At 66.9% G+C, this 55,106-nt stretch carries 55 protein-coding genes and 2 tRNA genes (2 of these 57 running past the window's edge); 34 read left to right on the top strand and 23 right to left on the bottom strand.

Translation table 11 applies throughout. From position 1 onward, the window contains the following. The 3 genes in view from CLV77_RS08170 to CLV77_RS08160 are tightly spaced (each overlapping or abutting the next) and all read right to left on the bottom strand, a layout consistent with a single transcriptional unit that may run on beyond the window. Nucleotides 1-666, bottom strand: the 5' portion of a protein-coding gene (locus tag CLV77_RS08170) for a mandelate racemase/muconate lactonizing enzyme family protein (protein ID WP_076978452.1). 504 nt of this gene lie to the left of the window's left edge; 666 of the gene's 1,170 nt are visible here — the first part of the coding sequence; it begins with the start codon at nt 664-666; its stop codon lies off the left edge, out of view. After that, a complete protein-coding gene (locus CLV77_RS08165; RefSeq protein WP_076978453.1) occupies nt 666-1,427 on the bottom strand; it encodes a sulfite exporter TauE/SafE family protein in 762 nt (253 codons plus the stop codon). Before CLV77_RS08165 ends, CLV77_RS08170 begins: the two co-directional genes overlap by 1 nt. After that, nucleotides 1,424-2,314: a LysR family transcriptional regulator gene (locus CLV77_RS08160; RefSeq protein WP_244901588.1), complete on the bottom strand. Its 891-nt coding sequence runs from the start codon at nt 2,312-2,314 to the stop codon at nt 1,424-1,426. The genes CLV77_RS08165 and CLV77_RS08160 overlap by 4 nt, the downstream gene beginning before the upstream one ends. A gap of 179 nt (nt 2,315-2,493) precedes the next feature. Between CLV77_RS08160 and CLV77_RS08155 the strand changes: the two genes are divergently transcribed. The 6 genes from CLV77_RS08155 to CLV77_RS08130 all read left to right on the top strand — a co-directional run bounded on the left by CLV77_RS08155 (nt 2,494) and on the right by CLV77_RS08130 (nt 9,030). Continuing rightward, on the top strand, nt 2,494-3,471 hold the full coding sequence (locus tag CLV77_RS08155) for a Bug family tripartite tricarboxylate transporter substrate binding protein (protein ID WP_076978455.1): 978 nt from the start codon (nt 2,494-2,496) through the stop codon (nt 3,469-3,471). Between the two features lie 63 nt (nt 3,472-3,534). After that, the gene (locus tag CLV77_RS08150; RefSeq protein ID WP_076978456.1) at nt 3,535-4,017 is read left to right on the top strand and encodes a tripartite tricarboxylate transporter TctB family protein; all 483 of its coding nucleotides are present in this window, start codon (nt 3,535-3,537) and stop codon (nt 4,015-4,017) included. A 5-nt stretch (nt 4,018-4,022) separates the two neighbouring features. Then, complete coding sequence (locus CLV77_RS08145) at nt 4,023-5,534, top strand: tripartite tricarboxylate transporter permease (protein WP_076978457.1); 1,512 nt, start codon at nt 4,023-4,025, stop codon at nt 5,532-5,534. Between the two features lie 159 nt (nt 5,535-5,693). Next, the gene (locus CLV77_RS08140; RefSeq protein WP_236861000.1) at nt 5,694-7,358 is read left to right on the top strand and encodes a thiamine pyrophosphate-binding protein; all 1,665 of its coding nucleotides are present in this window, start codon (nt 5,694-5,696) and stop codon (nt 7,356-7,358) included. A gap of 46 nt (nt 7,359-7,404) precedes the next feature. Then, complete coding sequence (locus tag CLV77_RS08135; RefSeq protein ID WP_076978459.1) at nt 7,405-8,034, top strand: glutathione S-transferase family protein; 630 nt, start codon at nt 7,405-7,407, stop codon at nt 8,032-8,034. Nucleotides 8,035-8,280: 246 nt separating this feature from the next. Next, nucleotides 8,281-9,030: a DsbA family protein gene (locus CLV77_RS08130; protein ID WP_076978460.1), complete on the top strand. Its 750-nt coding sequence runs from the start codon at nt 8,281-8,283 to the stop codon at nt 9,028-9,030. 136 nt (nt 9,031-9,166) lie between these two features. Here the strand turns inward: CLV77_RS08130 and CLV77_RS08125 are convergent, their stop codons facing one another. Then, nucleotides 9,167-10,525 carry an ATP-binding protein gene (locus CLV77_RS08125; protein ID WP_076978461.1) on the bottom strand — a complete coding sequence of 453 codons (1,359 nt, stop codon included), beginning with the start codon at nt 10,523-10,525 and terminating at the stop codon, nt 9,167-9,169. 45 nt (nt 10,526-10,570) lie between these two features. On the opposite strand from CLV77_RS08125, the gene CLV77_RS08120 reads away from it, so the two are divergent. The 7 genes from CLV77_RS08120 (at nt 10,571) to CLV77_RS08090 (ending at nt 15,221) form a co-directional block, all read left to right on the top strand. Further along, the gene (locus tag CLV77_RS08120; RefSeq protein ID WP_076978462.1) at nt 10,571-11,512 is read left to right on the top strand and encodes an MBL fold metallo-hydrolase; all 942 of its coding nucleotides are present in this window, start codon (nt 10,571-10,573) and stop codon (nt 11,510-11,512) included. Nucleotides 11,513-11,603: 91 nt separating this feature from the next. Then, nucleotides 11,604-11,678 (top strand) — tRNA-Asn (locus CLV77_RS08115). 252 nt (nt 11,679-11,930) lie between these two features. Then, complete coding sequence (locus tag CLV77_RS08110; protein WP_076978463.1) at nt 11,931-12,269, top strand: ArsR/SmtB family transcription factor; 339 nt, start codon at nt 11,931-11,933, stop codon at nt 12,267-12,269. Continuing rightward, entirely contained in the window at nt 12,266-12,781 is a 516-nt protein-coding gene (locus CLV77_RS08105) for an SRPBCC family protein (protein ID WP_076978464.1), read from the top strand. The genes CLV77_RS08110 and CLV77_RS08105 overlap by 4 nt, the downstream gene beginning before the upstream one ends. Before the next feature lie 134 nt (nt 12,782-12,915). Further along, nucleotides 12,916-13,773, top strand: a complete 858-nt coding sequence (locus CLV77_RS08100) for a substrate-binding domain-containing protein (protein WP_083707874.1) — start codon at nt 12,916-12,918, stop codon at nt 13,771-13,773. 90 nt (nt 13,774-13,863) lie between these two features. After that, a complete protein-coding gene (locus CLV77_RS08095) occupies nt 13,864-14,883 on the top strand; it encodes a DnaJ C-terminal domain-containing protein (RefSeq protein ID WP_076978465.1) in 1,020 nt (339 codons plus the stop codon). After that, nucleotides 14,880-15,221: a chaperone modulator CbpM gene (locus CLV77_RS08090; RefSeq protein WP_076978466.1), complete on the top strand. Its 342-nt coding sequence runs from the start codon at nt 14,880-14,882 to the stop codon at nt 15,219-15,221. Before CLV77_RS08095 ends, CLV77_RS08090 begins: the two co-directional genes overlap by 4 nt. A gap of 98 nt (nt 15,222-15,319) precedes the next feature. Here the strand turns inward: CLV77_RS08090 and CLV77_RS08085 are convergent, their stop codons facing one another. From CLV77_RS08085 to CLV77_RS08065, 5 genes are all read right to left on the bottom strand, one after another. After that, a complete protein-coding gene (locus CLV77_RS08085) occupies nt 15,320-15,526 on the bottom strand; it encodes a cold-shock protein (protein WP_076978467.1) in 207 nt (68 codons plus the stop codon). A 235-nt stretch (nt 15,527-15,761) separates the two neighbouring features. After that, a complete protein-coding gene (locus tag CLV77_RS08080; protein ID WP_076978468.1) occupies nt 15,762-16,451 on the bottom strand; it encodes a class I SAM-dependent methyltransferase in 690 nt (229 codons plus the stop codon). Between the two features lie 4 nt (nt 16,452-16,455). Next, nucleotides 16,456-17,214: a CDP-diacylglycerol--serine O-phosphatidyltransferase gene (gene pssA / locus CLV77_RS08075; RefSeq protein WP_076978469.1), complete on the bottom strand. Its 759-nt coding sequence runs from the start codon at nt 17,212-17,214 to the stop codon at nt 16,456-16,458. A 7-nt stretch (nt 17,215-17,221) separates the two neighbouring features. Further along, the gene (locus tag CLV77_RS08070; protein WP_076978470.1) at nt 17,222-17,908 is read right to left on the bottom strand and encodes a phosphatidylserine decarboxylase; all 687 of its coding nucleotides are present in this window, start codon (nt 17,906-17,908) and stop codon (nt 17,222-17,224) included. Nucleotides 17,909-18,018: 110 nt separating this feature from the next. Next, entirely contained in the window at nt 18,019-19,530 is a 1,512-nt protein-coding gene (locus tag CLV77_RS08065) for a hypothetical protein (RefSeq protein WP_236861001.1), read from the bottom strand. Nucleotides 19,531-19,795: 265 nt separating this feature from the next. Between CLV77_RS08065 and CLV77_RS08060 the strand changes: the two genes are divergently transcribed. From CLV77_RS08060 to CLV77_RS08050, 3 genes are all read left to right on the top strand, one after another. Continuing rightward, nucleotides 19,796-21,061 carry a CaiB/BaiF CoA transferase family protein gene (locus CLV77_RS08060; protein ID WP_157802029.1) on the top strand — a complete coding sequence of 422 codons (1,266 nt, stop codon included), beginning with the start codon at nt 19,796-19,798 and terminating at the stop codon, nt 21,059-21,061. Between the two features lie 192 nt (nt 21,062-21,253). Continuing rightward, complete coding sequence (locus CLV77_RS08055; protein WP_076978471.1) at nt 21,254-21,949, top strand: CoA transferase subunit A; 696 nt, start codon at nt 21,254-21,256, stop codon at nt 21,947-21,949. 12 nt (nt 21,950-21,961) lie between these two features. Next, nucleotides 21,962-22,588 (top strand): CoA transferase subunit B, encoded by a 627-nt coding sequence (locus CLV77_RS08050; protein ID WP_076978472.1) that lies wholly within the window; start codon nt 21,962-21,964, stop codon nt 22,586-22,588. Between the two features lie 32 nt (nt 22,589-22,620). On the opposite strand, the gene CLV77_RS08045 is transcribed toward CLV77_RS08050, so the two are convergent. Beyond that, nucleotides 22,621-23,325, bottom strand: coding sequence for a GntR family transcriptional regulator (locus CLV77_RS08045; protein ID WP_083707619.1), 705 nt, complete (start codon nt 23,323-23,325; stop codon nt 22,621-22,623). Between the two features lie 30 nt (nt 23,326-23,355). Continuing rightward, nucleotides 23,356-26,352, bottom strand: coding sequence for an FAD-binding and (Fe-S)-binding domain-containing protein (locus CLV77_RS08040; RefSeq protein ID WP_076980898.1), 2,997 nt, complete (start codon nt 26,350-26,352; stop codon nt 23,356-23,358). Nucleotides 26,353-26,525: 173 nt separating this feature from the next. Between CLV77_RS08040 and CLV77_RS08035 the strand changes: the two genes are divergently transcribed. The 7 genes from CLV77_RS08035 (at nt 26,526) to CLV77_RS08005 (ending at nt 34,379) form a co-directional block, all read left to right on the top strand. Further along, the gene (locus tag CLV77_RS08035; protein ID WP_076978473.1) at nt 26,526-27,743 is read left to right on the top strand and encodes a pyridoxal-phosphate-dependent aminotransferase family protein; all 1,218 of its coding nucleotides are present in this window, start codon (nt 26,526-26,528) and stop codon (nt 27,741-27,743) included. A gap of 149 nt (nt 27,744-27,892) precedes the next feature. Beyond that, on the top strand, nt 27,893-28,885 hold the full coding sequence (locus CLV77_RS08030) for a TRAP transporter substrate-binding protein (protein WP_076978474.1): 993 nt from the start codon (nt 27,893-27,895) through the stop codon (nt 28,883-28,885). Nucleotides 28,886-28,987: 102 nt separating this feature from the next. Next, complete coding sequence (locus tag CLV77_RS08025; RefSeq protein WP_083707620.1) at nt 28,988-29,626, top strand: TRAP transporter small permease; 639 nt, start codon at nt 28,988-28,990, stop codon at nt 29,624-29,626. Beyond that, nucleotides 29,626-30,906: a TRAP transporter large permease gene (locus tag CLV77_RS08020; protein WP_076978475.1), complete on the top strand. Its 1,281-nt coding sequence runs from the start codon at nt 29,626-29,628 to the stop codon at nt 30,904-30,906. Before CLV77_RS08025 ends, CLV77_RS08020 begins: the two co-directional genes overlap by 1 nt. A gap of 8 nt (nt 30,907-30,914) precedes the next feature. Next, nucleotides 30,915-31,688, top strand: coding sequence for an enoyl-CoA hydratase/isomerase family protein (locus CLV77_RS08015; RefSeq protein ID WP_076978476.1), 774 nt, complete (start codon nt 30,915-30,917; stop codon nt 31,686-31,688). After that, nucleotides 31,685-32,923 (top strand): CaiB/BaiF CoA transferase family protein, encoded by a 1,239-nt coding sequence (locus CLV77_RS08010; RefSeq protein ID WP_076978477.1) that lies wholly within the window; start codon nt 31,685-31,687, stop codon nt 32,921-32,923. Before CLV77_RS08015 ends, CLV77_RS08010 begins: the two co-directional genes overlap by 4 nt. 178 nt (nt 32,924-33,101) lie before the next feature. Next, nucleotides 33,102-34,379 carry an aminotransferase class V-fold PLP-dependent enzyme gene (locus tag CLV77_RS08005; protein WP_076978478.1) on the top strand — a complete coding sequence of 426 codons (1,278 nt, stop codon included), beginning with the start codon at nt 33,102-33,104 and terminating at the stop codon, nt 34,377-34,379. Between the two features lie 56 nt (nt 34,380-34,435). Here the strand turns inward: CLV77_RS08005 and CLV77_RS08000 are convergent. Then, nucleotides 34,436-34,512 (bottom strand) — tRNA-Ile (locus CLV77_RS08000). Nucleotides 34,513-34,623: 111 nt separating this feature from the next. Here CLV77_RS08000 and purM point away from each other — a divergent pair. From purM to rnd, 3 genes are all read left to right on the top strand, one after another. Next, a complete protein-coding gene (gene purM / locus CLV77_RS07995; RefSeq protein ID WP_076978479.1) occupies nt 34,624-35,670 on the top strand; it encodes a phosphoribosylformylglycinamidine cyclo-ligase in 1,047 nt (348 codons plus the stop codon). Then, complete coding sequence (gene purN, locus CLV77_RS07990) at nt 35,667-36,260, top strand: phosphoribosylglycinamide formyltransferase (RefSeq protein WP_076978480.1); 594 nt, start codon at nt 35,667-35,669, stop codon at nt 36,258-36,260. Before purM ends, purN begins: the two co-directional genes overlap by 4 nt. A gap of 100 nt (nt 36,261-36,360) precedes the next feature. Further along, the gene (gene rnd / locus CLV77_RS07985; RefSeq protein ID WP_076978481.1) at nt 36,361-37,518 is read left to right on the top strand and encodes a ribonuclease D; all 1,158 of its coding nucleotides are present in this window, start codon (nt 36,361-36,363) and stop codon (nt 37,516-37,518) included. Nucleotides 37,519-37,620: 102 nt separating this feature from the next. On the opposite strand, the gene CLV77_RS07980 is transcribed toward rnd, so the two are convergent. Then, nucleotides 37,621-38,082, bottom strand: coding sequence for a hypothetical protein (locus tag CLV77_RS07980; protein ID WP_076978482.1), 462 nt, complete (start codon nt 38,080-38,082; stop codon nt 37,621-37,623). Nucleotides 38,083-38,230: 148 nt separating this feature from the next. On the opposite strand from CLV77_RS07980, the gene CLV77_RS07975 reads away from it, so the two are divergent. Continuing rightward, a complete protein-coding gene (locus CLV77_RS07975) occupies nt 38,231-38,662 on the top strand; it encodes a SufE family protein (protein ID WP_076978483.1) in 432 nt (143 codons plus the stop codon). A gap of 21 nt (nt 38,663-38,683) precedes the next feature. Here the strand turns inward: CLV77_RS07975 and CLV77_RS07970 are convergent, their stop codons facing one another. The 5 genes from CLV77_RS07970 to CLV77_RS07950 all read right to left on the bottom strand — a co-directional run bounded on the left by CLV77_RS07970 (nt 38,684) and on the right by CLV77_RS07950 (nt 42,762). Further along, entirely contained in the window at nt 38,684-39,361 is a 678-nt protein-coding gene (locus CLV77_RS07970) for a DUF1638 domain-containing protein (RefSeq protein WP_083707621.1), read from the bottom strand. A gap of 48 nt (nt 39,362-39,409) precedes the next feature. Continuing rightward, the gene (locus CLV77_RS07965) at nt 39,410-40,114 is read right to left on the bottom strand and encodes a corrinoid protein (RefSeq protein ID WP_076978484.1); all 705 of its coding nucleotides are present in this window, start codon (nt 40,112-40,114) and stop codon (nt 39,410-39,412) included. 164 nt (nt 40,115-40,278) lie between these two features. Continuing rightward, nucleotides 40,279-41,298, bottom strand: coding sequence for a betaine--homocysteine S-methyltransferase (bmt, locus tag CLV77_RS07960; RefSeq protein WP_076978485.1), 1,020 nt, complete (start codon nt 41,296-41,298; stop codon nt 40,279-40,281). 242 nt (nt 41,299-41,540) lie between these two features. Beyond that, complete coding sequence (locus CLV77_RS07955) at nt 41,541-42,026, bottom strand: Hint domain-containing protein (RefSeq protein ID WP_076978486.1); 486 nt, start codon at nt 42,024-42,026, stop codon at nt 41,541-41,543. Between the two features lie 421 nt (nt 42,027-42,447). Further along, nucleotides 42,448-42,762 (bottom strand): DUF1476 domain-containing protein, encoded by a 315-nt coding sequence (locus CLV77_RS07950; protein ID WP_076978487.1) that lies wholly within the window; start codon nt 42,760-42,762, stop codon nt 42,448-42,450. Nucleotides 42,763-43,048: 286 nt separating this feature from the next. Here CLV77_RS07950 and purC point away from each other — a divergent pair, with 286 nt between their 5' ends. The 5 genes from purC to CLV77_RS07925 all read left to right on the top strand — a co-directional run bounded on the left by purC (nt 43,049) and on the right by CLV77_RS07925 (nt 48,165). Next, complete coding sequence (gene purC / locus CLV77_RS07945; RefSeq protein ID WP_076978488.1) at nt 43,049-43,810, top strand: phosphoribosylaminoimidazolesuccinocarboxamide synthase; 762 nt, start codon at nt 43,049-43,051, stop codon at nt 43,808-43,810. 84 nt (nt 43,811-43,894) lie between these two features. Continuing rightward, on the top strand, nt 43,895-44,140 hold the full coding sequence (purS, locus tag CLV77_RS07940; protein WP_076980901.1) for a phosphoribosylformylglycinamidine synthase subunit PurS: 246 nt from the start codon (nt 43,895-43,897) through the stop codon (nt 44,138-44,140). 186 nt (nt 44,141-44,326) lie between these two features. After that, the gene (gene purQ, locus CLV77_RS07935) at nt 44,327-44,995 is read left to right on the top strand and encodes a phosphoribosylformylglycinamidine synthase subunit PurQ (protein ID WP_076978489.1); all 669 of its coding nucleotides are present in this window, start codon (nt 44,327-44,329) and stop codon (nt 44,993-44,995) included. Nucleotides 44,996-45,065: 70 nt separating this feature from the next. After that, nucleotides 45,066-46,829 (top strand): sensor histidine kinase, encoded by a 1,764-nt coding sequence (locus CLV77_RS07930; RefSeq protein ID WP_076978490.1) that lies wholly within the window; start codon nt 45,066-45,068, stop codon nt 46,827-46,829. Nucleotides 46,830-46,836: 7 nt separating this feature from the next. Continuing rightward, a complete protein-coding gene (locus CLV77_RS07925) occupies nt 46,837-48,165 on the top strand; it encodes a sigma-54-dependent transcriptional regulator (RefSeq protein WP_076978491.1) in 1,329 nt (442 codons plus the stop codon). Between the two features lie 105 nt (nt 48,166-48,270). Here the strand turns inward: CLV77_RS07925 and CLV77_RS07920 are convergent, their stop codons facing one another. The 3 genes from CLV77_RS07920 to CLV77_RS07910 all read right to left on the bottom strand — a co-directional run bounded on the left by CLV77_RS07920 (nt 48,271) and on the right by CLV77_RS07910 (nt 50,365). After that, nucleotides 48,271-49,107 (bottom strand): arginyltransferase, encoded by an 837-nt coding sequence (locus CLV77_RS07920; protein WP_076978492.1) that lies wholly within the window; start codon nt 49,105-49,107, stop codon nt 48,271-48,273. A 191-nt stretch (nt 49,108-49,298) separates the two neighbouring features. Continuing rightward, on the bottom strand, nt 49,299-49,802 hold the full coding sequence (locus CLV77_RS07915) for an RDD family protein (protein WP_076978493.1): 504 nt from the start codon (nt 49,800-49,802) through the stop codon (nt 49,299-49,301). A 110-nt stretch (nt 49,803-49,912) separates the two neighbouring features. Continuing rightward, nucleotides 49,913-50,365 (bottom strand): DUF2852 domain-containing protein, encoded by a 453-nt coding sequence (locus tag CLV77_RS07910; RefSeq protein WP_076978494.1) that lies wholly within the window; start codon nt 50,363-50,365, stop codon nt 49,913-49,915. 184 nt (nt 50,366-50,549) lie between these two features. Between CLV77_RS07910 and CLV77_RS07905 the strand changes: the two genes are divergently transcribed. After that, nucleotides 50,550-53,384: a [protein-PII] uridylyltransferase family protein gene (locus CLV77_RS07905; RefSeq protein WP_076978495.1), complete on the top strand. Its 2,835-nt coding sequence runs from the start codon at nt 50,550-50,552 to the stop codon at nt 53,382-53,384. After that, the gene (locus CLV77_RS07900) at nt 53,384-53,650 is read left to right on the top strand and encodes a hypothetical protein (RefSeq protein WP_236861031.1); all 267 of its coding nucleotides are present in this window, start codon (nt 53,384-53,386) and stop codon (nt 53,648-53,650) included. Before CLV77_RS07905 ends, CLV77_RS07900 begins: the two co-directional genes overlap by 1 nt. Nucleotides 53,651-53,693: 43 nt before the next feature. Here the strand turns inward: CLV77_RS07900 and eda are convergent, their stop codons facing one another. Together eda and edd are read right to left on the bottom strand one after the other, a co-directional pair. Beyond that, nucleotides 53,694-54,344: a bifunctional 4-hydroxy-2-oxoglutarate aldolase/2-dehydro-3-deoxy-phosphogluconate aldolase gene (eda, locus tag CLV77_RS07895; protein WP_076980902.1), complete on the bottom strand. Its 651-nt coding sequence runs from the start codon at nt 54,342-54,344 to the stop codon at nt 53,694-53,696. An 81-nt stretch (nt 54,345-54,425) separates the two neighbouring features. Further along, nucleotides 54,426-55,106, bottom strand: the 3' portion of a protein-coding gene (gene edd / locus CLV77_RS07890) for a phosphogluconate dehydratase (RefSeq protein WP_076978497.1). It continues 1,122 nt past the right edge of the window; the window shows 681 of its 1,803 coding nt (coding positions 1,123-1,803); its start codon lies beyond the right edge, outside the window — the gene reads right to left on this strand; it ends in the stop codon at nt 54,426-54,428.

The raw sequence follows: 55,106 nt of genomic DNA, 5'->3' as shown, positions 1-55,106 counted from the left end.
GCCGGCGGTCGCCTCTCCGAAGGCCAGCGCCTCGTCGAGCGTCCAGGCCTGGTTGGCATCGGTCATCAGGCTCTCGCCCGGCTCCAGCATCCCGCATAGCGTTTCCAGCAGCGCGGGTTCAGACGCATCAAAGCCGATCTTGACCTTGAAGGCCCGGTGTCCCCGGGCGCGCTCCCGGGGGAGGGTGCGGGTCCCATCGGCCACGTGGATGCCGCTGGCGTAGGCCGGAACGCGGGCGGGGCCCGGGGCATCGCCGTCAGCCGCCAGGTGGCGCCACAGGGCCAGGCCCGCGCGCCGGGCGTCCATGTCGTGCATGGCGGTGTCGAGCCCGGCCAGCACATGGGCGAAGGGCCCCCATTCGCCGCATTGCAGGGCGCGGATGCGGGTGGCCCGGTCCAGATGGTGCCAGAGGTCGCCGGGCGCTTCGGGCCGCTGCCCCAGCACCAGGTCCGAGATATCCTCGATCAGCAGGCGCGCGCGATGCTCGGCCCCGGCGGCAGGCCAATTGGCAAAGATCTCGCCCCAGCCGAAAGCGCCGTCGCTGTCGGTCAGGCGCACGAAGACGCCCGGGCGGCTGGTCATGATCCCGAAGGAGGTCGAGACCGGGGCGCTGATGGGCACCCGGTGGCAGAAGACCTCGACATGCTCGATGGTGGGGGTGGGCATCACAGGAACTCCCTTGCCAGCAGGACCAGCCCGGACAGGAACATCATCGCGATCAGCAGGCGGCGGAACTGGCCGTCGCTGAGCCGCTTGAAGACCATGATGCCGACCTGCGCAAAGACCATCGTCACCGGCAGCGCCACCATGATCCGCAGCAATGCCTGCGCGTCATAGGCGCCCTGAAGCGCGAAGGCCCCCGTGGTCAGGGCCAGAACGGTCACGTTGAAGGGTTGTAGAACCGCGCGCGTCTCGGATTTCGTCCAGGGCCGCATCGAAAGATACATGGTCGGCAAGGAGCCCGAGAGCGAGGCCGCGCCGCCCAGGATACCGCCGAAGAAGCCGATCACCCCTTCGATCACCGGCGCCGGACGCTCGAACTTGGGCAAGGAGCGGCGCAAGGTGAAGAACCCGCCGTAAAGCAATAGAAACGCACCGATGAATATCTTTAGGCTGCGGGCGTCCAGCACGGTCAGCAGGGCCACCCCCAGCGGAATGCCGAAGATCGCCGGCAGCAGGAAACGCGCCAGGCGGCGGGGGTTTTCCAGCATCGAGTGACGCACGATCCAGACCCCCTGAAGGCCCGACAGGACCGACATCACCACCGCGATCGCGACCGCCTCGACCGGGGTCATGATCTGAAGCCAGAAGCCCAGGGCGAAAAGCGCGGTGCCAAAGCCCGCCAGCCCGTTGATGAACCCGCCCGCGGCCGCGCCGGCGGCCAGCAGCATCAGGAACGAGGGGCCGAGGTCGAAGACCGCGCTCATGCGGCGGAGCGTCCGGGCCGGAAGCGACCGGCGCGCACCGCGTCCAGCAACGAGCGGTGGGCCTCTTCAACGCCGCGCATGCGCAGGTTGCCGGCCATGCTGATCATCCCGAGGATCCGCGCCGGTGCGTCAGGGCCCAGCGGAATGCGCCGGAGGGGCAGGGGGTTCATGCTTTGCACCGAGGGACGGGGCACGATCGACACCCCCAGGTCCCCGGCCACCATCGAGGAGATGGCCTCGAGCGATTCGAGCTCCATGCTTTCGTTCACCTTGATATTGCGCTCCTGAAGCCAGTTTTCGATCATGCCGCCGACAACCGCGTTGCGCGAGAAGCGGATGAAGGGGTTGTTCTGCAGAAGCTCGATCGGATCGTTGCTTTGCTTGCAGTCCGAGACCAGCAGTTCCAGCGGCTCCTGCGCGACCTCGGCCCAGATGTGGTTGCGCGGGATCACCAGGGGCCGCGAGACGATGGCCCCGTCCAGCGTGCCCCGCTCGACCTGGGGCAGAAGCTCGTTCGTCAGGCCCGGCACGACGGCGACGTGAAGTTCGGGGTAGGTTTCCTTGAGTAGAGAAATGGCCAGGGGCAGCATCGCCGTCAGCAATGTCGGCAGCGCCCCCAGTGTCAGCGTGCCCTTCAACCCGTCATCGCCCACGACCGAGGGCACCAGGTTGTCATAGGCCGCCACGATCTCCTTGGCCTTGGCCACGATGGCGCGGCCGACAGGGGTCAGTTCGGGTGTGCGCTTGGTCCTGTCGAAAAGGGCGATCTGCCACTCCTGCTCCAGCGCCTTCATCTGCTGGCTGACGGCCGCGTGCGTGACGAAAACCGCGTCTGCCGCGGCGCTGAAGGTCCCGTTCTGCTCTACCGCGATCAAGGTCTTCAGCATTCTGATCGACATGGGGACCTATCCAGAAGTGTAAGCGTTGCTTTCGGAAATTGTAACAAATTTCCTATATCTACAAGAAAGACTTACCAATAGTCTTTGTCAAGGATTACGGATTGCAGAAAGTTTGGCGGGAGTCTCAAGCTGGTGCAGAATCTTCGTGATTCACAGGGAGGAAGATAATGAAATTGCTCAAGTTCGGAGCGGTCGGTGCCCTTGCGCTCGGCCTCGCGTCTACCGCCGCCTTGGCGGAATATCCTGAACGTCCGATCAACATGGTCATCCCCTACGGGGCGGGCGGTGCGACCGATATCTCGGCCCGCACCATCGCAGAGCCCCTGGGCCAGGCGGTCGGCAAGCCGCTGGTGATGGCCAACGTGACCGGGGCCGGTGGCGCCACCGGATCGGTGGCCGTCCAGAACGCAAAACCCGACGGTTACACCATGCTCTTCGCGCGCGTGGGGTCCCACTCGGTCAACCCCGCGATGAAGGCGACGCTGCCCTACACGCTGGACGATTTCCGCTTCGTCACGGTCTACGAGATCAACCCCGTGGCCTGCGCCGTGCGTCCCGACAGCGGCATCGAAAGCATGGACGACCTGATCGCCAAGGTGAACGAGGGCGGCGTCAGCTTCTCGTCCTCGGGCGTGGGTTCGTTGCTGCACCTGGCCGGTGTCATGGTGCTGCGCGAATTCGGCGTGGAGAACCCGCTCGACGCGGCGACCCACATCCCGCAGAAGGGCGGCGGCGAGGCCGCGACGGCCGTGCTCAACGGCACCGCGACCTTCATCTGTACCAACTCCTCGGCGCTGGCCAGCTTCGTGGCGAACGATCAGCTCAAGCCGATCCTGATCACCACCAAGGAGCCGGTCGTCGGTTTCGACGCGCCGACCGCCGCCGATCTGGGCAAGCCCAACCTGCACCAGCTGGTCGGCTGGACCGGCATCGCGGGCCCCAAGGGCCTGCCCGATGACGTGGCCGACAAGTGGGGCAAGTGGATGGCCGAGGCCGTCGACGCTGGCGATTTCCGCGAGAAGATGGAAAGCCGCGGTTCGGTCATCGAACTGATGAGCCCGGAGGATGCCAACGCCTTCATCAAAAGCCAGTACGAGACCTTCCGCGCCCTCGTGGATGACCTTGGAATGCGCATCGAAGGCTGATCGGCGAATCCAGTACGGGGGGCCGGTTCGCCCGGCCCCTTTCTGCCTTCCTGGGGAGGGGACATGCAGAACATTCACCGCCAGACGATCATCGGAGGCGTCGCCATCCTGCTGGCGCTGTTTCTGGTCTTCGTGGCGATACCGAACTGGGTCTACGCGCCCAGCAACGTGCGAAAACTGGTGCTTTCACCACTTTTCTGGCCTTATGCGCTGGCGCTGCTGACCCTGCTGGTCGGCCTGGGCCTGGTGTTCACGGGCATGCGTTCGGACGAGCGGCTTGAGCCCGATCCCGCAGAGATGCCGGGCGGGTTCTTCCGGCTGGCGATCATGGCCGTGATCATGGTCATCTACATGGCCGGCCTGCCGCGCCTCGGCATGGTGTGGACCTCGATGCTGGCTTTCGCGGCGACCGCCTTTCTGGTGCGGACCCGCCATCCCAAGACCGCGCTGATCTGCGCGATCGTCATTCCCCTGCTGCTTTACGCCTTCTTCGCCCATGTGGCCGGCGTCGCAATTCCGCAGGGTCTTCTGGTGAGGTTGCCGTGAGCTTGATGGACAGCATTCTCGCGGGCCTGTCGCTGGTCGGCAACCTCGAGTCCTTCCTGGCGCTGTTTGCCGGTGTCGTGATCGGCACCATCGGCGGCGCCATCCCGGGCATGTCGGCCACCATGGCGGTGGCTCTGACCTTGCCCTTCACCTTCGCTATGCAGCCCATCACCGGCATCCTGATGCTGCTGGGTGTCTACAAGGGCGGCATCTTCGGCGGGTCGATCCCGGCGATCCTGATCAAGACGCCGGGCACGCCGGCCTCCAGCGCCACGGTGCTTGACGGCTACCCGATGGCCGAGAAGGGCGAGGCCGGGCGCGCCCTTGGCATGGCGCTTTGGGCGTCCTGCACGGCCGACGTGATCTCGAACCTGTCGCTGATCCTGTTTGCGGGGTTCCTGGCCTCCTTCGCGCTGAACTTCGGCCCGCCCGAATTCTTCACGCTGATCCTCTTTTCGCTGACGATCATCGCCGGTGTTTCGGGGCGCAGCCTGCTGCGCGGGGCGTTCTCGGCGATGCTGGGGCTGTTGCTGGCAACGGTCGGGCTGGACCTGATCTACGGGACCAACCGCTTCACCTTCGGCAATCCCAACATGATGGGCGGGCTGAACTTCATCGCGGTGCTGATCGGCCTTTTCGCCATCCCCGAGATCCTGTCGATGGTCTGGGATCCCAAGGGCAACGACGGCACGGCGCGAAAGCTGGGCCGCAACTGGGTCACCTGGGCCGACTACAAGGCTTCTTTCCGCTCGATCGTGCGCGGCTCGTTCATCGGGGTCTTCTTGGGATCGATTCCGGGGATCGGGGCGGCGCCATCGGCCTTCCTGTCCTACAGCGAGGCGCGGCGCAAATCCAAGAACCGGGACAATTTCGGCAAGGGCGAGATCGAGGGTGTCGCCGCCGCCGAGGCCGGCAACAACGGTGTCGCGGGGGCCACGCTGATCCCGCTGCTGGCGCTGGGTGTGCCGGGCGACGTGATCACCGCGATCATCATCGGCGCCTTCATGGTCCACGGGCTTCAGCCCGGCCCGATGATGTTCATCATGAACGTCGACATCATCTACGGCCTCTTCATCGGCCTGATCGTCAGCTCGGTCTTCCTGTTCTTCGTCGGTTCGGCGGCGATCCGGGGATTCCGCTATGTCGCCGACATCCCGCGCGGGGTGCTGGTGCCGGGGGTGCTGATCCTGTGCGTCTATGGCGTTTTCGCGGTCAACAACAACATCTTCGACGTGGGTGTGATGTTCGTGATGGGCTGGGTTGGCTATCTGATGATGCGCAACGAGATCCCGGCCGCGCCCTTCCTGATCGCCTTCATCCTCGGTCCGCTGCTGGAGGACAATTTCCGCCAGTCGATGCTGATGTCAGGCTCGAACCCGCTGATCCTGTTCCGCGGGCCGATCACCTGGTTCTTCTGGGGGCTGACGGCGATCACGGTCGTCGCCATCGTGCGCGCGGGCTACCGCGCCACCCGGCAGCTTCGCAAGCGCGAGGCCAGGGCCGCCGACGCCCGCTGACCCCGCTGACGCGATGCGCCGGGCCCCTTGGGGCCCTGTGCCGCGCGAAGGTTTCACAATCCGACCCGGGGACGGGGCCGGCCGCCGAGGGTGGCCGCCGCCCCGGTCCGGCGGGGCCGGGCAAGGCCCGCCCCGATCCACATGACAAAGGAGACCGCCTTGAACCGAGGAGCCGACCTTCTGGTGCAATCGCTCGCCCGGGCGGGCGTGGACACGATCTACAGCCTGTCGGGAAACCAGATCATGCCCGTTTACGATGCCTGCCTCAGCGCGGGGATCGAGATCATCCACACCCGTCACGAGGCCGCCGCCGTCTTCATGGCCGAGGCCCACGCCCAGCTGACCGGCGGGGTCGGGGTGGCGCTGGTGACCGCGGCGCCGGGGGCCGCGAACGCCATCGGCCCGCTTTACACCGCGCGCCAGTCCGAAAGCGCCGTGCTGCTGCTGACGGGGGACTCGCCCCTGGCCCTCGACGGTCGGGGGGCGTTCCAGGAGATGGACCAGGTGGCGATGAGCGCGCCGCTGACCAAGGCCTCGCGCCGCGCCATGCGCGCTGACGATCTGGGCGAGGGGCTGGCCGATCTGATCCGCCTGTCGCTCTCGGGGCGGGCGGGGCCGGTGCACATGGCACTGCCGTTCGACGTGCTGGAAGCCGATAGCGGCGATGCCACCGCGCCTGAGGCCGCGGCCTTCCGCCCCGAGCCGCCGGCGATGCCACCCGCCGATGCCGAGGCGATCATCGCCGCCCTGCGCGCCGCCCGCCGCCCGCTGGTCATCACCGGCCCCTCGCTGTCGGAAACCCGGCGCGGCAGCCTGACCCGCGACCTGGCGGAGGCGCTGGACGCGCCCGTGATCGTCATGGAAAGCCCGCGCGGCCTGCGCGACCCGGCGCTTGGCGACGTTGCCCTGTCCTTCGCCAAGGCGGATCTGGTGGTGTCGCTGGGCAAGCCGGTGGATTTCACCAGCAATTTTGGTCGCGGCGCCCCCAAGGCCCGCTGGATTGTCGTTGATCCGGATGCCGAGGCCCGAGAGCGCGCCGTCCGCAATCTGGGCGAGGCGCTGGAGGCCACGTTCGATGCCTGGCCCGCCGTTGCCGCCGCGACCCTGATCGAACGGGCGGGGCAGGAGGATGTCACGGCCGGGCCCAATCGCCACGGCTGGTGCACCGAGGTCGCGATGAAATGCGCCGGACGGCATGAGCCCGAGGGTGCCGAGGGTGCGGAAGAAGACAACGCGCAGGCGGCCAGCGATCGCGACGGAGATGGCCAGCCCATCCGCCCCGACGCCCTGGTCGAGGCGGTGCAGCGGCGGCTGGAGGCAGCACCGCGCTCGGTCGTGATCTGCGACGGGGGCGAGTTCGGGCAATGGGCCCAGGCCGGTGCCCACGGGGACGAGCGCCTGTTGAACGGCCCCGCCGGCGCCATCGGCGGCGGGCTGTGCTACGGGGTGGCGGCGGCGCGGGTGCGCCCCGGCGCGTTGGTCGTGGCCTTCATGGGCGACGGCTCGTCGGGCTTCCACCTGGCGGAGTTCGAGACCGCCCTGCGCGCCCGCACCCCCTTCGTGGCGGTGATCGGCAACGATGCCCGCTGGAACGCTGAATACCAGATCCAGCTTCGCGAATACGGCGAAAGGCGCGCGGTGGGCTGCACCCTCGATCCCACCCGCTATGATCTTGCGGTCGCGGGGCTTGGCGGGCACGGGGAATACGTCACCCGGCTGGAGGATCTGGATGCTGCCCTTTCAAGGGCGGTGGACTCTGGGCGGGTTGCCTGTGTCAATGTGATGATCGAGGGGCTGCCGGCCCCGGCGGGGGCGGGCCACTAAGGCCCCGAGCCGGATACGAGGATAGGCGGATGCGAGGAATGTGCCCATGATCGACCTTTACACCTGGACCACCCCCAACGGACGCAAGGTCTCCATCCTGCTTGAGGAACTGGGCCTGGACTATTGTGTCCACCCCGTCGACATCGGCAGCGGCGAACAGATGGCGCCCGATTTCCTGAAGATCAGCCCGAACAACAAGATCCCCGCCATCACCGACCGCGAGACCGGCCTTTCGCTGATGGAATCGGGGGCGATCATGGTCTACCTGGCCGAGAAGGAGGGCCGTTTTCTGCCCCATGACCGCGAGGGGCGGGCCCGGGTGATGGAATGGCTGATGTGGCAGATGGGCGGCTTTGGCCCGATGCTGGGGCAGGCGCATCATTTCCTGCATTTCAATCCGGGCACCTCGGACTATGCCGAGAAGCGGTTCGGGGACGAGGTGCGGCGGCTTTACCGGGTGCTTGATACGCGGCTGAAGGATCAGGATTTCGTGGCCGGCCAATATTCCATTGCGGACATGGCGATCTGGCCCTGGGCGTCGCGCTATGAATGGCAGCGCATCGACCTGGCAGAGTTTCCCAACGTACGCCGCTGGTATCGCCGCATCCTGGCGCGGGAGGCGGTCCAGCGCGGCTACCACGTGCCCAAGAACATGGGAGAGATCCCGCCCGGCTAAGGGCGCATTCGGGCCCGCGCCGCCCCGCCGGGGGGCGTTCCGGGCGGCCTTGCCTGGGTGCCGGAAACGCTGCCGGGCATTCCATCACCGGGCGATCACATATATGACAATGTGAATACATTCGCTTGGCCCGCTTCGGCTCTGCCGTGATAGTGCGGACAACGAGACCCAGAACATGCCGTCCGCCAGGGCGCTTCATCCAACAGGCGCGATCCGGTGCCACCGATTGCAAGGAGACGATCGACCATGAGACATTTCACCCGCATGGCCGCGACCGCGGCGCTGATCACCGCCCCCATGATGACCCCCGTGGCCCTTTCGGCCCAGGAAATGGACGAGGCCAAGGTCAAGTCGCTGGTCTACGAGGCCATCCGCGAGAACCCCGAGATCGTGATGGAGGCCGTCGCCATCCTTCAGAAGCGCGAGAATGACGCCGCCTCGGCCGCCGAGCAGAACCAGCAATCGGCCCTCGAGAGCCAGCGCGAGCTGATCGAGCGTGACCCCAACGCCCCCGTGGTCGGCAACCCCGACGGCGATGTCACCGTGGTCGAGTTCTTCGACTACAACTGCCCCTACTGCAAGAAGGCGGCAGGCGAGGTGAAGAAGCTGATCGAGAAGGACACGAACGTCCGCGTCGTCTACCGCGAATGGCCCGTCCTCGGAGAAGGCTCGGTCTATGCCGCGCGCGCCGCCCTGGCCGCCCGCAAGCAGGACAAGTACGAGGAATTCCACCACGCGATGATGAACCTCTCGGGCCGCGCCAACGAGGAATCGGTGACCAAGGTCGCCAAGGAAATCGGTCTGGACCTCGAGCAGATGAAGGCCGACATGCAGGACCCCGAGGTCGACGAGCATATCGCCACCTCGATGAGCCTGACCCAGGCCCTTGGCTTCCGCGGAACGCCCTCCTTCGTCATCGGCGACGCGCTGATCCCCGGCCTGATCGAACTGGACCAGCTTGAGATCTACGTGGACGACGCCCGCGAAGGCAGCTGATCCCGCGAGTGGGGGCAGGGGCGGCACGCCCCACCCGCACGGTTTGAACAAGGGCCCCTTCCGCCAGTGGCGGAGGGGGCTTTTTTTGTGCCGGGTCCGGGAAAGGCAGGGCAGGCGGCCCGCCCAGGGCACTCGCTCAGCTTCGGCGCGAGGTCCTGTGCCGCGCGATCACCAGCTCGGCCTTCAGCCCGCCCAGCTCCTCGCTTTGGCCAAGGCGCAGGGCGCCGCCGTGGTTGCGCGCCACGTCCGCCGCGATGGCCAGGCCCAGCCCTACGCCCGAGCCGCGATTCTGGTTGCGGGACGCGTCCAGCCGGGCGAAGGGCTTCATCGCCTCCTCCCGCCGGTCGTCGGGGATGCCGGGGCCGTCATCCTCGACCGTGAAGCGCACCGATTTGCCCAGCACGGTCAGCGTCACCCGCGCCCGGCTGCCATATCGCACGGCGTTGGACACCAGGTTGGTCAGCGCCCGGCTGACAGCCAGCGGGCGCATCGCCGGTTGCGGACCCTCGCCGCCGGCATCCTCGACGGCCAGGGTCACCTGCTGGCCACCCCGGCACGCGGCCTCGACCACCTCGCGCGCCAGGGCGGCGGGGTCGGTGGGGGTCATCTCCTCGGTGGCATCACCCCGGGCGAAGTCCAGGAAGGCGTCCAGCAGCGCCTCCATCTCGTCGACGTCTCGGATCAGCGCCTCGGCCTCGGGATCGTCCATCATCGCCAGGCCAAGCTTCAGCCGGGTCAGCGGTGTGCGCAGGTCGTGGCTGACCCCCGACAGCATCATCGTGCGCTGTTCGATCTGCCGTTCGATCCGGGCGCGCATGTCCAGAAAGGCGTTGCCCGCCGCCCTGACCTCGGTCGCCCCCGAGGGGGAGAAGGGCACGGTATGCCCCTTGCCGAACCCCTCGGCCGCCCGCGCCAGCCGCTTGATCGGGCGCAGCTGGTTGCGCAGGAAGCGATAGGCCACGAAGGTCATCAGAACCCCTGTCAGCAGCGTCAGGACCAGAAGCTGGTGCGGGTTTGAGGCCGAGACCCGGCCGCGCCGGAAACTCAGCTCCATCGGCCCGTGCCGCGTCGCCAAGACCATGCGCACGCTGCGCAGGTCGCTCGCCAGGTCCACGGTGCGCAGGGCAGGGACCTCCGCCCGCAGGGTGCGGATCACCACCCGGCCCGAGATGTCGTAGAAAAGCCGCTGGTCGCTTGTCCCTGACGGCGCGCGCTCGGCCGTCCTGACGAACTCGGTGCGCAGCGCGAGCGGCTCACCCAGGGCGCGGGCGCGTTCCTCGTGCCGGCCCGGATCGGAGGCATTCACCTCGTCGGCGAGAAAGTTCACCTCCAGCGCCACGTTGCGCGTCATCTGGCGGGTCACCCCCTCGAAATGACGCTGCAGAAAGGCCACGCCCACGACCAGCTGGATCACCAGGATCGGCACGATCAGGATCAGCGCGGCGCGGCCGTAAAGGCTGCGGGGCATGTAGCGTTTGAGCCAGGCGAAAAACATGGTCTATAGGTAGCGCCGTTCGGGGTGGAGAAGGAAGCGACTTCGTTGAGACAAGACGACAAGAGCCCGCCTGCCGGGCGGATCGAGGATCTGGCCCCCGGCGTGCGCCGCATTCTGGCACCCAACCCCTCGCCCATGACCCTGTGGGGGACCAACACCTACATCCTTGGAAGCGGTGATGTGGCGGTGATCGACCCAGGCCCGCAACTGCCCGCCCATCTCGAGGCGGTGATGACGGGATTGGCGGGGGAGCGCGTGGCGCTGATTCTGGTCACCCACGCCCATCTTGACCATTCGCCACTGGCGGCGGAGCTTTCCGCGAGGACCGGCGCCCCGGTGCTGGCCCATGGGGATTGGACCGCCGGCCGCTCGGCCCAGATGACGGCGCTGGCGGCCAGCGGGGGTGTCGGCGGCGGCGAGGGGGTCGATGCAGGCTTCCGCCCCGACCACGCGCTGCCCGACGGCACGACCGTAGGGTCCGACATGGGCTGGTCCGACGCACCGATCGAGGCGATCTGGACTCCCGGCCATTTCAGCAACCACATGTCCTTCGCCTGGCGCGGCAACCTCTTCTGCGGCGATCACGTGATGGGGTGGGCAAGCTCGCTCGTCTCGCCGCCCGACGGGGACCTGACGGCCTTCATGGACAGCAGCCGCCGCCTGCTGGCACGCCCCGAGGGGCGGTATTTCCCCGGCCACGGCGCGCCCCTCGACCAACCCGAAGAGCGGCTGCGCTGGCTGATCGGTCACCGCGAGATGCGCGAGGCCCAGATCCTCGAGGCGCTGGAGGCAGGCCCCGCCAACGCCGCCGAACTGGCCGCGCGAATCTACACCGACCTGGCCCCCGCGCTGATGGGGGCCGCCAGCCGCAACGTGCTGGCCCATCTGCTGGACCTGACCGCCCGCAACCACCTGGCCCCCGTGGCCACCGCCCCCGGATCCCTCACCGCCACGACCCGCTTTTCCCATGTAGACAGGCCCGCCTGAGCCCCGGGTCGGGGCAGGGAAAAAAGGTTCGATTTTTCCGCCCGAACCCTCTGGACGCCCCCGGGACCGCTTGCTATATGCCCCCTCGTGTTCCGGCGTAGCTCAGCGGTAGAGCAGTTGACTGTTAATCAATTGGTCGTAGGTTCGATCCCTACCGCCGGAGCCAAGATAAACCCTTCAAGTCATTGGCTTGGAGGGTTTTTCTTTGTCCAGGTTGTGGTGAGCTACCTGCATGATTGCCTCCCGCCAAATTAAGATACTCACCTAGTTCGCGACATCTCCTCGCTCAGATCTGACTGTTTCGCCGGGGCGACGACAGGCCGCCGACCTGATCCGGAGGCATCGGGCTGGCGCCACACCGGCGCGCACTAATACTTATCCCTTGCGGTAAGTAATGGCCCGGGGTATACTTACCCACATGGATAACAATAACCCAGAACTCGACACCGTCTTCCTCGCTTTCGCGGACAGCACCCGCAGGGCGGTTCTGCGGCGGCTTGGGGAAGGTCCGGCCTCGGTCAGCGACTTGGCCGCACCCTTCGATATGGCGCTGCCTCCGTTCATGAAGCACATCAGGACGCTGGAAAATGCGGGCCTGATCACCACCGAGAAGGTGGGCCGCGTCAGAATCTGCGAACTCAATCCCGAAAAATATGCGGCCGTTGAAGATTGGCTCAAGGACCAGCGCAGGCATTGGGCCTCGCGCTACCGGAAACTCGATCAACTGCTTGAACAAATGAAGGACAAGGACAGATGAAACCCGATCTCCACTACAGTTTTCAGGCTGACATGCAGACCAGCCGGCTCACGATCCGGCGCGAATTCGATGCACCCAGGGATCTGGTCTGGGACTGCTATACGTGGGCCGAACTGCTTGATCAGTGGTTTGCCCCCGAACCCTTCACGGCCAAGACCAAATCCATGGCCTTCGAGGAAGGCGGGCATTGGCATTTTGCGATGGTCGATCCGGAAGGGAACGAACATTGGTCCCGTTTCGATTACGAGACGATCACGCCCAAGGACGGCTATCAGGCCCGAGACGCCTTCAGCGACCCGGACGGAGGCATCAATCGTGATTTGCCCGCCTCGACATGGGACGTGACGTTCGAGGACGCATCCCAACGCACGCTCGTGCAGACCGTTCTGACCTACGAAACGCCCGAGGCGCTTCAGCAGGTCATAGACATGGGCATGCAGCAGGGGATGGAAGCCACACTCTCCGGCCTCGACAAGCTGCTTGCGAAGCTGACCGGGGCAACGGCGAAGTAGGGAAGGTTAGAAGTTTACGTTGGGAGGGGGCGTCGGCGGGCATCCGCGGCCTTCGGTCGCCGGGGGTGCCTTGGGGGGAACCCGGGTGATGGGCCGGGGGTTTTGACGGCACACCCAACCCATTGGACATCGCCATGAATCTCGCATCTCGCACAATTTCCGCCGCCCTCGCCGCGGCGGCTTCGCTGCTGCTTTCGACGGCGGCCTACGCCGACATCTCGATCTTCGGTCCCGGCGGGCCGACGCCCGCGATGAAGGAGGCGGCCGAGGCCTTCAAGCAGGAGAGCGGCATCGCCGTCACGGTCACGGCTGGCCCCAGCTCCAAATGGATGGAGGCGGCCAAGACCGAGGCCGACGCCATCTACAGCGGCTCCCAGAACATGATGGACGACTTCATCGCCGAGCATGGCACCATCCTTGCCGACACGGTGGAGCCGCTGTTCCTGCGCCCCTCGGCCATCCTGGTGCGCAAGGGCAATCCCGAGGGGATTACCGGTATCCGCGACCTGGTCGCGCGCGACCTGGGGCTGATGGTCGTCGACGGCGCCGGTCAGGTCGGCATGTGGGAGGACATTGTCGGGCGGATGCGCGACGTGGCCGCGATGAAGGCCTTTCGCGCCAACATCGACCACCTGGCGCCGAACTCTGGCGCAGCGCGCGACACCTGGAAGACCGACGAGAGCCTTGATGCCTGGTTGATCTGGAACCACTGGCAGATCGACAACGCCGAACTGGCCGACATGGTCCCGACCGAGCCCGAGCTGACGATCTATCGCGACACCTCGATCGCGCGCACCGAGAAGGGGCGCGACAACGAGGAGGTGACCGGCTTCATTGATTTCCTGAACAGCGACGCAGGCGTCGAGATCTTCGCCCGCCACGGCTGGCAGAAAAGCTTCGACGAGGCGGGGCAGGGCAGCGCCAAGGATGGCGCCAAGGATACCGATGCCGCGAAATCCGACCAGGACCAGGAGGAACAGGCGGCCCAGTAGCGGCCCCGCGCGACGGGGAAAGGCGGGGCGGGGGCTTCCTGTCCTTGGCTCGCCGCCCTATCCTCGGTCGCATCAGGAACGGAGACCCGGATGAGTGACGATCCATACGCCGCTCTTGGCCTGACCAAGAGCGCCAGCACCGACGAGATCAAGAAGGCCTATCGCAAGATCGCGCGCACGGACCACCCCGACCTCAAGCCCGGCGATGCCGCGGCGGAGGCGCGGTTCAAGGCGGCCTCCTCGGCCTATGACCTGCTCAAGGACCCCGAGAAGCGCAAGCGATACGACGCGGGCGAGATCGACGCCTCGGGCGCCGAGCGGCCCCAGCGCCAGTATTACCGCGACTATGCCGGGGCGGCGGACAATCCCTATCGCTCGGGCCCCCGGTTCGAGGAAGGGGTGGATCCGGCCGACATCTTCGCCGAGTTCATGCGCCAGAACGCCCGGGCCGGTCGCGCGGGCGGCGGGCAGCGCGGGTTCGACGGGGGCTTCGGCGGGGGCTTTGACCAAGGGCCTGGCGGCGGTTTCGGCCAGGGATTCGGGCAAGGCTTCGGGTCAGGTTACGATGCGCCGGGGGCCGACATGCGATACGCGCTGGAGGTGCCTTTCATGGACGCCGCCCTCGGCGGCAAGACCAGGATCACCATGCCCGACGGGCGCGGGCTGGAGGTGTCGATCCCGAAAGGCACGGCCGACGGGCAGACCATCCGCCTGCGCGGCAAGGGCGCGCCGGGGATGGGCAAGGGCAAGCCGGGCGACGCGCTGATCACCATTTCGGTGGCGCCGCACCCCACTTTCACCCGCGAGGGCAACGACATCCTCGTGACCCTACCGATCACCATCGACGAGGCCATCCTGGGCGGCAAGGTCGAGGTGCCGACCATCGACGGGCCGGTCAAGCTGAACATCCCCAAGGGGGCGAGCAGCGGCCAGACCCTGCGGATGCGGGGCAGGGGCGTTGCGCCCGCCAGGGGCGCCAAGGGCGACCAGCGGGTCGAGCTTCGGATCGTGGCGCCGCCCGAGGTGGACGAGGAGCTGTCGAAATTCATGGAGCAATGGCGCGAGAAACACGCCTATGACCCGCGCAAGGACAGGGGGATGCGAACATGACCGAGCGTTTCAGCGAAGACGAGGCCCTAGCCGCGGTCGCACGCCTGGACCGGCGCCGCCTGCATTCCTACCTGGAGGCGCGGATCGTCACGCCCGTGCAGACCGAGGGCGGGCAGGTCTTCCGCCGCATCGATCTGGTGCGCATGGAGCTTCTGTGCGAGCTGGAGGAGGATTTCGGCCTGAACGAGGATGCGCTGGCGATGGTGATCTCGCTTATCGACCAGTTGCACGAGGCGCGGGGCGATCTGAATTGCGTGCTGGAAGCGCTGCAAGACGAGCCGCGGGAGCTTCAGGCCAAGGTGGGCGCGGCACTGAGCAGGCTGCGTGCCGAGAGGTGATCGCGCGGCGCCCCCGGATCAGCCGTGGCGCAGGCGTTCGGCAACGAAAAAGGGCGGCCCCCGAAGGAGCCGCCCGATCTTGTCGAAACCGTCAGAACTTAGAGCAGTTCGAGGTTGATCGCCGATTCTCGACCGTCGCGGCCTGCTTCGATGTCGAAGGACAGCTTCTGGTCGTCGTTGAGGCCGGTCAGGCCCGAACGCTCGACTGCGGAGATGTGCACGAACACGTCCTTGCTGCCGCCGTCGGGCTGGATGAAGCCGAAGCCTTTAGTTGCGTTGAACCATTTCACGGTGCCTGTAGCCATCGTGGAGTCTCCTGATCTTGAGCCACTCGCGGAAATGCAGTGGTCTGGCGCTCTAGCTGATATGTCGAAAGGCTGAGGCCGGGATCGGAAACAGTCGTCGAAAGCGAGAAATCACCGAACATCCCTCGCAGGTCAGCGCGATTAAAGCAACAGGTTTATTTTCAAAGCCCCGGACGCGCGGTCCTGCGCCGGTCTTCCCGAACGCGGGAATGGGGCGCAGGAAGTTGGTGAAGGATCAGATTTCCTCGCCCACCAGTTCGGCGTCGGTCTTGCTGCAACAGGGGCGGTCGGGGGTGCGGTGACCGGCGAGGGGCTGCTTTTGCAGCGCCAGGAAGGTCATCATGCCGCTTGGGGGCAGGTTGCGACGCTCGGCCAGTTTCAGGCTGGGCTCTCCGAGAACGCGGTTGATGTCGAAATCCGAGTGCCATCCCAGAAGGTTGGCAAAGGGGGCCGAGACCTTTTCGGCCATGGCCAGAAGACCCTTTTCGCGGGCGAAATGATTGACGATCACGACGCAGCCGCCGGGTTTGCAGACGCGCGCCATCTCGGCGACGACGGTCTCGGGATCGGGCACGACCGAGACGATATGCATCGCGGCCACGCAGTCGAAGGAATTGTCGGGGAAGTCCATTGCGCGGGCGTCCATGGCGCGCAGCGCCTCGACCTGCGAAAGATCGTGTTCGCGCACCTTGCACCGGGCCTTTTCCAGCATCTCCTCGCTGGCGTCGATGCCGGTGACGGCCATGTCGCGGGCGTAGTGGCGCAGGGAAAGCCCCGTGCCGACGCCCACTTCCAGGACCTTGGGCCCGTGGGAGTTGAGGTATTCCACCGCGCGGCGGCGCCCGGCGCTGGTCAGTTTTCCGAAAGTCACATCATAGACGGGTGCCCAGCGGGCGTAGGAAGTCTTGACGGCTTCTAAGTCCATTGCACTACTCTTGATTTTTGGAAAGACGCTTGGCCCCCTGCAATGCCCAGACGATGCCGATGACGTAGATCAGATCGAGCACCAACAGGGTGGCCCAGAGATACGTGAACAACGCGGCTACCAGAATGACGAAACCGATGATGAGGAATTTCACGTTCTCGCGCGAGATCGCCACCATCTTGAACGAATAGGTCGGCACGCGGCTGATCATCAGAAGACCGACCACGACCATGTAGACCGACATCAACACCGGCGAGATCACCGGCGCGTCGACGAAGAGGAACGAAAAGAACATCGGCATCATGACCAGCATGGCACCGGCCGGGGAGGGAACCCCGACGAAGAAATTGGGATCCGAGCTTTTGACCTCGGCCTTGCTGTCGACGTTGAAGCGCGCAAGGCGGATGACGCAGCAGATGACGTAGATCAGCACCGCGATCCAGCCAAAGCTGCGCAGGTCCTGGAACGCCCAGATATAGATGATGAAGGCGGGTGCCACGCCGAAGTTGAAGAAATCGGCCAGGCTGTCCAGCTCGGCGCCGATCTGGCTTTGGCATTTCAGCAGCCGCGCCAGCCGTCCGTCGATGCCGTCGAGAACGGCCGCCAGCAGGATCAGTCGGACGGCGCGGTCGAAATCCCCCTCCACCCCGAAGCGCAGGGCGGTGAGACCGGCACAGATGGCGCCGATCGTCATCATGTTGGGGATCAGACGGATGATCGGCGTCTGAAGCTTGCGCCGGGGTTTGCGCTCGGTCGGGATCATGCGGGGATCATCCGGTGCGGGCCTCGCGGCGGGGCTCTTGCGAGGTCAGGTCGGCCAGCACGGTCTCGCCGGCGACCATGGTCTGACCGACGGCGACCAGCGGCTCCACCCCTTCGGGCAGGTAGACATCAAGGCGCGAGCCGAAGCGGATCAGGCCGAAACGTTCACCCACGGGCAGGGTATCGCCCTCGGCGACGAAACAGACGATGCGGCGGGCGACCAGGCCCGCGATCTGGACCACGGCGACCTTTCTGCCGTCCTTCATCTCGATCGCGAGGCTGTTGCGCTCATTGTCCGAGCTGGCCTTGTCCAGCGAGGCGTTGAAGAACTTGCCCGGACGGTAGGCGACGGCGTCGATGCGCCCGCCCACGGGCATGCGGTTCACGTGACAGTTGAACACGTTCATGAACACGCTGACCCGGGTGAGGGGGGTATCGTCCATGCCCAGCTCTGCCGGGGGAACCGCAGGTTCGATCAGCGAGACGATGCCGTCGGCGGGGCTGACGATCAGCCCCTCGCGAAGCGGCGTCGTCCGGTCCGGGTTACGGAAGAAATAATAGCACCACACCGTCAGCCCGACCCCGATCCATCCGAGAATGGTCGAGAAGGTGAACAGGATCGCCGTGATGACGGCGAAGATGGCAACGAACCGGATGCCCTCGGGGTGCATCGGTTTGATGAAGGTTCCGAGCATTGTCACAGGTGGTTACGTCGCTTTTGATAGGAAATTTGCCGCTTTCTAGAACAGTGCGGGCCCCGTGTAAAACACGAAGGGCACGGGCGGGCGGAAAAACTCCGCCCCGCTTACAGCACGAATGCGTATACCCAGACCCAGGCCGACAGTGCAACGGCGCAGGTCAGGGTGTAGATCCCGTTCCACTGGATGCCGACCCGCGTCGCGCTTATTCCGGCAAAAGATCCGATCAGAAGGGTCGTCGCCGTGAAGGGGGAGCTGGCGCCGCTGAGGCTCCAACCGGCTGTGATCGCGACGAAAACGGCGACCGGGGTGACGCCCATCGCCTCGGCGCTCGGCAGCAGGGGCGCGATGAGCGAAACGGCCAGGATCGGGTTCATCCCAAGCTGCCCGGCCAGCGGAATGATCCACACAAGCGAGATCAGGATCAGCCAGGGCGGCAGCGCGCCCAGGTCCAGGCCCATCGCCTCGACCCGGGGCACGAGAAGCTGCGCGCCGACCGTACCGATGAAGCCGGCCATCATCAGCAGAACCAGTTCCCCCCGGTATCCGGGCAGGTCCCGGCCCAGATAGCCGCGCGCCCGGCTGCCCATGCTGCGCAGCCGCTGACCCCGCGCCGCCTGCAGACCGACCCAGACCAGCGCGATCAGCGGCACCACGACGATCACCGCGCCCACGACCCGCACCTCGAAAAGGAAATGCAGCAACCCCACCGAGCCGCCCAGGATCAGCAGCAGGAAAAGAAGCGGCAACAGGGTGGCGGCGCTGTCCTCGGGGCCCTTCTGGATCGGGCGGGGGCCGCTGAGGCGCGGCTTGAAGACGGTATCCATCAGCCAGCCGGTGCCGGCGACGATGGCACCCGTCACCAGGCAGGGCAGAAGCGCGCGCAGCCAGGTCGCCTGAGGGATCAGCGCCGAGGTGATGGCGACTGCGAAGGACAGGGGCGACCAGGCCAGGCTTGAGATGAAGCCGCGCTGGATCGCCAGCAGCATCCGCCTTGTCCGGTGATAGCGGATCTCGGGGTTGGTTTCCTGCCCGGCGTTGGCCAGCGCCAGGCTGCCCAGCAGGACGATCGAGCCATAGTTCAGCACCAGCGCGAAAAGCTGCCCCCCGACGGTCAGCGCGGCATAGCGCCGGCCCGGCGGCTGTTGGGACAGAAAGCGCCCGCACCGGCGGATCGCGGGGGAGCTGTCGGCCGCGTTGCGCAAGGTCGCAAGTGCCGTGAAGAAAGCCGCGATGAAGGCGGCGGTGTTCAAACCCCGCTCGATGATGATGCCCCAGTCGGGCAGGGTGGCCACGGCCAGCGCGCTCAGCCCCAGAGCCACGACGATGAAACCCTGCCGCCCCTTGCGCACCTGAAGGCCCAGTACGGCCGTCACCAGAATGACCAGCACCGGTGCTGCGATCCGCGTCACCTCGGGCAGAAGTCCCCATTCGCGCAGCATTACCAGCCCGGTCAGAAGGCCCAGCCCCACACCGACCAGCAGATCGGACCCCGGCCCCGGGGACAGGCGGCCCAGGTTGCGCGCCCGGCCCGCGCCGGCGGGGACGGGTTCGGTCGTGCTGACAGGGACGTCTGGATCGGCTGCGGCGGGGGACGAGGGGCGGGGCGGAGGGGTCATGCGTTTCTTTCCTGTGGCCCCGGGCGCGTGACCCGGCGCGGGCGCCGGTCCGCCTTTGGGCCGGCCGTTGCGCCGGGCGCAGTTTCGACCGTTCGCGCGCCGGTCGCAAGCCGCCCGGCGAAAATACCGGATTGCATCTTTGCAGGGGCGGACGCGGCGGATCTTGACCGCGTCCCCGCGCTGACGCAGGTTTTCCCGGCGGCAAGGCGCAGGCCGGTCCCGGCCCGGGACCCCTTTGCCACCGTCGCCCAGCCCGGAGGTTTTCTTGTCCCAGGACCACACCGTCTCCCAGAACGCCGCCAACCAGACATCCGGTCAGGCCGGCCAGGCAAAGGGCGATGCTTCGCCCGGTGATCCGCCGCTCAAAGGCATTCGCATCATCGACCTGACCCACGTGCTGGCGGGGCCCTTCGCGACCTACCAGCTGGCGCTGATGGGCGCCGAGGTGATCCGCATCGAACGCCCCGCGGGCGACGATTTCGTGCGCGGTCACGGCGGCACGGCAGGCATGCGGGAGGCGGGACTCGGCGCCTCGTTCCTCAGCCAGAACGAGGGCAAGCAATCCCTGGCGCTGGATCTGAAAAGCGACGAGGGGCGCGCCATCCTCCACCGGCTGGCGGAGGGGGCCGACATATTCTGCGAGAATTTCCGCCCGGGCGTCGCCGACCGCCTGGGCGCGGGGCATGCGGAGCTGGCCCCCCTCAATCCGCGCCTCATCCATTGCAGCCTGTCGGGGTTCGGCCCGACCGGCCCGCTTTCGGGGGCGCCGGCCTACGATCATATCCTTCAGGGTATCTCGGGGATGATGGCGATGACCGGGACGGGGCAAAGCGGGCCCATGCGGGTCGGCTTTCCCATCGTGGATTACGTGGCCGGGCAGGCGGTGGTCTCGGCCCTGCTGACCGCCCTGCTGGCGCGGGGCGGGCGGCCTGACGGGCAGGGCGAGAAGGTCAGCGTCTCGATGCTGGACGCGCTGCTGGCCTTCATGGGGCCTTACGCGATCCACCATGCCACGACCGGCGCGCTGCGCGGGCTGGAAGGAAACGCCGCCTTCTCCGACTCGCCCTTCTCGGGGCGGTTCGATACCGCCGAGGGGCAGTTGGTCGTGACCGCCAACACCCCGGCCCAGGCCGTGCGCATGGCCGGGGCGCTGGGGCGCCCCGAGCTGGCCGATTCCGATGACGCCGACGCCATCGCCGAGGCCCTGCGCGCGATCCTGGCCAAGGACAGCGCCGACGCTTGGGAGGCGCGGCTAACGGATGCGGGCGTGCCCGCCGCCCGGGTCCGCACCCTGGCCGAGATGCTGGCCCATCCGCAAATGACCCACAGCCACCTGATGCGCCGCGTCGCCGTGCCCGAGCTGGAGATGGAGGTCGATGTCCCGGGCCTGCCCTTCACGCATGAGGGCTGGGACACGGGGCCGCTGTCGCCACCGCCGACCCTTGGCCGGGACAGCGACAGGGTCCTGGCCGAGCTGGGCTGGAACGCCGGGGAGATCGCCGATCTGCGCGCGCGCGGCATCGTGCGGTGATGGGCGCGGCAGGCAGCGCCGCACGCGGGCAGCACCGCGCCGGCAGGTGGTTGCAAAGCGCCCCGGAACCGGGTCTATCCCGTGGGGACGCGACATCACGCCGCCGCAAGAAGACACGGGCGCGCACGGCATCGGCGCGCGCCTTGCATGGTGCGGCACGGACGGAATGACCGGGATAACGGAGGAGTAAACATGAAGAAGATCTACGGCAGCGCCGCGGAGGCCCTCGAAGGGGTCCTGAGCGACGGCATGTTCATCGCGGCGGGCGGTTTCGGCCTTTGCGGCATCCCCGAGAACCTGATTGCGGCGATCCGCGACGCGGGCACCCAGAACCTGACGGTCGCTTCGAACAACGCAGGCGTGGACGATTTCGGTCTGGGCGTTCTGCTTCAGACCCGGCAGGTCAAGAAGATGATCTCCTCCTACGTGGGCGAGAACGCCGAGTTCATGCGCCAGTATCTCTCGGGCGAGCTGGAGCTGGAGTTCAACCCCCAGGGCACCCTGGCCGAGCGCATGCGCGCCGGTGGCGCGGGCATCCCCGGTTTCTACACCAAGACCGGCGTTGGCACCCAGATCGCCGAGGGCAAGGAACACAAGGATTTCGACGGCGAGACCTACATCCTGGAACGCGGGATCGTCGCGGACCTGTCGATCGTCAAGGCCTGGAAGGCCGATGACACCGGCAACCTTGTCTTCCGCAAGGCCGCGCGCAACTTCAACCCGCCGGCGGCCATGTGCGGCCGTATCTGCATCGCCGAGGTCGAGGAAATCGTGCCGCGCGGCAGCCTGGATCCCGACAACATCCACCTGCCGGGCATCTACGTTCACCGCCTGATCCAGGGCGAGCACGAAAAGCGCATCGAACAGCGCACCATCCGCGCGGCATAAGGAGAGATCACGATGGCATGGGACCGCAACCAGATGGCCGCCCGCGCGGCACAGGAACTTGAAGACGGCATGTACGTGAACCTCGGCATCGGGATCCCGACGCTGGTGTCCAACTACATCCCCGACGGGATCGACGTGACCCTCCAGTCCGAGAACGGGATCCTGGGCATGGGCCCGTTCCCCACCGAAGACGAGATCGACCCCGACCTCATTAACGCCGGCAAGCAGACGATCACCGAGCTGGACCGCACCGTCTATTTCGACAGCGCCATGTCCTTCGGCATGATCCGTGGCGGCAAGATCGCGATGGCGATCCTGGGCGCGATGGAAGTCAGCGAGAAGGGCGACCTGGCGAACTGGATGATCCCGGGCAAGCTGGTGAAGGGCATGGGCGGCGCGATGGACCTGGTGGCCGGTGTCGGCCGGGTCATCGTGGTCATGGACCACACCAACAAGCACGGCGACTCGAAGCTGCTGCGCGAATGCACCCTGCCGTTGACCGGGACCGGGGTGGTGCATCGCATCATCACCAACCTCGGCGTGCTGGACGTGGTCGAGGGCGGTCTGAAGATCGTCGAATGCGCCGATGGTGTCACCGAGGACGAGCTGCGCGCCGCGACCGAGGCCACCATCGTCTGAGCCGATCCTGCCCGGGCCTCACGGGGCCCGGGTCATTCGCCGGCGATGGCGCCCGGACCGGGGCCGCGCCCGGCCTCTTCCTCGGCCGTCAGCGACGACAGCTTGCGCAGATGGGCCGTCATCAGCAGCCGCGTGCGCGCGCCGTCGCGCGCCAGCAGGGTGCGGGCGATGGCCTCGTGCTCGTCCACGGCGCGTTCCCACAGATGGGCGGTCGGGTTCGCCTGATAGCGGGCCCGCTGCACCCGGTAGGCCAGCAGCGCGTGGGACCGTATCAGCGTCTCGTTGTGGCTGGCGTTGAGGATCGCGTTGTGGATGGCCTGGTTCAGGCTGAAGTAACTGCGCCTGTCGCGGGCCTCGAACTGAGGTCGCAACGCGTCAGTGAGGCGCGCGATCTCCTGCAACTCCTCGTCGGTCGCGGCCTCGCAGGCCAGCTCTCCAGCCAACCCTTCGAGGGTCGAGAGAACCAGGAAGATCTCCTCTCGTTCGGCGTCGCTCTGGCGCGAGATGATGGCGCCGCGATTTGGAATCAGCTCCAGCAGCCCTTCGGACGCCAGGACCTTGAGGGCCTCGCGCAGGGGTGTGCGCGAGACGCCGAACTCTTCTGTCAGCAGTTTCTCGCGGATCTTCTCGCCGGGTTTCAGCCGCCCTTCCAGGATCATCTGGCGCAGGCGGTCGGTCACTTCGACGGCCAGCGCGGTGCGGCCGATGACGGAGGGGGGCGTGTCGTTCATGGCCATGTCATCGCCTCCGCGGCGCGCAAGCGCAAGTCATTCGCCCGGATCCGTCGCGCCCGGACCCGTCGTTTCAGGGGCCTCGGCCAGCAGGTCGGCCATCACCTCGGCCAGGTGGCGCGCGCGCCGCTCGGTCCCGTCGGCGATCTGGTGGCGGCAGGAGGTGCCGGCGGCGATGAGCAGGTCGGCCTCGTCTGCCGCGCGGACGGCCGGCAGCAGGTCCAGTTCAGCCATGCGGCGCGAGACCTCGAACGTCTCGGCGCCGTATCCGAAGGCGCCCGCCATCCCGCAGCATCCGCTATCGATGATCCGCGCCTCGACCCCCGGCACGACCTCGGCCGCGGTCTTGACGGCCGCCATCGTGCCGGCGGCCTTCTGGTGGCAATGGCCGTGGATATGGGCGACGCGGCGCGGGGCATCCTGGCGCAGGGGCAGGCGGAAGCGCCCGGCCTCGGCCTCGCGGGCGACGAATTCCTCGAAAAGCAGCGCGCCACCGGCCAGCGCCTCGGCCTCCTCTCCCGGCAGCAGGGTCAGAAACTCGTCCCGCAGGGTCAGGAGGCACGAGGGTTCCAGGCCCACGATCGGCCGCCCGGCCCGGATGTGGGGCAGAAGGGCACGTAGGGTGCGCCGCGCCTCGTCGCGGGCGCGGTCGATCATGCCGGCGGCTAGATAGGTTCGCCCACAGCAAAGGGGGCGGCCGCCCTCGGGCGTGGCGGCATGCACGACATATCCAGCCGCGCGCAGCACCTTGAGCGCCGCGCGCGGCAGTTCGGGTTCCATCCACCGGCCGAACGTGTCGACGAAAAGCACCAGCTCCCCGGCGGGCGCATCGGTGGGTGCATCGGTGGGGGCAGGGGCGGCCGCAGAGACGTCGGCGTCGCGGAAATGGTCGCGGCGGAAGACCGGCAGGCTGCGGGCCCGGGCCAGCCCCAGCAGCCCTTCGCCGGCGCGGGCCAGCAGCGGCAGGCGGTTGCGCAGCCGCACCAGCCCGCCCAAGGCCACGCCCAGCCGACCCATTCGCGGCAGCTCGGCGATCAGCCGGTCGCGTGGCTTGACCCCCATTCTCTTGCTTCGTTGATAAAGCACCTCGGTCTTCATCCGCGCCATGTCGACGCCCGTGGGGCATTCGCGCTGACACGCCTTGCAGCCGACGCAGAGCTTCAGCGTCTCGGCCATCTCGTCCGAGAAAAGGGCGTCGCGCCCAAGTTGCCCGGACAGTGCCAGGCGCAGGGTGTTGGCCCGGCCCCGGGTCACGTCACGCTCGTTCCGGGTGACGCGGTAGCTGGGGCACATGACGCCGCCCTTCAGCTTGCGACAGGCGCCGTTGTTGTTGCACATCTCGACTGCGCCCTGAAGGCCGCCGCCGGCGCCGGTCCAGGCGGACCAGTCGTGGCCGGTCGCGATCTCCGCGACCGCATAGCCCGGCGGGTAGCGCATCAGGCTTCGGTCATCCATGGGCGGGGCCGCGGTGATCTTGCCGGGGTTCAGCCGCCCTTCGGGGTCGAAGGTGCGCTTCACCTCTTCAAATGCCTTAACAATGGGTTGGCCGAACATCTTCGTGTGAAATTCCGAGCGAACGATGCCGTCCCCATGCTCGCCCGAGTGGGATCCCTTGAACTCGCGCACCATGTCGAACGCGGCCTCGGCAATGGCGCGCATCTTGCGCACATCCTGGTCCAACTTGAGGTTGAGGACCGGGCGCACGTGCAGGCACCCTTCGGAGGCGTGGGCATACCACGTCCCCTCCGTGCCGTGGGCACGGAAGATCGCGGTCAGCCGGTCGGTGTAATCGGCCAGATGCTCCAGCGGCACCGCGCAATCCTCGACGAAGGAGACGGGTTTGCCGGCCTCCTTCATCGACATCATGATATTCAGCCCGGCCTTGCGCAACTCGGCGATATCGGCGGCGAGGGCGGGGTCGTGCACCTCGACCACGCCACCCTCGGCGGGGCCGCCCTTGCCGAAGCCAAAGCCAAGATCCGCCATCGTGTCGTGAAGCGCGGTGACCCGGCGGCGATTCTCCTCGGCGCCTTCCGCGAACTCGACCAACAGCAATGCCGCCGGGGTGCCGCGCACGAAGGCATCGAGCGTGCGGGCAAACATGGGGATCGACCGGGCCAGCCCGATCATCGTGGCATCGACCAACTCGACCGAGGTGGGGCCGAGGGCGACCAGGTGGCGGGCCGCCTCCATCGCGGAGCGGAAGTCGGGGAAATGGCACACGCCCAGCACCTTTTCCGACGAGGGAAGGGGCGAGAGGCGGATCTCGATCCGCGTGGTGATGGCCAGCGTTCCCTCCGACCCGATCAGCAGGTGCGCCAGGTTGACCGGGCCCGCGCCGTCGGCCGGCGGGACCAGCGCGTCGATGTTGTAGCCGCCGACACGCCGCTGCACTTTCGGAAAACGCGCCTCGATCTCGCCCGCCTCGCGCCGGCCCAGGTCCAACAGATGCTCGACCATCCCCGAATGCCTGTCACCGGGCAGGCGGTCGGGATCCAGCGCGCCGAAATCGAAGGCGCTGCCATCGGCCAGCAGGCCCGACAGCGACAGCACGTTGTCGCGGGTGGTGCCATAGCGCAAGGAGCGTGAACCGCAGGAGTTGTTGCCCACCATGCCGCCCAGCGTGGCGCGCGACCCGGTCGAGATGTCGACCGGGAACCACAGGCCGTGGGGCTTTAGAAGGCGGTTCAACTCGTCCAGCACGATACCGGGTTCAACCACCGCGCGGCGCCCGGCCACGTCCAGTTCCAGCAGGCCCGTCAGGTGGCGGGAGCAATCGACGATCAGGCCGTGGTTGACGGTCTGCCCGCATTGGGAGGTGCCGCCGCCCCGCATGGTCAGCGGCAGGTTCATGCCGCGCGCCATATCCAGTGCTGCGGCCACGTCCCGGTCGTGTCGGGGGATGACCACGCCGGCGGGCATGATCTGGTATATCGAGGCGTCGGTGGCATAGCGCCCGCGGGTGAAGGCATCGAAATGCACCTCGCCCTCGATGTCGCGGCGCAGCCGGGCGCGGGCGGTCTCGTCAAGCATGCCGGGGCCTCCGAACAGGGCGGGTGTCACGCGATTGTTCTTGACTTGAATAATGAATGCATAATTCAATGCAAGGAAATTCAACCGTCTTTCCCCAAGGTTCGCGACCCGGTCGCAAGCGGGCGGGACGGTGCCCGTTCGATCTTGTTGCCGTAGCAAAGGGACCAGATGCGATGACAGCCGGCCGGCATTTTCTTCAGATCCCGGGGCCCTCGAATGTGCCCGACCGGATCCTGCGGGCAATCGACTTTCCCACCATGGACCATCGCGGCCCGGCCTTCGCCGAGGTCGGCCAGAAGGCGTTGGAGGGGATGCGGGGGATTTTCCGCACCAAGGGCAGGGTGGTGATCTACCCGTCCTCGGGCACCGGCGCATGGGAGGCGGCACTGGTCAACACCCTGTCGCCCGGGGACCGGGTGCTGATGTATGAGACCGGGCATTTCGCCTGGCTCTGGTCGCGGCTGGCCGAGCGGTTGGGCCTGCGCCCCGAAACCATCGTGGGCGACTGGCGGCGCGGGGCCGATCCCGACGCGATCGAGGAGCGACTGCGCGCAGACGCCGACCATTCGATCAAGGCCGTCTGCGTCGTTCACAATGAAACATCGACCGGCGCGGTCAGCCCTATTGCCGAGGTGCGCCGCGCGCTGGACGCGGCGGGGCACCCGGCGCTTCTGATGGTCGATACGATCTCGTCGCTGGGCTCGGTCGATTACCGTCATGACGAATGGGGCGTCGATGTCGGGATCTCGGGGTCGCAGAAGGGGCTGATGCTGCCGCCGGGGCTGTCGTTCAACGCCATCAGCGACAAGGCCTGGCAGGCCGCGCGCGACGCCCGGCTGCCCAAGGCATACTGGAGCTGGGAGGAGATGGAAGAGCCCAATTCCAAAGGGTATTTCCCCTACACCCCGGCCACGAACCTTCTTTACGGGCTGAACGAGGCGATCGACATGCTGGCCGAGGAGGGGTTGGAGAATGTCTTTGCCCGCCACGCTCGCCACGGGGCCGCCGCCCGCGCCTCCGTCGAGGCCTGGGGCCTCGAGGTGCTGTGCGCGCGGCCCGAGGACCGCTCGCCGGTGCTGACGGCGGTGCTGATGCCCGAAGGGCATTCGGCCGACGCCTTCCGTGCCACCACGCTGGCCAATTACGACATGTCCCTTGGCAACGGGCTGTCGAAGGTGGCCGACCGGGTCTTCCGCATCGGGCACCTGGGGGATTTCAACGACCTCATGCTGTGCGGCACGCTTGCCGGGGTCGAAATGGGGCTGCGCGATGCGGGCGTGCCCTACCGCGCCGGCGGTCTGGCCGCCGCGATGGACGAGCTGGGCGCGACACGACAGGGCCAGGCGCCCGGCGCCGAGGCGGCCCGGGGACGAAAGGCCGGGGCCCGCTGAGCGGGCCGACCGGAGAGGTATATTCTTAAAGGATTTTCGGAGGGATCAGACGCCACGCACAAAACCGACAAGATCACCGGCCCGTGCCAGCAGGGGACACAAGATCCCCGCGACCCGGGCGGATTGAAAGCAAAATCAGGGAGGATTTTATGAAACTTTCGCAATACCTCAGCGGAGCGGCCCTGGCCGCGATCATCGCCGTCCCCGGGATCACCCCGGTCGCCGCGGCCGAGATGACATTGAAGTTCGGCCACGTGGGCGCACCCGGCTCGCTTTACGAGGAAACCGTCAACGCCTATGCCGAATGCGCCAATTCCGCGCTGGGGGACAAGGCCGAGGTCCAGGTCTTCGGCTCGTCGCAGCTGGGCAAGGACAAGGAGCTGCTTCAGAAGCTGAAGCTGGGCCAGGTCGATTTCTCGCTGCCGTCCTCGATCATGTCCTCGGTGGATGATGTCTTCGGTATCTTCGAGATGCCCTACATCATCAAGGACCGCGACCACATGCGCCGGGTCCAGGGTGCGATGATGGACAAGTTCCAGGAAGCTGCGAACAAGAACGGCTATCGCATTGTCGGGCTTGTCGAAAATGGCTTTCGCCATATCACCAACAACGTCCGTCCGGTGAACAAACCCGAGGATCTGAAAGGCATCAAGCTTCGTACGCCGAACGGCGCGTGGCGGGTCAAGATGTTCAAGGAGTATGGCGCCAATCCGACGCCGATGGCTTTCGCCGACGTCTTCACCGCGCTTCAGACCGGCGTCATCGACGGGCAGGAAAACCCCTACGCTCAGATCGCCTCGGCCAAGTTCCAGGAGGTGCAGAAGTACCTGTCCATCACCGGCCACGTCTACACGCCGGCCTATATCCTCGCCTCGGAGAAGAGCTTTGCCAAGCTGCCCGAGGACGTGCAGGCCACGCTGACCGATTGCGGCAGCAAGGCCCAGGACTTCGCCTACAAGCGTGCCGCCGAGCTGGAGACCGAGCTTCTGCAGGTCATCAAGGACGCGGGCGTCGAGGTGAACGATGCCGACAAGGACGCCTTCATCGAAGCCTCCAAGCCGATCTACGAAGCCTTTGGCAGCGAGGTCGAGGGCGGCCAGGACATGATCGACGAGGTGCTTGGGCTGGGCAAATCCAGCTAAGCCACCCAGCGTGACGGGCCGGCCGGGCAAATGTCCGGCCGGCAGCCATGTCGCGATGGCGCGCCGCCGGCGCGCCGCGCTTGAGGGCAGCAGGGCAGGAACATGACGCAAGACGACAAGACCGGATCGGGCGCGGGCATCCCCGCCACCGATTCCGTATCCCGGGTGCGACCGCGCCCCGTGCACGAGCATCCGCTGTGGCGCGGCCTTCTGCGCATCACGGGCAAGCTTCTGGAATGGTTGACGGTTCTGCTGATGGTGCTGCTGACTGCGGTGGTGATCGTCGCGGTTCTGGCGCGCCTCGCCGGGGAAAGCTTTTCCTGGTACGACGAGGTGGCCGCGATCATGCTGGCCTGGATCACCTATTACGGCTCGGCGCTGGCGGCGCTTTACCGGCGGCACATCGGCTTTGACACCGTGTTGCTGAAACTGCCCCGCGGGCTGCGCCTGGGCGCGCTGCTGCTGGGCGAGGGGCTGGTGCTGCTGTTCTTCGTGCTGATGGCGCGGGCGGGGTTTCAGGTCCTCGAGGTGCTGGAGGGCGACCGGCTGGTCTCTTTGACCTGGGTGCCGGTGCAGTTCACCCAATCCGTCATCCCCATCGGCGCGATCCTTTTCATCATCTGCCAGCTACTCAGCCTGCCGGGCTACTGGAGCGCCACCATGCGCGGCATCTCCCTTGAGCATGCCGAGATCGAGGAAGAGGTCGAGACCGAGCTTCACAAGAACAAGGATCGCGGCTGATGCTGATGCTGATGATTTTCCTGGCCCTGGTGGCGATGATCTGCATCAACGTGCCGATCGCCGTCTCGCTGGCCCTTGCCGGGGTGCTGGGCCTGCTGCTGACCGAGGGGGTCGACAGCCTGGTGACCATCGCGCTGGACATGTACGACGGCTCGACCAAGTTCTCGCTGATCGCGATCCCGATGTTCGTGCTGGCGGGCGCCATCATGAACGCGGGCGGCATCACCGACCGGCTGATCAACTTCGTCGGCGCGCTAATCGGCTTCATTCGCGGCGGCCTTGCGATGGTCAACATCGGGGTGTCGCTGTTCTTTGCCGAGATTTCGGGCTCGGCCGTGGCGGATGTCGCGGCCATGGGTTCCATCCTGATCCCGCAGATGAAGAAGCGCGGGTATTCCAAGGAGTTGTCGGCGGCCGTCACCTCTTCTTCGGCGTCGCTGGCGATCATCATCCCGCCCTCGATCCCGATGATCCTCTATGCCGCCTCGGCCAACACCTCGGTCGAGCAGCTTTTCGTCGCGGGGGTCGTGCCGGGGCTGATGGGGGCCGGCGGGCTGATGCTCGTGGCTTACATCTTCGCGCGCCGCTACAACCTGCCGACCGAGGAGGCCTTCAACCTTCCCCGCGTGCGCGAGACGTTCATGGACGCGCTGCCCGCCTTTGCCCTGCCGGTGATCATTCTGGGCGGCATTTTCGGCGGCTTCGTCACCGCGACCGAGGCTGCGGGCCTTGCCGTCATCGCGGCGCTGGTGGTGTCGGCCTGGTATCGCAACCTCGACATCGCGCATCTCAAGCGCGCGATGCTGGACGGCGGCATGCAAACGGCGGTGGTGATGCTGCTGGTGGCGGCTTCGGTGCTGATGGGTGGTTTCCTGACCCGCGCCCAGATCCCGCAGCAATTGGCCCAGGGCATCCTGGACGTGACCGACAAGCAATGGGCGATCCTGCTGATCCTGAACTTCTTCTTCCTTGTGATCGGATTTTTCCTGCACTCGGCGGCGGCCATCATCCTGGTCGTCCCGATCGTCATCCCGCTGATCACTGCCGCCGGCATCGACCCGGTGCATTTCGGCCTGGTGGTGACGCTGAACCTTGCGATCGGGCAGCAGACGCCGCCGGTGGCCTCGGTGCTGATAACATCCTGCGCGGTGGCGCGGGCCAATATCTGGGAGGTGTCGAAGGTCAATGTCTGGTTCGTGGCGGTGCTGCTGGTGGTGTTGGGGATCTGCACCTACGTGCCCTCGGTGCCGCTGTTCCTGGTCGAGTATTTCTACAGATGAGAGAGAGCATGAGCGAACTTGAACACGAGGTCCGGGGCCGCACCCTTTGGATCACCTTCAACCGGCCCCAGGCCCGCAACGCCCTGACCTTCGGGATGTATTCGAAGCTGGCCGAGCTTTGCGCGGGCGTGCCGACCGACGGCAGCCTGGGCGCGGTGGTGATCTCGGGGGCGGGGGGCAAGGCCTTTGCGGCCGGCACCGACATGACCCAGTTCCGCGCTTTTGATACGGCCCAGGACGCGCTGGATTACGAAGGGCGGATCGAGCAGGTGCTGGAAGCGGTGGAGCGGTGCCCGCTGCCGACCATCGCGGCGATCAACGGGGCCTGCACGGGGGGCGGCGCCTCGATCGCGGCGGCCTGCGATCTGCGCATCAGCTCGGCCCGGATCAAATTCGGCTTTCCCATTGCCCGCACCCTTGGCAATTGCCTGGCCGCCGCCAACCTGGCGCGCCTGGCCGAGTTGATGGGCGCCGGCCGGGTCCGCGAGCTGATCTTCACCGCCCGGCTGATCGACGCCGAGGAGGCCCACGCGGCGGGCCTGGTCAGCGAAGTGCTGGAGGATGAGCCTGCCCTGATGCAGCGGGCCGAGGAACTGGCCGAACTCGTCGGATCCATGGCCCCCCTGACCCTGCGCGCCACCAAGGAGGCCATGCGCCGGACCCGGGCTGCCACCCGCGTCCACGACGATGATCTGATCGAAATGTGCTACATGTCCAACGACTTCCGCAACGGGATGGAGGCGTTCCTGGCCAAGCGCGCACCCGTGTGGGAGGGGAAATGACCGACAGTTCCGAAACCGGCGGTCCCGGCGCCGCCAAGCCCAGGGGGCCGCTTGACGGCATGAAGGTGGTCGAGCTTGCCCATATCATGGCCGGGCCGGTCTGTGGCCTGATGCTGGCGGACATGGGCGCCGATGTCATCAAGGTCGAAAAGCCCGACGGCGACGACAGCCGCCGCTTTGTCCCGCCCAGCCTCGGGGGGGAATCGGCCGCCTACATGATGATGAACCGAAACAAACGGGGCATCGCGCTGAACCTCAAGGATCCCGCGGCGGTCGAGGCGCTGCGCCGCCTTCTGTCCACCGCCGACGTGGTGATCGAGAATTACCGTATGGGCACGATGGAGCGACTGGGCCTGGGCTATGAGACCCTGCGCGCAGAGAACCCGCGCCTGATCTACGCCGAAATCTCGGGTTTCGGCCGCACCGGCCCTTATGCCGAACGTGGCGGCTTCGACCTGATTGCCCAGGGCATGTCGGGCCTGATGTCGATCACCGGCGAAGGGCCGGGACGTCCGCCGATCAAGACCGGCGCGCCGATCTCGGATATCGGCGCGGGGATCCTGGCGGCGATGGGGGTCAGCGCGGCCTATGCCCGGATGTTGCAGACCGGGCAGGGACAGAAGGTCGACACCTCGCTTTTCGAGGCGGCGATCACCCAGACCTACTGGCAATCGGCGATTGCATTCGCCACGGGCGAGGCCCCGGGGCCGATGGGGTCGGCCCATCCGCTGAACGCGCCCTACCAGGCCTTCCGCACCAGCGACGGCTGGATCAACGTGGGCGCCGCCAACCAGCGCAACTGGGAGCGGTTTCTGGACGTGATTGGCGCGCCCGAGCTGGGCCGGGATCCGCGCTTTGCAAGCAACCACGACCGGATGAGCAACCTTCCGGACCTTGTCGAAATCCTGAACGGTCACCTGGAAAAGGACAGCAGCGCGGTCTGGTTGGAACGGATGGACGCGGCCGGGCTTCCGGCGGGGCCCGTGCTGGACATCAACCAGATGCACCGCGATCCCCAGGCCCTGGCCCGCGACATGATCGTCGAGGTGGATCACCCCGCCGCGGGCCCCGTCAAGACCATCGGCCTGCCGGTCAAGTTCGACCAGACCCCCGGCGCGGTGCGCAGGGCCGCACCGCTGTTGGGCCAGCACAGCCGACAGGTCCTGGCCGAGGCGGGCTATGACGATCAGGCGATCGCCGCGATGATCGACACCGGCGCCGTGATCGCGGCCTGACGGACAATTCCGGGCAAGACCGGGCGCACCCGGTTCTGCCCGGTGAAGGAAATATGCCCCGATCCCGGACCGATGCCCGTCATGGCGCCGATTTGCGCTTGTCTTGGCCGCACCGGGCGTCATCAATCCCGCAACAGCCCGAAATCCCGGGCAGATACCCAATGAGAAGGATCCGACCATGCTGGGAACCAACCCCGAGTTGATCGAGGCCGTCCGCGCCCGTTTTGCCCATGTGGATGAATGCCCGTTCCAGGGGCCCCGGATCTTCTTCGAGAACGCGGGTGGCGCGCTGACCCTGCGCTCGGTCGTCGAAACCTCGACCCGCGCGGCGGCGGTGCCCGACAACCAGGGCCGGGACAATCCTGCCAGTGCCGAGCTTGTGCGCCGCATCGCGAAGGCCAAGGAAGACGCGATGCTGTTCTTCAACGCCACGCCCGGGCGCAGCGGTGGCCAGATCTTCGCGGGCGAAAGCGGCACCGAGCTGCTGTTCCGCGTGATCTCGGCCGCGATCCTCAGCGCGCGCAAGCAGGGGGGCCGGGTCTTGGGCTCCACCCTCGAGCATCCAGCGACCGCATCGGCTTGCGAACGCTGGGCCGAGATCGCGGAGCTGCCCTATCATCAGGTCGCCCATGACGACGCCACCGGCACCGTGGGGGCGGCGGAATACGCCCCGGCGGTGACGCCCGACACGCGGGTCGCGACGATCCTTCACACCTCCCCGGTGACGGGGATGGGGGTGGACGTGGCCGCGATCTCGAAGGAAATCCGCAAGGTCGCGCCCGAGTGTTTCATCATCGTCGATGGCATCCAGCACGCGGCCCACGGACACATTGATATCGACGCCTATAACATTGATGCATATGTCATTTCCCCATACAAGGTTTTCTCCCGCCACGGCTATGGTCTGGCCTGGATCTCGGACCGGCTGGCGCGGGTGCCCCACAATTCCCTGCGGGGCGGACCCCAGGAGAACTGGGAAATGGGGACGCGGGACAATGGCGCCTACGAGACGTTCTCGGATGTGGTGGCCTATCTCGAATGGCTGGGGGGCGAGGTTTCGGACCTGCCCGCCACCGACCGCCGCGCCCGGATCGAAGCCGCCGCCGCCGCGATCCACAGTCACGAGCATGACCTGACCGAGGCGATGCTGCGGGGGACCGGCAACCAGGCCGGGCTGGCCGATCTGGACGGTGTGGAGGTGCTGGGCGGCCTCGACAACCCTGCGCGCGAGGGGCTGGTGTCGCTGACCGTGCGCGGCAAGGACGCGGTCACTGTGGTCGGCGAGCTGAACCAACGCGGCATTCGCACCCATGCCCGCAAGGCCGACCACTACTCGGGAAATATCCTGCGACCGCTGGGACTGGAGTCTTGCGTGCGGGTGTCGATGTGCCACTACAACACCGAGGGCGAAGTGGCTGAATTCCTTGCGGCAATGCGAGAGATCAGCGGCAACTGAGGGGAAGGGGGCGGCCCCGTGGCGGCGTGCCATGCCGCGCTCGGCGGGGACAAAAATGGTAGGCCCGGAGGGACTCGAACCCCCAACCAAAGCGTTATGAGCGCTCTGCTCTAACCAATTGAGCTACAGGCCCCCAGTGCGGCCATGTGCTAGCAGAACAGGCTTTCCCGTCAACCTTCTGTTGCGGGCAAAAGCGCCATGCTCTATTGCGCGGGGCAATCTGATTAGCGACGGGAAAGCTGCCATGTGCTCTGACAAGACCGGTCTTACCTATGCCGACGCCGGCGTCGATATCGATGCGGGCAACGCGCTTGTCGAACGCATCAAGCCCGCCGCGGCGGCAACGCGTCGTTCGGGCGTCATGGCCGGGCTGGGCGGGTTCGGCGCGCTTTTCGATCTGAAGGAGGCGGGCTATTCCGATCCGGTCCTCGTGGCGGCCACCGACGGGGTGGGCACCAAGCTGCGGATCGCCATCGACACCGGCCATTACGACACCATCGGCATCGATCTGGTGGCCATGTGCGTCAACGATCTGGTCTGTCAGGGCGCCGAGCCTCTGTTCTTTCTGGACTATTTCGCCACCGGCAAGCTGGAACTGGATGCCGCCGCCGCCGTGATCGAGGGCATCGCCGAGGGGTGCAAACGTTCGGGTGCGGCGCTGATCGGGGGCGAGACCGCCGAGATGCCGGGCATGTATGGCGCGGGTGACTTTGATCTGGCGGGCTTTGCTGTTGGCGCGATGGAGCGGGGCTGCGCTCTGCCTGACGGCGTCAAGGAAGGCGACGTTCTTCTGGGCCTCGCCTCGGACGGGGTGCATTCCAACGGCTATTCGCTGGTCCGCCGCATCGTCGAGAAAAGCGGCCTGTCCTGGTCCGATGACGCGCCTTTCGCCGATGGCCCTCTGGGTGCGGCCCTGCTGACGCCAACCCGTCTTTACGTGACCCAGGTGCTGGCCGCGATCCGCGCCGGCGGCGTGCACGCGCTGGCGCATATCACCGGCGGCGGCCTGACCGAGAATATCCCCCGCGTCCTGCCCGAGGGAATGGGCGTGCGCATCGACCTCGACGCCATCGAGCTGCCGCCCGTCTTCGCGTGGCTGGCCCGCGAGGGCGGTCTGGACCAGGCCGAGATGCTCAAGACCTTCAACTGCGGCATCGGCATGGTGCTGGCGGTCGAGCGGGACCGTGCCGAGGCGCTGCGCACCCTCCTGATCGGGCGCGGCGAGACGGTCTGCACCCTGGGCGAGGTGGTCGCGGGCGAGGGCGTCGCCTACACCGGGTCGCTGGGGTGAGCAAACGCGTCGCGATCCTGATCTCGGGGGGCGGGTCCAACATGGTCCGCCTGGTCGAGAGCATGACCGGCGATCATCCGGCCCGGCCCGTTCTGGTGGCCTCGAACGATCCCGGGGCGGGGGGGCTGGCCAAGGCCGCCGCGATGGGCGTGCCCACGGCGGCCGTCGATCATCGCCCCTTCGGCAAGGACCGCGCCGCGTTCGAACATGAGCTGTCGCGCGCCCTAGACGCGGCGCGCCCCGACATCATCTGCCTGGCCGGCTTCATGCGGGTGCTGACCGCGCCCTTCGTCGAGCGTTGGCAGGGCAGGATGCTGAACATCCACCCCTCGCTGTTGCCAAAGTATACCGGGCTTCACACCCACGCCCGCGCGATCGAGGCTGGCGACAGCCACGCCGGTTGCACCGTGCACCTGGTGACACCGGTGCTGGACGATGGCCCGATCCTGGGTCAGGCCCGGGTGCCTGTGTTGCCCGGCGACACACCCGACACCCTTGCCGCCCGGGTTCTCGTACAGGAACACCGGCTTTATCCGGCGGTTCTGCGCCGGTTTGCGGCCGGGGATGAGGACATATTGCACCTGCAATAGGTGCGAATGATCCCATGGGCTTTTCATCCGCCCCTGAAACGCATACACCCTTGCGCACGCCAGGTGGGGACCCGGTCACAAACAAGAAGAAATTTTCCCGATGCGAACACTGACGAACACGCAGGATCTTGCTGCATTTTGCCAAGAAGCCAGCAAACATCCCTATGTGACGGTCGATACGGAATTCCTGCGAGAGCGGACGTATTATGCCAAGCTTTGCCTGGTCCAGCTTGCGATGCCGGGACAGGATGACAGCACCGCCGTCCTGGTCGATCCGCTGGCAGAGGGCATCTCGCTTGAGCCGCTCTACGAGCTTTTCCGCAACCGGGACGTGGTCAAGGTGTTCCACGCCGCCCGTCAGGACCTCGAGATCTTCTTCATCGAGGGCAAGGTCTTCCCCGAGCCGCTGTTCGACACCCAGGTCGCCGCGATGGTCTGTGGCTTCGGCGATCAGGCGGGGTACGAGACGCTGGTGCGCAAGATCGCCAAGCAGCCGCTGGACAAGACCTCGCGCTTTACCGACTGGTCGCGCCGCCCGCTGACCGAGGCCCAGAAGAAATACGCCCTGGCCGATGTCACTCACCTGCGCGTGATCTACGAATACCTGGCCGAGCAGCTTGCCAAGACGGGCCGCACCCAGTGGGTGGAGGAAGAGCTGGCCGTTCTGACCGATCCCGCGACCTATATCGTCGATCCCGAACATGCCTGGCAGCGGGTCAAAACGCGTACCACCTCGGGCAAGTTCCTGGCCGCCGTGCGCGAGCTTGCGCGTTTCCGCGAGATCTACGCCCAGGGCAACAACGTGCCCCGCAACCGGGTCTTCAAGGACGATGCGCTGATCGAGCTGGCCTCGACCAAGCCGGCCAACGTGCAGGACCTGTCGCGGTCGCGCCTGCTGCTGCGCGAGGCCCGGCGCGGCGAGATCGCCGACGGCATCCTGGCCGCCATCGCCACGGCCGCCCGGACCGATCCCAAGGACTTCCCCAAGCCCGACGCGCGCCGCGAGAAGCTGGCCGTGAACTCGGCGTTGGCCGATCTTCTGCGGGTGCTGCTGAAATCCAAGTCCGAGGAATCGGGCGTGGCACAGAAGCTGATCGCCTCGGCCTCCGACCTCGACGAGATCGCGGCCGGGGAGCGGGACCTTCAGGTCCTGCGCGGCTGGCGCCACAAGGTATTCGGCGCCGATGCGCTGAAGCTGTGCGAGGGGCGGATCGCCCTTGGCACCGACGGCAGCGCGGTCCGCACCATCGAAATCTGAGGGTCAGGAAACGGGTGATTGCCGTGCCGTCCTTGGGGTCGATCGCGCGATGACGTCCCGTTCAGCCGGGCTTATCACTGAAAGGGGCCGCTGCCCCCGGGATCAGCGGCTGGCGGCGCGGCGGTTGGTGGCGGCGATCACCTCGATCCGTGCGACACCGGCCAGCAGGTTGGCCGACAGGGCCTGGGCGGCCGAAATCTCACGCGAGGGCTGGGTGCCGGCGGGGCGGGGCGCGGGCGGCGGGCTGGCGCGGAATTCATAGCGCAGCACCCCGTCCAGCGGACGCCCATCGTTCAGCGCGACCAGCTCGGCGTCGTAATAGCCCTGGGTCGGCGGCAGGCCGATGGCGGTCAGGATGGCACCGGAGGTCGTGCGCTCCACCCCCACGGTCAGGACCTGCGCCACCAGCGGGCGCGGATCGGCGGGAATGGCGGTGGCGGTCGCGGCGACCCGGACCTCGGGTTCGGACCGGAACCAGCTGAAGGGATTGAGGCTGCTGTCGCTCCAGCCACAGCCCGCCAGCAACGCCGCGGTGGAAAGCGCAATAACCAGCCGTGTTTTCATGGAAATCCGTCCCTTTGCCGCGTCTTCCTTCTGGCCTAGCCGAAACGGCGGTTTTTGAAAAGCGCATCTTGCAAGGGATGGGGCGCGGGGCTGGACCTTTGGCCCCGGCGCGATTACGTCAGATCCATACCCCTGCGCAGGAGATCCCATGGCAACCGAGGCCTTTGAAGACATCGTCGAGACCTTCGAATTCCTGGACGACTGGGAGGATCGCTATCGCCATGTCATCGAGATGGGCAAGGCGATGCCGCCGCTGGACGATGCGCTGAAGGTCGATGCCACCAAGGTCACCGGCTGTGCCAGCCAGGTCTGGATCGTGCCGCGGATCGAGGGCGAGGGCGCCCAGGCGCGTTTCGATTTCGACGGCGAAAGCGACGCGATGATCGTGCGCGGCCTGATCGCAATCCTGCATGCGCTTTATTCCGGACTTACCCTGGGCGAGGTGCTGAAGGTCGATGCGCCGGCCGAGCTGGCGCGGCTGGGTCTTGACGAACATCTGTCCTCGCAACGCTCCAACGGGCTGCGCGCCATGGTCGAGCGGATCCGCCACGTGGCGGCTGGCAAGACCGCCGCCGCCTGAGGCCTCACAAGGGCTGCGGCGTCAAAGCGCGCGCAACTCCCGCTCCAGGTCGCCATAGCCGGTCAGGCGCCGCTCGTAGGCAAGGCCCAGGAACGCTGCGCAGTCGCGGGCCTTGGCGTCCAGATCGGCGTCATCGGTCTGGGCCTGGTAGACCAGCTTCTCGTAATTCCCGAAATACATCTCGCGCAGCTCCGGGTGCCGGTCCAGGCCAAGGGGCCGGGTGACGAAGGCGTCGAACTGCCGGACCAGGAAATCGGTCAGGTAGAAGGCCGTGAACTCCTGCTCCTGGATCTCGGCAAAGCGCGGGACCCCTTCGAAGAAGGCATAGCAATGGGGGCCCGGCATCATCTCGACCCCCAGCTCCTCGCAGCGGGCCTGCAACAGCCCGCCCGTGCCGCAATCTCCGTAGACGACAAAAATCCGATCATAGGCGTCGCGGTGGCGCGCCACCGCCTCGGCCACGGCATCGGGGATCTTTTGGGGCGAGTTATGCAGGATCGCCGGCAGACACATAAGGTCCATGTGCGACAGCCCGGCCTGGTCGCGGATCGCCAGGATCTCGCGCGCAAGCGCCCCGCAGGCCAGCAGGAGCACGCGCTGACCCGGCGAGGGCGAGGGCGCATCTGGGCCCAAGGTTGGGGCAGGGGCCGTTTCCGGCCCCATCCCGTGGATTGTCAGTCTGTCGTCTTCGCTGCTCATGGCTGCGGCTCTCCCGGGGTGGCCCGGCCCTGCCGCCCTTGGCGGTGGTCAGCCGGCGGCCATCTGGTTGTGCTTGCGCGAAATGAAATCCTTGGCGGTCTCGACCGCGACGGCGGCATCGCGGCAATAGGCGTCGGCGCCGATGGCCTTGCCGAATTCCTCGTTCAGGGGCGCACCGCCGACAAGGACGATATAATCGTCGCGGATGCCCTTTTCAGCCAGCTGGTCGATCACGGTCTTCATGTAGGGCATGGTCGTGGTCAGCAGGGCGGACATGCCGAGGATATCGGCCTCCTCGGCGATCAGCGCGTCGATATAGGCATCGGCGGCGTTGTTGATACCCAGATCGACCACCTCGAAACCGGCGCCTTCCATCATCATCGCGACAAGGTTCTTGCCGATGTCGTGGATGTCGCCCTTGACCGTTCCGATCACCATCTTGCCCATGCGCGGCGCGCCGGTCTCGACCAGCAGCGGCTTGAGGATGGCCATGCCGCCCTTCATCGCGTTGGCGGCCAGAAGCACCTCGGGGACGAAGAGGATGCCGTCGCGGAAGTCGTTGCCGACGATGGTCATGGCGCCGACCAGCGCCTCGGTCAGCACGCGGTAGGGTTCCCATCCGCGTTCCAGCAGGATGTTGACCCCTTCCTCGATCTCCTCGCGCAGACCGTCGTAGAGGTCGTCGAACATCTGCTGAACGAGTTCCTCGTCGTTCAGTTCGGACAGGATGATGTCTTCTTCTTCATCAGCCATGAGAGGCTCCGTGGGTTGGGGCGTGGCTCTTGCCCGGTATTTGACCGCAATCCGAGGCGGCATCTCGGCGAATAGCGACCCCGTGGCCCCCGTGACCGACCTTCGGAAGGGCGCGGAGCCGTGTCAGCCTGTCGCAGGCGGGTTCGGTCGGCCTGGCGCCGGGCTCAGCTCTTCTTGCGGCGGCGGCTGGAGCTGCGGCGCGTCTCGACCGGCTCGCCGCTGGTGCCGTCGCTGTCCGAGGAAAACCCTCCAAGCGCCGCGGTGATCTGGTCGAGGGTGGGCCGCTCGCCCCGGGGGCGGGTTTCCAGCGCCTCGCGCATGGCCGACAGGTGCTCGGGCATGGTGCCGCAGCAGCCGCCGATGATGGTGGCACCCGCGTCCCGCGCCAGGATGGCATATTCGGCCATCAGCTCGGGCGTGCCGTCGTAATGGATGTGACCGTCGACGTATTTCGGAATGCCGGCATTGCCCTTGGCGATGATCGGACGGGTGGCGCCTGCGTCGACATAGCCAAGCGCCGTGCGCAGCAGGTCGGCGGCGCCCACACCGCAGTTGGCGCCGAAGGCCACGGGCGGATGCTTCAGCCCCTCGACCAGATCGACCATCGCGGCCGATGTCAGGCCCATCATCGTGCGCCCGGCGGTATCAAAGCTCATGGTGCCGCACCAGGGCATGTCGGCCAGCGCGCAGGCTTCGGCGGCGGCGCGGTATTCCTCGGGGGCCGAGATGGTCTCGACCCACAGCACGTCGGCGCCACCGGCCTTCAGACCCTCGGCCTGCTCGTGGAACATCTCGACGGCGGAGGCGTGGGTCAGGGTGCCCATCGGCTCCATGATGTCGCCGGTCGGACCCATCGAGCCCGCAACGATCACCGTGCGCCCCGAGGCGTCGGCGCATTCGCGCCCGATCTCGGCGGCCAGTTTCGACAGCTCGAACGCGCGGTGCTGCGCGTCGTGCAGTTTCAGCCGCGAGGCGTTGGAGCCGAAGCTGTTGGTCAGGAACAGATCGCTGCCCGCGTTGATGGCGCCGTTATAAAGCTTCTTGATCCGGTCGGGATGATCCTCGTTCCAGAACTCGGGCGCGTCGCCCGACGACAGACCCATGTTGAACAGGTTGGTGCCTGTCGCACCATCGGCCAGCAGCCAGTCGCGGGTTTCAAGCAGGCGGGCGAGGGGATGCGTCATGGACAGACCTTTTCTGACGAGGATGGGCTGAATTGCCACGCGCGGGCCCGGGACGCAAATTGATAATTATCATAAAGATGTTGAGCCGGCTTCAAATCCGCCGCTGCGTCCCCGCGGGGGCGCCCCTTCATTGTCGTGAAAATATCCCCGCCGGAGGCATCCTCTCCCACCCGTCAGCGCGACGTCCCCAGGACCGCGCCGCGCGACTGCCCCTGTGGCGGCCCTTGGGCCACGCGGCGGGATCACTCCTCGTCGCTTCTCCCGGATTCGGTCAGGCGGGTGATCTGGGCTGCCGACAGGCAGGCCAGCGGCAGGTTCTCGGCCTGGATCACCTCGGGGCGCTCGAAGCCGATGGCGTAGAAGCTGCGGCCCTGGCTCTCGGGGTCGGGTGTCACCGTGCGGTCGTTGACCAGGTAGCGCGCCGGAACCGTGTCGTTGTAGCGGTTGCGGTTGCCGCTGCCGCGGCTCATGCGGACGAAAAGCGGCTGCTGGGGCGAGACGACAAGCGCCTCCATCGGGCGCAGCTTGCCGAAGGCGCCGGCCTCGATGATGACGGGGGCGTGGGCCTCGTCGGTCGGGGTGGCGTTGGCGGGCAGATCGGGGGCCGGCAGCTTGCGGATCAGCTGAAGCCGCTGGGACCCACGGGAATGGGTGATGATGCGGTCGCCCTCGCGCAGGGTCTCGACCGGGCGCATACCGCGCAGGGTGGCGATGCGGGTGCCGGACATGACGCAGGGGATTTCCCAAAGGCGCGGCGTGGGCGGGGCGTGTGGGATGATCTCGTCAGACAGGTCGCGATGGGGGGCAGACCCTGTGCACGACTGTCCAGAAAGCTGGTCGAAGCCCGGCGACTCAATATCGTCCGCCCGCCGGTCCAGAGCACCGAATCCACCTTGGGATAAACTCATTGTATCGACCCGCCGATTGCGCCCCCGGCAGCGACTTTGGTGCCAGAGGAAGGGGGCGAAACTATGACAATCAGCGCCCGGATCGGCGGTTTGGAGGCCGGTTTCGGGGCGAACACGCCCGGGACAGGGCCGGGGCGGACGCGTGCGGCGGAAACGAGGCGGCGCGTCCGGCGCGCGCCTCGCGACGCGTGCCGGGGAGGGCAAGCGGACCCGCCCCCAGGGGCGGTGTCCGAAAACGGGATCAGAGTTCGTTCAGGATCTGGCCTTTGGCGACGGCCGAAAGCTCGGCCATCTTGGCGCGGATCGTCGCCTCGTCGGCGGCGCTGCCAAGATCCCCCGCAACCTTGCGATAGACATCCTCGTCGCCGGCCTCCTCGAAATCGGCGCGGACGACCTCGCGGGCATAGTCCTGCGCCTCTTCGCCGGATTTTCCAAGCAGCTCGGCCGCCCAGAGGCCCAGCAACTTGTTGCGGCGCGCCTCGGCGCGGAACTGCATCTCCGCGTCATGGGCGAACTGGTTCTCGAAGGCCTTTTCGCGGCTGTCGAAGGTTGTCATGGCGTACCCCGCTGAAAATCATTGTTCTCTTCGATTCAATATGTGTGGCGCCCGGCCTTCGCGCAAGGGTTCGCTGTGTCCGGCGGGCCGCCCCGCACGCCGGCGCGAGGGTTCTGGTGCGGCGCGCGGGCGGTGACGCCAGGGGCTGATCGCGGGGCGCGCGAGCCGTGACGTGGGGGCCGTCATGTCGCGTTTGCGCGCATTATCTTGCCCCTGCAGGGGCCTTGGCCTATACGGGCGCCAATTGACCGGGTTCTGCCCCGGCCGCCGCTGTATCGGAGCGCCCATGGCACGCCGCAAGAAGATTTACGAAGGCAAGGCTAAGATTCTGTATGAAGGCCCCGAACCGGGCACCTTCGTGCAGTATTTCAAGGATGATGCCACCGCCTTCAATGCCGAGAAGAAGGACGTGATCGAGGGCAAGGGTGTTCTGAACAACCGCCTGAGCGAATTCTTCATGAATGGCCTGACCGCCGTCGGCATCCCGAACCATTTCATCCGCCGCATCAACATGCGCGAGCAGCTGATCCGTCAGGTCGAGATCATTCCGCTGGAAGTGATCGTGCGCAACTATGCCGCCGGCTCGCTGTCCAAGCGTCTGGGCATCGAAGAGGGCACCGCCCTGCCGCGTCCGATCATCGAGTTTTGCTACAAGGATGATGCGCTTGGCGATCCGCTGGTCGCGGAAGAGCATATCATCGCCTTCGGATGGGCCGCGCAGCAGGATCTGGACGACATGGTCGCGCTGGCGCTGCGGGTGAACGATTTCCTGTCGGGCGTGATGTTCGGCGTCGGCATCCGGCTGGTCGATTTCAAGATCGAGATCGGCCGCGTCTGGGACAACGACTTCCAGCGCCTGATCGTCGCCGACGAGATCAGCCCAGACAGCTGCCGCCTGTGGGACATGGAAACCGGCCAGAAGCTGGACAAGGACGTGTTCCGCCGCGACCTCGGCAACCTGGCGGATGCCTATACCGAGGTGGCCCGCCGCCTGGGCGTCCTGCCCAGCAACGTGACCCACGCAGTGAAGCCCACCCTCATCAATTGAGAGCCCCCGCGGCTGACGCTTGTAAAATGACGGAAGGCCCGCGGGACGGGTTTTTCGGGACTATCGAAGGAAAATGCACCGATGATGAAGGCGCGTGTTCATGTGATGTTGAAGGCCGGCGTTCTCGACCCGCAGGGCGAGGCGGTTCGCCACGCCCTGGGTGCGCTGGGTTTCGACCAGGTCGGCGGCGTCCGGCAGGGCAAGGTGATCGACCTCGAGGTCGATGCCTCCAGCGAAGAGGCCGCGCGGGCTTCTGTTACCGAGATGTGCGAGAAGCTGCTGGCCAACACCGTGATCGAGAAATACGACATCGAGATCTCGGCCGCCTGACCGGCCGAGCGGCGTCAGGGCGGCTGCGCCCGATGGGTTTTGCATCCGCGGCGCGGCTCACGGTGCCAGCCTTGGGCCGACATCGCCGGGTAGGGGGCGCTTGATCCCCGCTTCCGGCCTGCTTAGATCGACACCGGCCCGGGCGCGCGCTGCGCCGGGCAGCCCCGCAAGAGGAGAAGCCACCAGATGAAGGCAGGCGTTATCGTTTTCCCCGGGTCCAACTGCGACCGGGATATGGCCGTGGCCTTCGAAAAGGCCGGCGCCGACGTGCAGATGATCTGGCACAAGGACAGCAGCCTGCCCAGCGGGCTGGACGTGCTGGGCGTGCCGGGCGGCTTTTCCTTCGGTGACTACCTGCGCTGCGGCGCGATCGCGGCCCAGTCGCCGATCTGCCGCGCGGTTGTCGATTTCGCCGGCAAGGGCGGTCACATCCTGGGCGTGTGCAACGGCTTTCAGGTCCTGACCGAAACCGGCCTTCTGCCCGGGGCGCTGATGCGCAACAGCAACCTCAAGTTCATCTGCAAGAACGTCGAGCTGACGGTCGCGACCGACGACTCGGCCTTCACCTCGGGCTATGAGCGGGGGGCGCAGATCACCGTGCCCGTGGCCCATCACGACGGCAATTACGTCATCGACCAGGACGGGCTGTCCCGCCTGCGCGACGAGGACCGGATCGCCTTCACCTACGCCTCCAACCCCAACGGGTCGGTCGCCGACATCGCGGGCGTGCTGTCCGAGAACCGCCGCGTGCTGGGCATGATGCCCCACCCCGAACGCCGGGTCGAAGCGGCCCATGGCGGCGAGGATGGCGCGGCGATGTTCCGCGGGCTGATCGATGCCCTGGTGCCAGCCTGAGCTTTCGCAGCCCCCTTGCCCGGGCGGCCTGCGGCTTGAGCCGCACCGGCCGCGGCCCTAGGCTTGTGGCATGAGCATGCAAGCCACCCACACGCATCCCCCGGTCGATACCGGCCGCATCGCTTGGTATCTCCGGGCGGCTGTGCTGTTGCTGGCTGTCATCGCCTCGATCACCATCTGGTTCACCAACCAATGGCTGACCGAGCGTTATACGATCGCCACCCGCTCCAAGGCCGAGCTTCGCCTTGCGCTTTATTCCGGTAACATTGTCAGCGAGTTGCAGCGAAATTCTGTCGTGCCGCTGTTGCTGTCGCGGGACCCGGCGCTGATCGGGGCGCTGAACTCGGGCGACTATTCGGCGACCTCGCAGCGGCTGATCTCCTACCAGCAGGAAATCGGTTCGGCCTCGTTGATCCTGCTGGACGGGGACGGGCGGGCGGTGGCCACCACCAACCGCAACGCGCTGGGGTCCAGTCACCGGACCAACCCCTATTTCGTCGAGGCGCTGCGCGCCGACGACACGGTCTTCACCGCCTCGCGCGATGACACCGGCTCGTTCAAGTTCGTCTATTCCCGCCGGGTCGAGTCGGACAAGCGCGGCATTGGCGTGATCGTGGTCGAGGTCGACCTGAAGAAGCTGGAAAGCCGCTGGCGCGGCACCTCGGATGCGGTTCTGGTCACCGACAGCACGGGTCAGGTCATCCTGACCACGGAAAACCTGTGGCTGGGTCTGAACATCGAGGAGGCGCTCAAGCAGCGCAGCCCGCCCAACGCCATTCAGCGGGCGATCCAGGCCACCGCAGACTGGGGCCCCATCCCGCCCGACGCCTATTTCCGCGGACAGGCCTACATGCGCCAGGACGGGCGGATCCCGTTCCAGGGTTGGCGGCTGGTCTCCTTCACCTCGCACGCCCCGGTGCGCGAGCGGGTGAACGGCGTTCTTGCGTTGGAAATCATGGGCTTCGCGCTGATACTTGCGTTGGCGTTTTACCTTTTCAGCCGCCGCGCGGCCTCGCAGTCGCTGTTCTTCCAGCAGGAATCCGAGGACCTGCGCCGCCTGAACCGGCGCCTGCAACAGGAGATCGCCGAGCGCGAGCGTGTCGAGAAGACCCTGGAGGTCGCGGAACAGACCATCGCCCAGTCCTCCAAGCTGGCCGCCCTTGGCGAGATGTCGGCCGCCGTCAGCCACGAGCTGAACCAGCCCCTGGCGGCGATGAAGACCTACCTGGCCGGTGCCAAGCTGCTGTTGCAGCGCAAGCGCCCCGAGGAGGCCCTGTCGTCCTTCCAGCGCATCGACGACCTGATCGAGCGGATGGGATCGATCACGAAGCAGCTCAAGAGCTATGCGCGCAAGGGCGGCGAGGCGTTCGAGCCGATGGACCTGCGTGCCTCGGTTTCCTCGGCGCTGGCGATGATGGAGCCGCAGCTGAAGCAATTTGACGTGAACGTCAGCACCGCGCTACCCTCCGAGGAGGTGATGGTGCTGGCCGACCGGATCCGGCTGGAGCAGGTCATCATCAACCTCTTCCGCAATGCCATCGACGCCATGCAGGCCGAGAAGGAGCGCAAGCTGGATATCCTTGTAACCGTTGGGAAATTCGCGACCCTCGCGGTGCGTGACAACGGCACGGGGATCGACGATCTGGACGAGTTGTTCGAGCCTTTCTACACCACGAAAAAGCCCGGCGACGGCGTTGGCCTGGGGCTTGCCATCTCTTCGGGGATCGTCTCGGATCTCGGTGGACGCCTCACGGCACGGAACGCAGAGGGGGGTGGCGCAGTTTTCGAAGTGCAGCTGCCCTTGTTGGGCAGCAAGACAGCGGCCGCAGAGTAGGAGCACCATGCCCGAAGGTATGAAGATAGCGATCGTCGATGACGAGCAGGATATGCGCCAGTCCATCAGCCAGTGGCTGGCCCTGAGCGGGTACGACACCGAAACCTTTTCCAGCGCAGAAGACGCGCTGAAATCACTTGGCTCCGACTATCCGGGTATTGTCGTCAGCGACATCAAGATGCCCGGGATGGACGGTATGTCCTTCCTCAAGAAGCTCATGAGCGTCGATTCGGCCCTGCCGGTGATCATGATCACCGGCCACGGCGATGTGCCCATGGCCGTCGAGGCCATGCGCGTCGGCGCCTATGACTTTCTTGAAAAGCCCTTCAACCCCGACCGGATGACCGAGCTGGCGAAGCGTGCCACCCAGACCCGGCGCCTGACCCTCGACAACCGCGCCCTGCGACGGGAGCTGAGCGACGGCACGGTTCTGATGCGCAAGCTGATCGGGTCTTCGCCGGTGATGGAACAGCTGCGCGAGGACATCCTGGACCTCGGCCAGGCCGACAGCCACGTTCTGATCGACGGCGAAACTGGCACCGGCAAGACGCTGGTGGCCCATGCGCTGCATGCCGTGGGTCCGCGCGCCGGCAAGAAGTTCTGTTTCGTCAGCTGCGCCGCCTACGGCGAGGACGAGCTTTCGGCCAAGCTGTTCGGCCCCACGATCGACGGCAGCCTTCCCCTGGCCGAGGAGGCCCGTGGCGGCACCCTGCTGCTGGAGGACATCGACGCGCTACCCCAGACGCTTCAGGCGCGGCTACTGACCTTTATCAACGACCAGGGCACGCCTGCCGAAACCCGCGTGGTGGCGATCTGCAACATGCAGGAGGCCGAGAAGACCTGCGAAGATGCGCTGCGCCCCGATCTTTATTACCGCCTGGCGGCGATGAAGATCACCATGCCGCCGCTGCGCCAGCGGGGCGAGGATATCCTGACGCTGTTCAACCGCTTCGGTCAGCAGTTCGCCGAGGAATACGGCACCGAGGAGCCTGAGGCGAGCGCTCAGGAAGCCGCCCAGCTGCTTCAGGCCCCGTGGCCGGGCAACGTGCGTCAGCTGATCAACGTGGCCGAACGGGCGGTGCTGCAGAACCGGCGCGGCTCGGGCTCCATCGCGTCGCTTCTGATGGCCGATAATTCCGAGATCGAACCCACGATGACCACCGAGGGCAAGCCGCTCAAGGAATATGTCGAGGCGTTCGAGCGAATGCTGATCGACAACACCATGCGGCGGCACAAGGGCTCCATCTCCAGCGTGATGGACGAGCTTTGCCTGCCACGCCGGACCCTGAACGAGAAGATGGCGAAATACGGCCTCAGCCGGTCCGATTACCTTTGATCCTCAGGGCGCGTGCGCCCCGTGATGCAGACATGAAAACGCCCCCGCGGGAGACCGTGGGGGCGTTTTTCGTGGCGGCCACAGGCACGACGATAGCGGGCGGCCTCAGTCGGTCGGGCGCGAATCCGGCAGGTTGATGCGCGCCACCTGTTCGGCAATAGGATCGGTCGACAGCGGGTGCGGGTCGGCCTCGAAGGTGGCGGGATCGGAAAGCTCTTTCCACTCGCCCTCATGGTAGATCTCAACGGGGTCGAACCGCGCCTTGTAGCCCATCTTGGACGAGCCCGGCACCCAGTAGCCCATGTAGACATAGGGCAGCCCGGCTTCGCGCGCGATCTCGATATGATCGAGGATGACATAGGTGCCCAGCGAGCGTTCGGTCATGTTCGGATCGTAGAAGGAATAGACCAGCGACAGCCCGTCATCCATCACGTCCGTCAGGCAGACCGCGGCCAGCCGCTGATCGCTGCCCGTGGCAGGATCGGCCGGCTGGGTGTATTCGACCACGCGCGAGCGGACGGGCGTCTCCTCGATCATCGCGGCAAACTCGAAGATGTCCATGTCCGCCATGCCGCCCGAGGCGTGACGCGCCTCTAGGTAGGACCGGAAAAGCGCGTATTGATCCTCGGTCGCCCAGGGCGACGTCGCCTCGCGCCGCAGGGATCGGTTACGGTTCAGCGTGCGCCGCTGGCTGCGCGAGGGTTTGAAATCGGCGACCCGGATCCGTGCTGACAGACAGGCCGAGCAATCCGAGCACGAAGGCCGGTAAAGCACGTTCTGCGAGCGGCGGAAGCCCTGTTTCGACAGCGAGTCGTTGAGCTTTCCCGCGTAATCGCCCTGCAATGCGGTGAACAGCTTACGCTCCATCCGGCCGTCGAGATACGGACAGGGTTGTGGAGCGGTCACATAGAATTGTGGCGCGATGGGCAGCGTGTGGCGCATGGGGATATCTGTCTCAGGGTCTTGGCGAGGTTAGCAAGAGCGAGGCGCGCAGCCAATAGACAATCATTTGGGGCATTCGCCCGCGATTGGAAGGGGTGGGCGAGGGGGCCTGTGCAAAAGAAAGGGTGCCGCCGACCCAAAGGACGGGGCACCCCTTTCTCCGGGGTCCACGGGGGACCCGAAGGGATGGTTCAGGCCCGCCCGGCGGCCCCGTCGCGCCCCTCGCGGCGGGCCGGTTCGTGGAACTCGGCGGCGCGGTTCAGGGCGACGGTGCCCAGCACCATGTCGCTGAGGCCCTGGCGGCGGGCCGAGGTCAGCATCAAGGCCACCGACACAAGCTGCGGGATCACGAAGCTCATGGAGGCGACGTAGCCGGTCGTGTGCAGAACGGCCGTCGCGGCATCCAGGCGGTCGCCGTCACGGTCCAGCACCACCAGACCCGTCAGCCGCATGCCCAGCGTGGCCGAACCCGACGCCATTGAGGCCGAGCGATAGATCCAGCCCACCAGCATATAGAGGAAGGGCAGGTAGAAGAGCGCGGTGAAAAGAGTGAAGGGCACCACCAGCGCGGTCAGCAGCGCCGTGATCAGCACGTCGACGATCCAGGCGATCGCCCGCTTGGTGGGCACGTCGCGATAGAATTCCTCCTGTTCGACGGGATCGGGCAGGCGGTGATGGATGGGCTGGGTATGCATGACATTCCTCTGGCGGATCTGCGGGGCCGGGGGGCTGCGGTCAGCCGCCTTCGACATGGGTCCAATATAGGAAGGGGCGGCCCCGCCCGAAAGGGGGCCGCCCGGGATCGTCAGGCGAAGGCCGCGCGGGGGTCGGCCGTGCCGGCATCGTCGTCGCGGTTGCCGGTCGCGCCGGTCGCGGGTGCGGCCTCGGGGGTCGCGGGGGTGTTGCCACGGTCCTTCATGAACTGGTCGAACTCGGCCTTGTCACGGGCTTCGCGCAGGCGCTGCAGGAAGCTTTCGAAGGCGCGCTGTTCGTCCTCGAGGCGGCGCAGGGTTTCGGCCTTGTAGCTGTCGAAGGCCTGGTTGCCCGAGGAGCGGAAGGCATAGGCCGCCGCGGGGGCCGCCTTGGCGATGGGCGAGCCTGCGATGAACTTGCGACCCACGAAACGGTAGGCAAGGATCGCCAGGCCGATGGGCCAGAAAAGGACAAGGCCCAGGGCGGCAGCGCCAAGCCACGCGGGCTTGCCACGGGCGTCGAGCCAGTTTTCAGCCATGGCGGGCCAGGTCGAGACGGTGCTCATCAGGAAATACTCCGAGGTTGCTTTGGGCGGTTCCGAGAAGTGAATGTTATTCACATTTACATAGATGGGAAGCCGCCGCCGCCGTGCAAGAGGTGGGGCCAAGAAAATCCGCCACGCACGCTTCCCCGTCTTCCATCGCATTCATGTCATTGACCATTCCGCGCCGAGGGGCACATCCTCTTCCATGGATTTCGCAAGCCGCATCACCAGAAACCCGATTCCCCATGACCCCGACCGGGGTGCCGACGTGGCGGGCCACTTCACCCATCTTGCGCCCGAGCTCACGGGTCTGATCGGCGGGGCCGCGGGGTGCAGCCCCTATTTGGCCGGGCTTCTGACGCGCGAGGCTGAATGGCTGTCCGAGGTGCTTCAGATGCCGCCCCAGGCCGCCCGCCGGGCCCTGATGGACGGATTTGCCGGGCTGGAGGGGGCGGGCACCGCCGAGGGTCTGCGCCGCCTCAAGGGGCGGATGGCGGTGCTGGTGGCGCTGGCCGATCTGGGCGGGATCTGGGATCTGGAACAGGTGACCGGCACGCTGACCGAGTTTGCCGACCGCGCCGTGCAGGTCGCGATCGATCATTTCCTGGCCGCCGAGATCCGGCGCGGCAAGCTTCCGGGCATGACCGAGGATGACCTGACCACCAGCGCGGGTCTCCTGGTGCTGGCCATGGGCAAGATGGGCGCGGGCGAGCTGAACTATTCCTCGGACATCGACCTGATCTGCCTTTTCGACGAAAGCCGCTACGGGGCCGAGGCCGGGGAAGCGCGGGCGGTGCTGATCCGGGTCGTGCGGCGCATGGCCGGGATGCTGTCGGACCTGACCGACGCAGGCTATGTCTTCCGCACCGACCTGCGGCTGCGGCCCGACCCGTCGGTGACTCCGGTCTGCCTGTCGATGGACGCGGCCGAACGCTACTATGAAAGCGAGGGGCGGACATGGGAACGCGCGGCCTACATCAAGGCCCGCGCCGCCGCGGGCGACCTGGCCGCCGGTCAGCGTTTTCTGGATATCCTGCGCCCCTTTGTCTGGCGCCGGCACCTGGATTTCGTGGCGATCCAGGACGCCCATGACATGCGCCTGCGCATCCGCGCCCACAAGGGTCTGTCGGGGCGCATCGCGCTTGAGGGGCACGACATGAAGCTGGGGGTCGGCGGGATCCGCGAGATCGAATTCTTCACCCAGACCCATCAGCTTATCTCGGGCGGGCGGGATGCCGACCTGCGGGTGCGCGGCACGGTCGAGGGGTTGGCGCGTCTTGCCGAGAAAGGCTGGATCGAGCAGGGGGAGCGTGAGCTGCTTGCGGAGCGCTATGCCCAGCACCGGGAGGTCGAGCATCGGCTCCAGATGCTCAACGATGCCCAGACCCACCAACTGCCCCGCAGCCCCGAGGGGTTTGATCGGTTGGCCCGGTTCATGGGCGAGGGGGACACCGCGGCCTTCCGCGCCCGGCTGGAGGAGCGGCTTGGCGATGTCGCCCGCCTGATGGAGCCGTTCTTCGCCCCCGACGCACCCGCCGTGCCGATGCCCGACGAGGTGGCGCCCGAGATGGCCGAGATCATCGACCGCTGGCCCGGCTATCCCGCCCTGCGCTCGGAACGGGCGGTGGAGACCTTCGGCCGCCTGCGCCCCGGCATCATCGACCGCCTCAACCGCTCCGCCCGGCCGCAGGAGGCGCTGATCCAGTTCGACCAGTTTCTCAAGGGCTTGCCGGCGGGAGTTCAGCTTTTCGCGCTGTTCGACGCCAACCGTCACCTCGTCGACCTGCTGATCGACATCTGCGCCACGGCGCCGGGGTTGGCCAGCCATCTGTCGCGCAATCCCGGGGTGCTGGACGCGGTGCTGGGCGGGTCGTTCTTCGAGGAATGGCCGGGCGCCGAGGCCCTTGGCTCGGAGCTGTCGGCGCGCCTGGCCGGGATCGGCGATTACGAGGATCAGCTTGTCGAGACCCGGCGCTGGTCCCAGGAATGGCATTTCCGCATCGGGGTGCACCATCTGCGCGGCTTGGTCGATGCCGAGACCGCGGGACGGCAATACGCGGATCTTGCGCGCGCGGTGCTGACCGGCCTCTGGCCCGCCATCGGGGCAGAGTTCGCCCGCCGCCACGGGCCCGCGCCGGGGCGGGGCGCGGTGGTGCTTGGCATGGGCTCCCTGGGGGCGGGCAGTCTGAACGCGGCTTCGGATCTGGATCTGATCGTCATCTATGATGCGGATGGCGTCGAGGCCTCGGACGGCAGGCGCCCGCTGGCCGCGCGCACCTATTACGCGCGGTTGACCCAGGCGCTGGTGACGGCGCTTTCGGCGCGGATGGCAGGCGGGCAGCTATACGAGGTCGACATGCGCCTGCGACCCTCGGGGCGGCAAGGGCCGGTCGCAACCTCGCTGGCCTCCTTCACCACCTACCAGTCCGAGGAGGCCTGGACCTGGGAACACCTGGCCCTGACCCGGGCCGTCGTCGTGGCCGGTGCCCCCGACCTCGCGGCCGAGACCGAGGTCTTCCGCCGCACGCTTCTGGCCGGGCCCCGCGACCGGGAAAAGATCCTTGCCGACTGGGCCGACATGCGCCGGCGGCTGGCCGAGGCAAAGCCCGCGCGCGGTCCCTGGGACGTGAAATCCGGCCCCGGCGGTCTTCAGGATATCGAGCTTGCGGCCCAGGCCGCGACGCTGCTGGCCGGCGGGGCCGAGACGACCTTGCAGGGTCAGTTGGACCAGGCCGTCGCTGCGGGTATCATTACAGAGGCCACGGCCAACGGGCTGGACCACGCCCACGCCCTGCAGACCCGCGTCAACCAGGGCATGCGCCTGTTGGGGCGCAATGAGGTCGGGCCGGAGGGCTTGGGCCGGGGCGCGCAGGATTTCCTTCTGCGCGAGACCGGCGAGGAAAGCATGGACAGGCTTGTCGCCCTGGTGGAAAGCTGCAAGGCCGAGGCGGCGGCGCTGATCGAAGGCGCCTTCGGCATCCGGCCCGGCCCGGATCGCGCACCTGCCGCAAACGCCGAAGACAGGGAGACGGAGAATTGATCAAGGATACGCTGGACCCCAAGGGCCTGATCCGCGAGGCCTATCGCATGGAGGGGATCACCCGGGCCGAGTGCCGCTCGATCTTCCTGGACTGGGCGCTGAGCAGCGCAGACGAGCGCGACACCGCCGCCGACATCCGCCAGCTTCTGGAGCGGCACAGCGCCGACTCGCAGGGTCATCCGATGACCGCTGTGCTGATGGAAGGGGCCGCGTCCCACGAAGCTCCGGGGCGCCGGGGCGGGCGCAAGGCGCGCGTCCCCGAGTGAAAGCCTGCGCCGGTCCCGCCCGGCCGGTCGCGGTCGCGTTGGATCAGGCGCGGGGCAGGGCCGCGGCCTCGCGCGCCAGGGCCTCGATCCCGACCCAGTCGCCCGCGCGCACAAGATCACCCGGGGCCACCCAGGAGCCACCGGCGCAGACCACGTTCGGCAACGACAGATAGCTTGCGGCGTTCTGGGGCGTGATCCCGCCCGTGGGGCAGAAGGACAGCTGAGGCAGCGGCCCGCCCAGGGCCTTCAGCGCCGCCGCGCCGCCAGAGGTTTCGGCGGGGAAGAACTTGGCAATCTCGACCCCGCGCTCGATCAGGCGCATGGCCTCGGTGGCGGTGACCGCGCCCGGCAGGATCGGCAGACCCGCCTCGGCGGCCGCATCCAGAAGCCGGTCGGTGGCGCCTGGCGCCACGCCGAACCGCGCCCCGGCATCGACCGCGCGGGCGATGTCGGCGGGCGACAGAAGCGTCCCGGCCCCGACGACACCCCCTTCGACCCCGGCCATCTCGCGGATCGCGTCCAGCGCGGCAGGGGTGCGCAGCGTGACCTCGAGCGCGGGCAGCCCCCCGGCGACGAGGGCGCGGGCCAGATCGGCGGCGCTTGCGGCATCCTCGATCACCAGCACCGGGATGATGGGCGCGCGGGCGCAAAGATCGCGCAGGAAGCGGTTGGCGTCGGCGGTCGAAAGGGTCATGGCGAAATCCTCGGGCAAGGGCGGTCTTCAGGGGCGGTCTTGGCGGTTTCAGGCGGACGAGTGGACGATCGGGCAGGGGCCTCAGACGGCGCAGCCGGCGCCGGCGCTTGCCGCGCCCACGTTGCGGCGGAACACCTCGAACAGCTCACGGCCCGATCCGAAGGCGCTGGCGCTCAGGTCGACCTGGGCTGCGGCCCGGTCCGAGATGTCGGACAGCACCTCAAGCCTGCCGGCAGGTGCATCGACGCGAATGATGTCTCCGTCGCGCAGCCGTGCCAGCGGACCGCCGTCGGCGGCCTCGGGGCAGACGTGGATCGCGGCGGGCACCTTGCCCGAGGCACCGGACATCCGCCCGTCTGTCACCAACGCCACCTTGTGGCCCCGGTCCAGCAGGACCGACAGCACTGGCGTCAGACCGTGCAATTCGGGCATCCCATTGGCGCGGGGGCCCTGGAAGCGCACCACGATCACCGCGTCGCCGTCCAGTTCTCCGGCCTTGAAGGCATCGCGCACGGCCTCCTGGGTCTCGAAGACGCGGGCAGGGGCCTCCACGGTCTGAAGCTCGGGCTTCACGGCCGAGACCTTGATGACCCCGTGGCCGAGGTTGCCGTCAAGCTGGGCCACGCCGCCGGTGGACTGGAAGGGGTCCGCCACCGGGCGCACGATCTTGTCGTTATGGCTGGTGCGCCCTGCGTCGCGCCACTCAAGCTGTCCGTCGCGCAGGACGGGTTCCTGGGTATAACGCTCCAAACCGGGGCCGGC

The organism is Brevirhabdus pacifica (assembly GCF_002797755.1).
Classification (GTDB): Bacteria; Pseudomonadota; Alphaproteobacteria; order Rhodobacterales; family Rhodobacteraceae; genus Brevirhabdus; species Brevirhabdus pacifica.
The sequence above is the reverse complement of the archived record's forward strand: the minus strand, read 5'-3'. Positions and strand labels throughout refer to the sequence as shown.

Coding starts and splice junctions, on each gene's coding strand:
- purM (WP_076978479.1), top strand. CDS start 34,624: ATGTGCTCTGACAAGACCGGTCTTACCTATGCCGACGCCGGCGTCGAT.
- CLV77_RS08025 (WP_083707620.1), top strand. CDS start 28,988: ATGACGCAAGACGACAAGACCGGATCGGGCGCGGGCATCCCCGCCACC.
- CLV77_RS08030 (WP_076978474.1), top strand. CDS start 27,893: ATGAAACTTTCGCAATACCTCAGCGGAGCGGCCCTGGCCGCGATCATC.
- CLV77_RS08155 (WP_076978455.1), top strand. CDS start 2,494: ATGAAATTGCTCAAGTTCGGAGCGGTCGGTGCCCTTGCGCTCGGCCTC.
- CLV77_RS07920 (WP_076978492.1), bottom strand. CDS start 49,107: ATGCGCCACACGCTGCCCATCGCGCCACAATTCTATGTGACCGCTCCA.
- CLV77_RS07975 (WP_076978483.1), top strand. CDS start 38,231: ATGGCAACCGAGGCCTTTGAAGACATCGTCGAGACCTTCGAATTCCTG.
- CLV77_RS08095 (WP_076978465.1), top strand. CDS start 13,864: ATGAGTGACGATCCATACGCCGCTCTTGGCCTGACCAAGAGCGCCAGC.
- eda (WP_076980902.1), bottom strand. CDS start 54,344: ATGACCCTTTCGACCGCCGACGCCAACCGCTTCCTGCGCGATCTTTGC.
- CLV77_RS08020 (WP_076978475.1), top strand. CDS start 29,626: ATGCTGATGCTGATGATTTTCCTGGCCCTGGTGGCGATGATCTGCATC.
- CLV77_RS07915 (WP_076978493.1), bottom strand. CDS start 49,802: ATGCATACCCAGCCCATCCATCACCGCCTGCCCGATCCCGTCGAACAG.
- CLV77_RS08125 (WP_076978461.1), bottom strand. CDS start 10,525: ATGTTTTTCGCCTGGCTCAAACGCTACATGCCCCGCAGCCTTTACGGC.
- CLV77_RS08055 (WP_076978471.1), top strand. CDS start 21,254: ATGAAGAAGATCTACGGCAGCGCCGCGGAGGCCCTCGAAGGGGTCCTG.
- CLV77_RS08135 (WP_076978459.1), top strand. CDS start 7,405: ATGATCGACCTTTACACCTGGACCACCCCCAACGGACGCAAGGTCTCC.
- CLV77_RS08050 (WP_076978472.1), top strand. CDS start 21,962: ATGGCATGGGACCGCAACCAGATGGCCGCCCGCGCGGCACAGGAACTT.
- CLV77_RS08035 (WP_076978473.1), top strand. CDS start 26,526: ATGACAGCCGGCCGGCATTTTCTTCAGATCCCGGGGCCCTCGAATGTG.
- purQ (WP_076978489.1), top strand. CDS start 44,327: ATGAAGGCAGGCGTTATCGTTTTCCCCGGGTCCAACTGCGACCGGGAT.
- CLV77_RS07980 (WP_076978482.1), bottom strand. CDS start 38,082: ATGAAAACACGGCTGGTTATTGCGCTTTCCACCGCGGCGTTGCTGGCG.
- CLV77_RS07905 (WP_076978495.1), top strand. CDS start 50,550: ATGGATTTCGCAAGCCGCATCACCAGAAACCCGATTCCCCATGACCCC.
- CLV77_RS08070 (WP_076978470.1), bottom strand. CDS start 17,908: ATGCTCGGAACCTTCATCAAACCGATGCACCCCGAGGGCATCCGGTTC.
- CLV77_RS07930 (WP_076978490.1), top strand. CDS start 45,066: ATGAGCATGCAAGCCACCCACACGCATCCCCCGGTCGATACCGGCCGC.
- CLV77_RS08110 (WP_076978463.1), top strand. CDS start 11,931: ATGGATAACAATAACCCAGAACTCGACACCGTCTTCCTCGCTTTCGCG.
- purC (WP_076978488.1), top strand. CDS start 43,049: ATGGCACGCCGCAAGAAGATTTACGAAGGCAAGGCTAAGATTCTGTAT.
- pssA (WP_076978469.1), bottom strand. CDS start 17,214: ATGATCCCGACCGAGCGCAAACCCCGGCGCAAGCTTCAGACGCCGATC.
- bmt (WP_076978485.1), bottom strand. CDS start 41,298: ATGACGCATCCCCTCGCCCGCCTGCTTGAAACCCGCGACTGGCTGCTG.
- CLV77_RS07970 (WP_083707621.1), bottom strand. CDS start 39,361: ATGAGCAGCGAAGACGACAGACTGACAATCCACGGGATGGGGCCGGAA.
- CLV77_RS07955 (WP_076978486.1), bottom strand. CDS start 42,026: ATGTCCGGCACCCGCATCGCCACCCTGCGCGGTATGCGCCCGGTCGAG.
- CLV77_RS08105 (WP_076978464.1), top strand. CDS start 12,266: ATGAAACCCGATCTCCACTACAGTTTTCAGGCTGACATGCAGACCAGC.
- CLV77_RS08145 (WP_076978457.1), top strand. CDS start 4,023: ATGGACAGCATTCTCGCGGGCCTGTCGCTGGTCGGCAACCTCGAGTCC.
- CLV77_RS07910 (WP_076978494.1), bottom strand. CDS start 50,365: ATGAGCACCGTCTCGACCTGGCCCGCCATGGCTGAAAACTGGCTCGAC.
- CLV77_RS07950 (WP_076978487.1), bottom strand. CDS start 42,762: ATGACAACCTTCGACAGCCGCGAAAAGGCCTTCGAGAACCAGTTCGCC.
- CLV77_RS08005 (WP_076978478.1), top strand. CDS start 33,102: ATGCTGGGAACCAACCCCGAGTTGATCGAGGCCGTCCGCGCCCGTTTT.
- CLV77_RS08160 (WP_244901588.1), bottom strand. CDS start 2,314: ATGCTGAAGACCTTGATCGCGGTAGAGCAGAACGGGACCTTCAGCGCC.
- CLV77_RS08085 (WP_076978467.1), bottom strand. CDS start 15,526: ATGGCTACAGGCACCGTGAAATGGTTCAACGCAACTAAAGGCTTCGGC.
- CLV77_RS08065 (WP_236861001.1), bottom strand. CDS start 19,530: ATGACCCCTCCGCCCCGCCCCTCGTCCCCCGCCGCAGCCGATCCAGAC.
- CLV77_RS08010 (WP_076978477.1), top strand. CDS start 31,685: ATGACCGACAGTTCCGAAACCGGCGGTCCCGGCGCCGCCAAGCCCAGG.
- CLV77_RS08080 (WP_076978468.1), bottom strand. CDS start 16,451: ATGGACTTAGAAGCCGTCAAGACTTCCTACGCCCGCTGGGCACCCGTC.
- CLV77_RS07965 (WP_076978484.1), bottom strand. CDS start 40,114: ATGGCTGATGAAGAAGAAGACATCATCCTGTCCGAACTGAACGACGAG.
- CLV77_RS08100 (WP_083707874.1), top strand. CDS start 12,916: ATGAATCTCGCATCTCGCACAATTTCCGCCGCCCTCGCCGCGGCGGCT.
- CLV77_RS08165 (WP_076978453.1), bottom strand. CDS start 1,427: ATGAGCGCGGTCTTCGACCTCGGCCCCTCGTTCCTGATGCTGCTGGCC.
- purS (WP_076980901.1), top strand. CDS start 43,895: ATGAAGGCGCGTGTTCATGTGATGTTGAAGGCCGGCGTTCTCGACCCG.
- rnd (WP_076978481.1), top strand. CDS start 36,361: ATGCGAACACTGACGAACACGCAGGATCTTGCTGCATTTTGCCAAGAA.
- CLV77_RS08040 (WP_076980898.1), bottom strand. CDS start 26,352: ATGCTTGACGAGACCGCCCGCGCCCGGCTGCGCCGCGACATCGAGGGC.
- CLV77_RS08090 (WP_076978466.1), top strand. CDS start 14,880: ATGACCGAGCGTTTCAGCGAAGACGAGGCCCTAGCCGCGGTCGCACGC.
- CLV77_RS08045 (WP_083707619.1), bottom strand. CDS start 23,325: ATGGCCATGAACGACACGCCCCCCTCCGTCATCGGCCGCACCGCGCTG.
- CLV77_RS08150 (WP_076978456.1), top strand. CDS start 3,535: ATGCAGAACATTCACCGCCAGACGATCATCGGAGGCGTCGCCATCCTG.
- CLV77_RS08130 (WP_076978460.1), top strand. CDS start 8,281: ATGAGACATTTCACCCGCATGGCCGCGACCGCGGCGCTGATCACCGCC.
- CLV77_RS08015 (WP_076978476.1), top strand. CDS start 30,915: ATGAGCGAACTTGAACACGAGGTCCGGGGCCGCACCCTTTGGATCACC.
- CLV77_RS07925 (WP_076978491.1), top strand. CDS start 46,837: ATGCCCGAAGGTATGAAGATAGCGATCGTCGATGACGAGCAGGATATG.